This window comes from Brevibacterium sp. S22, from assembly GCF_004745485.1.
Lineage (GTDB): Bacteria > Actinomycetota > Actinomycetes > Actinomycetales > Brevibacteriaceae > Brevibacterium.
The window spans coordinates 1-56,081 of record NZ_RHFG01000020.1 but is presented as its reverse complement, the minus strand read 5'-3'; the positions used below and the strand labels follow the sequence as shown (position 1 = coordinate 56,081).

Annotated in this window: 54 protein-coding genes and 1 tRNA gene (1 of these 55 running past the window's edge); 16 read left to right on the top strand and 39 right to left on the bottom strand. The window is 65.2% G+C overall.

Going from position 1 to position 56,081, the window contains the following annotated elements; genetic code table 11:
- Positions 1 to 779, bottom strand: partial view of a 30S ribosomal protein S2 gene (gene rpsB / locus EB835_RS14930; protein WP_135810247.1) — the 5' portion only. It extends 199 nt beyond the left edge of the window; only the first 779 of its 978 coding nucleotides appear in the window; the start codon lies at positions 777 to 779; its stop codon lies beyond the left edge, outside the window.
- Positions 780 to 1,432: 653 nt separating this feature from the next.
- Between rpsB and EB835_RS14925 the strand changes: the two genes are divergently transcribed.
- Positions 1,433 to 2,506, top strand: a complete 1,074-nt coding sequence (locus EB835_RS14925; RefSeq protein WP_240688768.1) for a D-alanyl-D-alanine carboxypeptidase family protein — start codon at positions 1,433 to 1,435, stop codon at positions 2,504 to 2,506.
- Between the two features lie 59 nt (positions 2,507 to 2,565).
- Here the strand turns inward: EB835_RS14925 and EB835_RS14920 are convergent, their stop codons facing one another.
- The 18 genes from EB835_RS14920 to smc form a co-directional block, all read right to left on the bottom strand.
- Positions 2,566 to 3,648, bottom strand: coding sequence for a tyrosine recombinase XerC (locus EB835_RS14920; RefSeq protein ID WP_135810246.1), 1,083 nt, complete (start codon positions 3,646 to 3,648; stop codon positions 2,566 to 2,568).
- A 27-nt stretch (positions 3,649 to 3,675) separates the two neighbouring features.
- The gene (dprA, locus tag EB835_RS14915; RefSeq protein ID WP_135810245.1) at positions 3,676 to 4,905 is read right to left on the bottom strand and encodes a DNA-processing protein DprA; all 1,230 of its coding nucleotides are present in this window, start codon (positions 4,903 to 4,905) and stop codon (positions 3,676 to 3,678) included.
- Positions 4,902 to 6,566: a YifB family Mg chelatase-like AAA ATPase gene (locus EB835_RS14910; protein ID WP_135810244.1), complete on the bottom strand. Its 1,665-nt coding sequence runs from the start codon at positions 6,564 to 6,566 to the stop codon at positions 4,902 to 4,904. Before EB835_RS14910 ends, dprA begins: the two co-directional genes overlap by 4 nt.
- The gene (locus EB835_RS14905) at positions 6,563 to 6,982 is read right to left on the bottom strand and encodes a YraN family protein (protein WP_135810243.1); all 420 of its coding nucleotides are present in this window, start codon (positions 6,980 to 6,982) and stop codon (positions 6,563 to 6,565) included. Before EB835_RS14905 ends, EB835_RS14910 begins: the two co-directional genes overlap by 4 nt.
- Before the next feature lie 158 nt (positions 6,983 to 7,140).
- Positions 7,141 to 7,458 carry a DUF2469 domain-containing protein gene (locus EB835_RS14900; protein WP_135810242.1) on the bottom strand — a complete coding sequence of 106 codons (318 nt, stop codon included), beginning with the start codon at positions 7,456 to 7,458 and terminating at the stop codon, positions 7,141 to 7,143.
- Positions 7,455 to 8,243, bottom strand: a complete 789-nt coding sequence (locus tag EB835_RS14895) for a ribonuclease HII (protein WP_135810241.1) — start codon at positions 8,241 to 8,243, stop codon at positions 7,455 to 7,457. Before EB835_RS14895 ends, EB835_RS14900 begins: the two co-directional genes overlap by 4 nt.
- Complete coding sequence (gene lepB, locus EB835_RS14890) at positions 8,243 to 8,950, bottom strand: signal peptidase I (RefSeq protein ID WP_135810240.1); 708 nt, start codon at positions 8,948 to 8,950, stop codon at positions 8,243 to 8,245. Before lepB (EB835_RS14890) ends, EB835_RS14895 begins: the two co-directional genes overlap by 1 nt.
- Before the next feature lie 193 nt (positions 8,951 to 9,143).
- Positions 9,144 to 9,767, bottom strand: a complete 624-nt coding sequence (gene lepB, locus EB835_RS14885) for a signal peptidase I (protein WP_135810239.1) — start codon at positions 9,765 to 9,767, stop codon at positions 9,144 to 9,146.
- A gap of 31 nt (positions 9,768 to 9,798) precedes the next feature.
- The gene (rplS, locus tag EB835_RS14880) at positions 9,799 to 10,140 is read right to left on the bottom strand and encodes a 50S ribosomal protein L19 (protein ID WP_135810238.1); all 342 of its coding nucleotides are present in this window, start codon (positions 10,138 to 10,140) and stop codon (positions 9,799 to 9,801) included.
- A 174-nt stretch (positions 10,141 to 10,314) separates the two neighbouring features.
- Positions 10,315 to 11,133, bottom strand: a complete 819-nt coding sequence (gene trmD / locus EB835_RS14875) for a tRNA (guanosine(37)-N1)-methyltransferase TrmD (protein ID WP_135810264.1) — start codon at positions 11,131 to 11,133, stop codon at positions 10,315 to 10,317.
- A gap of 101 nt (positions 11,134 to 11,234) precedes the next feature.
- Positions 11,235 to 11,735, bottom strand: coding sequence for a ribosome maturation factor RimM (gene rimM, locus EB835_RS14870; RefSeq protein ID WP_135810237.1), 501 nt, complete (start codon positions 11,733 to 11,735; stop codon positions 11,235 to 11,237).
- A 178-nt stretch (positions 11,736 to 11,913) separates the two neighbouring features.
- Entirely contained in the window at positions 11,914 to 12,144 is a 231-nt protein-coding gene (locus EB835_RS14865) for an RNA-binding protein (protein WP_039210974.1), read from the bottom strand.
- A 1-nt stretch (position 12,145) separates the two neighbouring features.
- On the bottom strand, positions 12,146 to 12,580 hold the full coding sequence (rpsP, locus tag EB835_RS14860) for a 30S ribosomal protein S16 (protein WP_135810236.1): 435 nt from the start codon (positions 12,578 to 12,580) through the stop codon (positions 12,146 to 12,148).
- A 157-nt stretch (positions 12,581 to 12,737) separates the two neighbouring features.
- Complete coding sequence (gene ffh / locus EB835_RS14855; RefSeq protein WP_135810235.1) at positions 12,738 to 14,351, bottom strand: signal recognition particle protein; 1,614 nt, start codon at positions 14,349 to 14,351, stop codon at positions 12,738 to 12,740.
- Positions 14,352 to 14,654: 303 nt separating this feature from the next.
- Positions 14,655 to 15,875 carry an ammonium transporter gene (locus tag EB835_RS14850; RefSeq protein WP_135810234.1) on the bottom strand — a complete coding sequence of 407 codons (1,221 nt, stop codon included), beginning with the start codon at positions 15,873 to 15,875 and terminating at the stop codon, positions 14,655 to 14,657.
- 200 nt (positions 15,876 to 16,075) lie between these two features.
- A complete protein-coding gene (gene ftsY / locus EB835_RS14845) occupies positions 16,076 to 17,218 on the bottom strand; it encodes a signal recognition particle-docking protein FtsY (protein ID WP_135810233.1) in 1,143 nt (380 codons plus the stop codon).
- Positions 17,219 to 17,380: 162 nt separating this feature from the next.
- Positions 17,381 to 17,782: a hypothetical protein gene (locus tag EB835_RS14840; protein WP_135810232.1), complete on the bottom strand. Its 402-nt coding sequence runs from the start codon at positions 17,780 to 17,782 to the stop codon at positions 17,381 to 17,383.
- 227 nt (positions 17,783 to 18,009) lie between these two features.
- Positions 18,010 to 21,549 carry a chromosome segregation protein SMC gene (gene smc, locus EB835_RS14835; protein WP_135810231.1) on the bottom strand — a complete coding sequence of 1,180 codons (3,540 nt, stop codon included), beginning with the start codon at positions 21,547 to 21,549 and terminating at the stop codon, positions 18,010 to 18,012.
- Positions 21,550 to 21,685: 136 nt separating this feature from the next.
- On the opposite strand from smc, the gene EB835_RS14830 reads away from it, so the two are divergent.
- Both EB835_RS14830 and EB835_RS14825 read left to right on the top strand, forming a co-directional pair.
- Positions 21,686 to 21,758, top strand: a tRNA-Asn gene (locus tag EB835_RS14830).
- Positions 21,759 to 22,038: 280 nt separating this feature from the next.
- The gene (locus EB835_RS14825) at positions 22,039 to 23,832 is read left to right on the top strand and encodes a BCCT family transporter (protein ID WP_135810230.1); all 1,794 of its coding nucleotides are present in this window, start codon (positions 22,039 to 22,041) and stop codon (positions 23,830 to 23,832) included.
- Positions 23,833 to 24,061: 229 nt separating this feature from the next.
- Here EB835_RS14825 and EB835_RS14820 read toward each other — a convergent pair whose 3' ends face one another.
- From EB835_RS14820 to EB835_RS14785, 8 genes are all read right to left on the bottom strand, one after another.
- Positions 24,062 to 24,457 (bottom strand): DoxX family membrane protein, encoded by a 396-nt coding sequence (locus EB835_RS14820; protein ID WP_135810229.1) that lies wholly within the window; start codon positions 24,455 to 24,457, stop codon positions 24,062 to 24,064.
- 275 nt (positions 24,458 to 24,732) lie between these two features.
- Positions 24,733 to 25,704, bottom strand: coding sequence for a bifunctional DNA-formamidopyrimidine glycosylase/DNA-(apurinic or apyrimidinic site) lyase (gene mutM / locus EB835_RS14815; RefSeq protein WP_135810228.1), 972 nt, complete (start codon positions 25,702 to 25,704; stop codon positions 24,733 to 24,735).
- A gap of 49 nt (positions 25,705 to 25,753) precedes the next feature.
- Entirely contained in the window at positions 25,754 to 26,458 is a 705-nt protein-coding gene (rnc, locus tag EB835_RS14810; RefSeq protein WP_135810227.1) for a ribonuclease III, read from the bottom strand.
- A 4-nt stretch (positions 26,459 to 26,462) separates the two neighbouring features.
- Positions 26,463 to 26,666 (bottom strand): 50S ribosomal protein L32, encoded by a 204-nt coding sequence (gene rpmF / locus EB835_RS14805; protein WP_025777330.1) that lies wholly within the window; start codon positions 26,664 to 26,666, stop codon positions 26,463 to 26,465.
- A 2-nt stretch (positions 26,667 to 26,668) separates the two neighbouring features.
- Positions 26,669 to 27,187 carry a YceD family protein gene (locus EB835_RS14800; RefSeq protein WP_135810226.1) on the bottom strand — a complete coding sequence of 173 codons (519 nt, stop codon included), beginning with the start codon at positions 27,185 to 27,187 and terminating at the stop codon, positions 26,669 to 26,671.
- A gap of 118 nt (positions 27,188 to 27,305) precedes the next feature.
- The gene (locus tag EB835_RS14795; RefSeq protein WP_135810225.1) at positions 27,306 to 28,493 is read right to left on the bottom strand and encodes an MFS transporter; all 1,188 of its coding nucleotides are present in this window, start codon (positions 28,491 to 28,493) and stop codon (positions 27,306 to 27,308) included.
- Between the two features lie 3 nt (positions 28,494 to 28,496).
- The gene (coaD, locus tag EB835_RS14790) at positions 28,497 to 29,006 is read right to left on the bottom strand and encodes a pantetheine-phosphate adenylyltransferase (protein ID WP_135810224.1); all 510 of its coding nucleotides are present in this window, start codon (positions 29,004 to 29,006) and stop codon (positions 28,497 to 28,499) included.
- 71 nt (positions 29,007 to 29,077) lie between these two features.
- Positions 29,078 to 29,836, bottom strand: coding sequence for a GntR family transcriptional regulator (locus EB835_RS14785; protein WP_135810223.1), 759 nt, complete (start codon positions 29,834 to 29,836; stop codon positions 29,078 to 29,080).
- Between the two features lie 116 nt (positions 29,837 to 29,952).
- Between EB835_RS14785 and EB835_RS14780 the strand changes: the two genes are divergently transcribed.
- From EB835_RS14780 to ehuA, 4 genes are read left to right on the top strand one after another with little or no spacing between them, the layout of a single operon-like run.
- On the top strand, positions 29,953 to 30,834 hold the full coding sequence (locus EB835_RS14780; RefSeq protein WP_135810222.1) for a transporter substrate-binding domain-containing protein: 882 nt from the start codon (positions 29,953 to 29,955) through the stop codon (positions 30,832 to 30,834).
- Between the two features lie 20 nt (positions 30,835 to 30,854).
- The gene (gene ehuC / locus EB835_RS14775; RefSeq protein WP_135810221.1) at positions 30,855 to 31,685 is read left to right on the top strand and encodes an ectoine/hydroxyectoine ABC transporter permease subunit EhuC; all 831 of its coding nucleotides are present in this window, start codon (positions 30,855 to 30,857) and stop codon (positions 31,683 to 31,685) included.
- Entirely contained in the window at positions 31,685 to 32,341 is a 657-nt protein-coding gene (gene ehuD / locus EB835_RS14770; RefSeq protein ID WP_135810220.1) for an ectoine/hydroxyectoine ABC transporter permease subunit EhuD, read from the top strand. Before ehuC ends, ehuD begins: the two co-directional genes overlap by 1 nt.
- Positions 32,328 to 33,134 (top strand): ectoine/hydroxyectoine ABC transporter ATP-binding protein EhuA, encoded by an 807-nt coding sequence (gene ehuA, locus EB835_RS14765; RefSeq protein WP_135810219.1) that lies wholly within the window; start codon positions 32,328 to 32,330, stop codon positions 33,132 to 33,134. Before ehuD ends, ehuA begins: the two co-directional genes overlap by 14 nt.
- Here the strand turns inward: ehuA and rsmD are convergent.
- From rsmD to thiL, 4 genes are read right to left on the bottom strand one after another with little or no spacing between them, the layout of a single operon-like run.
- Entirely contained in the window at positions 33,131 to 33,718 is a 588-nt protein-coding gene (gene rsmD, locus EB835_RS14760) for a 16S rRNA (guanine(966)-N(2))-methyltransferase RsmD (RefSeq protein ID WP_135810218.1), read from the bottom strand. The two genes, ehuA and rsmD, sit on opposite strands and share 4 nt — an antisense overlap.
- Before the next feature lie 10 nt (positions 33,719 to 33,728).
- A complete protein-coding gene (locus EB835_RS14755) occupies positions 33,729 to 35,876 on the bottom strand; it encodes an ATP-dependent DNA helicase RecG (RefSeq protein WP_135810217.1) in 2,148 nt (715 codons plus the stop codon).
- Positions 35,873 to 37,465 (bottom strand): DAK2 domain-containing protein, encoded by a 1,593-nt coding sequence (locus tag EB835_RS14750; protein ID WP_135810216.1) that lies wholly within the window; start codon positions 37,463 to 37,465, stop codon positions 35,873 to 35,875. The genes EB835_RS14755 and EB835_RS14750 overlap by 4 nt, the downstream gene beginning before the upstream one ends.
- A gap of 1 nt (position 37,466) precedes the next feature.
- Positions 37,467 to 38,477: a thiamine-phosphate kinase gene (gene thiL, locus EB835_RS14745; protein ID WP_135810215.1), complete on the bottom strand. Its 1,011-nt coding sequence runs from the start codon at positions 38,475 to 38,477 to the stop codon at positions 37,467 to 37,469.
- 32 nt (positions 38,478 to 38,509) lie between these two features.
- Between thiL and EB835_RS14740 the strand changes: the two genes are divergently transcribed.
- The gene (locus tag EB835_RS14740; RefSeq protein WP_135810214.1) at positions 38,510 to 39,034 is read left to right on the top strand and encodes a DUF3515 domain-containing protein; all 525 of its coding nucleotides are present in this window, start codon (positions 38,510 to 38,512) and stop codon (positions 39,032 to 39,034) included.
- Positions 39,035 to 39,038: 4 nt separating this feature from the next.
- On the opposite strand, the gene EB835_RS14735 is transcribed toward EB835_RS14740, so the two are convergent.
- The 7 genes from EB835_RS14735 to leuC form a co-directional block, all read right to left on the bottom strand.
- The gene (locus EB835_RS14735; RefSeq protein ID WP_135810213.1) at positions 39,039 to 40,154 is read right to left on the bottom strand and encodes a D-alanine--D-alanine ligase family protein; all 1,116 of its coding nucleotides are present in this window, start codon (positions 40,152 to 40,154) and stop codon (positions 39,039 to 39,041) included.
- 93 nt (positions 40,155 to 40,247) lie between these two features.
- The gene (locus EB835_RS14730; RefSeq protein WP_135810212.1) at positions 40,248 to 40,781 is read right to left on the bottom strand and encodes a YbhB/YbcL family Raf kinase inhibitor-like protein; all 534 of its coding nucleotides are present in this window, start codon (positions 40,779 to 40,781) and stop codon (positions 40,248 to 40,250) included.
- 45 nt (positions 40,782 to 40,826) lie between these two features.
- Positions 40,827 to 41,840 carry an NAD(P)H-dependent glycerol-3-phosphate dehydrogenase gene (locus tag EB835_RS14725; protein WP_135810211.1) on the bottom strand — a complete coding sequence of 338 codons (1,014 nt, stop codon included), beginning with the start codon at positions 41,838 to 41,840 and terminating at the stop codon, positions 40,827 to 40,829.
- A complete protein-coding gene (locus EB835_RS14720; RefSeq protein ID WP_135810210.1) occupies positions 41,837 to 42,604 on the bottom strand; it encodes a lysophospholipid acyltransferase family protein in 768 nt (255 codons plus the stop codon). The genes EB835_RS14725 and EB835_RS14720 overlap by 4 nt, the downstream gene beginning before the upstream one ends.
- Positions 42,601 to 43,917, bottom strand: a complete 1,317-nt coding sequence (gene murA / locus EB835_RS14715; RefSeq protein WP_135810209.1) for a UDP-N-acetylglucosamine 1-carboxyvinyltransferase — start codon at positions 43,915 to 43,917, stop codon at positions 42,601 to 42,603. The genes EB835_RS14720 and murA overlap by 4 nt, the downstream gene beginning before the upstream one ends.
- A 193-nt stretch (positions 43,918 to 44,110) precedes the next feature.
- Positions 44,111 to 44,710 (bottom strand): 3-isopropylmalate dehydratase small subunit, encoded by a 600-nt coding sequence (gene leuD / locus EB835_RS14710; protein WP_135810208.1) that lies wholly within the window; start codon positions 44,708 to 44,710, stop codon positions 44,111 to 44,113.
- Between the two features lie 16 nt (positions 44,711 to 44,726).
- The gene (leuC, locus tag EB835_RS14705; protein WP_135810207.1) at positions 44,727 to 46,211 is read right to left on the bottom strand and encodes a 3-isopropylmalate dehydratase large subunit; all 1,485 of its coding nucleotides are present in this window, start codon (positions 46,209 to 46,211) and stop codon (positions 44,727 to 44,729) included.
- A gap of 175 nt (positions 46,212 to 46,386) precedes the next feature.
- Here leuC and EB835_RS14700 point away from each other — a divergent pair, with 175 nt between their 5' ends.
- The 8 genes from EB835_RS14700 (at position 46,387) to EB835_RS14665 (ending at position 54,954) form a co-directional block, all read left to right on the top strand.
- Positions 46,387 to 47,103: an IclR family transcriptional regulator gene (locus EB835_RS14700; RefSeq protein ID WP_135810206.1), complete on the top strand. Its 717-nt coding sequence runs from the start codon at positions 46,387 to 46,389 to the stop codon at positions 47,101 to 47,103.
- A 98-nt stretch (positions 47,104 to 47,201) separates the two neighbouring features.
- A complete protein-coding gene (locus EB835_RS14695; RefSeq protein ID WP_135810205.1) occupies positions 47,202 to 47,960 on the top strand; it encodes a DeoR/GlpR family DNA-binding transcription regulator in 759 nt (252 codons plus the stop codon).
- A 111-nt stretch (positions 47,961 to 48,071) separates the two neighbouring features.
- Complete coding sequence (locus tag EB835_RS14690; protein WP_135810204.1) at positions 48,072 to 49,166, top strand: ABC transporter substrate-binding protein; 1,095 nt, start codon at positions 48,072 to 48,074, stop codon at positions 49,164 to 49,166.
- Between the two features lies 1 nt (position 49,167).
- Positions 49,168 to 50,724 (top strand): sugar ABC transporter ATP-binding protein, encoded by a 1,557-nt coding sequence (locus EB835_RS14685; protein ID WP_240688767.1) that lies wholly within the window; start codon positions 49,168 to 49,170, stop codon positions 50,722 to 50,724.
- On the top strand, positions 50,721 to 51,689 hold the full coding sequence (locus tag EB835_RS14680; protein ID WP_135810203.1) for an ABC transporter permease: 969 nt from the start codon (positions 50,721 to 50,723) through the stop codon (positions 51,687 to 51,689). Before EB835_RS14685 ends, EB835_RS14680 begins: the two co-directional genes overlap by 4 nt.
- Entirely contained in the window at positions 51,686 to 52,738 is a 1,053-nt protein-coding gene (locus EB835_RS14675; protein ID WP_135810202.1) for an ABC transporter permease, read from the top strand. Before EB835_RS14680 ends, EB835_RS14675 begins: the two co-directional genes overlap by 4 nt.
- Positions 52,739 to 52,945: 207 nt before the next feature.
- Complete coding sequence (locus EB835_RS14670; RefSeq protein WP_135810201.1) at positions 52,946 to 54,643, top strand: sodium:solute symporter family protein; 1,698 nt, start codon at positions 52,946 to 52,948, stop codon at positions 54,641 to 54,643.
- Positions 54,644 to 54,660: 17 nt separating this feature from the next.
- Entirely contained in the window at positions 54,661 to 54,954 is a 294-nt protein-coding gene (locus EB835_RS14665; protein ID WP_168216749.1) for a hypothetical protein, read from the top strand.
- 25 nt (positions 54,955 to 54,979) lie between these two features.
- Here EB835_RS14665 and EB835_RS14660 read toward each other — a convergent pair whose 3' ends face one another.
- Positions 54,980 to 55,819, bottom strand: a complete 840-nt coding sequence (locus EB835_RS14660) for an alpha/beta fold hydrolase (RefSeq protein ID WP_135810199.1) — start codon at positions 55,817 to 55,819, stop codon at positions 54,980 to 54,982.
- Positions 55,820 to 56,081 lie beyond the last annotated feature (262 nt).

Below are 56,081 nucleotides of genomic sequence, written 5' to 3'. Positions count from 1 at the left end.
TCCGACTTGCCTTCGAGCAGTTCGCGCTCCCATTCGGGCATGGGCTCGACGGCAGAGACGTTCTTCTCGCCGCCTGCGTCGTCCGAGGAGTGGCGGGCGATGAGGCCCTCGGCCACGGCGTCGGCGACCACGCGGGTCAGCAGCGAGACCGAGCGGATGGCGTCGTCGTTGCCCGGGATCGGGTAGTTGACGTCGTCCGGGTCGCAGTTGGTGTCGAGGATGCCGATGACCGGGATGCCCAGCTTCTTGGCTTCGTCGACCGCGAGGTGTTCCTTCTTGGTGTCGACGATCCAGACGGCCGACGGGGTGCGCTGCATATCGCGGATACCGCCGAGGGTCTTCTCGAGCTTGTCCTTCTCGCGACGCAGGATGAGCAGTTCCTTCTTGGTGTGCGAGGAACCTGCAACGTCGTCGAAGTCGATCTCTTCGAGTTCCTTCAGGCGGCGCAGACGCATCGAGATGGTCTGGAAGTTCGTGAGCATACCGCCGAGCCAACGCTGGTTGACGTAGGGCTGACCCACGCGCTGAGCCTGCTCAGCGATGGATTCCTGGGCCTGCTTCTTGGTGCCGACGAAGAGGATCGAGCCGCCGTGGGCCACGGTCTCCTTGACGAATTCGAAGGCGTTGTCGATGTAGCCCAGCGACTTCTGCAGGTCGATGATGTAGATGCCGTTGCGTTCGGTGAAGATGAAGCGCTTCATCTTCGGGTTCCAACGACGGGTCTGATGTCCAAAGTGAACGCCGCTGTCGAGCAGCTGGCGGATGGTGACGACGGCCATGCCGACGCCCTCCTTTCTGTGCACCCTTGAGGTGCTTTTACGTCACGCGCGCGTCGATCTTCCTCGCTGCGGGATCGCAGCGTGTCGATCGACAGGATGCGTCGATGACCTTTTCGGTTGATTCCTGGTACCCGGTTCATCCGCCCCACAGGCACACCTGACGGCTGCCTGCACCATGGGAAGGAGAAGAATTCGGATACGCGTAGTCAGAAGACACGCTTCTGCTGGGCTTAAGTCTATCTCGGTTGGGCAAGCCATTTCCAATCGAGGTCGATCCCTCGCCGAGGCGGCCCACCGGCCCGGATCTTCGCCGCGACCCGCGCGTCGACCGGTTCATCGACCCGTGCGCCGACCGGTGCATCGGCCCGTGCACCGACCTGCATTTGAGTCCGTGCGGCGACTGGTGCCGACAAGTCGACTCTTGCGTCGAACGATGTGGATGGATGGACGCGACGACAGTCGTTACAGGCCGGAATCGGGCATTGAATCCGGGCGCGGGCTGTTGAATCGCGGTGGCAGCGGTTCACTCAGCCACCGATTCCTGTGCACGGCCAGCCGACTCGCAAGTTGGGAGCCTGTGGAAGGAGAAGGTTCGTCCACAGGACTGTTTCTGCAGGGTGACACGGCTGCGAACCATGGGCTTTCATGCTCCTATGGATCTCTTTGCACCCGACCGATTCCGTCCACGCCTTCACGGGCGCAAGCCGGACACCGGCTCAAGTCTCGGTTCGCCGCCGACTGCATTCCTTGCCGTGCTCATCACGGCGGCCCTCGTGCTCACGGCCCCTCCCCCGCAGGCGAGCGCCGCCTCCGAACCTGCAGCGACAGCGCAGAGCGCCCCGAAGAAGAGCACTCCGAAGAATTGGGTCTCTCCGGTGCCGGCGATGGAGATCATCGAAGCCTTCGACCCTCCGGACAAACCGTGGCTCAAGGGGCATCGCGGAATCGACGTGCTCGCAGTCGTCGGTGAGCCGCTGCGGGCACCGACGACGGGGACGATTCGCTTTGCCGGGACCGTGGCGGGGATGGCTACTGTCAGCATCCTCACCGAGTCCGGTCATGTGCTCACATTCCAGCCCGCCGCGACCTCGTTGAAGAAAGGTGAGAGCTTCGCCGCCGGTGAGCAGATCGGCGCTGTGGGCAGCGGTGGTCACTGTCAGCGTTCATGCCTGCACATCGGAGCATGGCCGTCCGCGAGCGACAGACGATATGTCGATCCGGGCAGATTCTTCGGTCAGGAGCAGTCGGCCCTGCTGCCGCTGTCTCGGAAGCCGGCGAAAGAACCGAAAGGAGGTGGGGATTCGACGACTTCGGGCGCTGGAGCATGGGGCGGTCACAGGAATGGACGGATTCCCGCCTCGGCGATGTGTCAGTTGGAGACCGCTGCAGGTCAGATGCTGCGCTGCGATGCTCAAGCGGCGTTCGATCGACTCTCGAAGGCGTTCGAGGCCCGTTTCGGTGCCCCGATCTCAGTCACCGACGCTTACCGGGACTATGCCACGCAGGTGATCCTCAAACGTCGGAAGGGACGCATGGCGGCGACGCCGGGGACGTCGAACCATGGATGGGCGTTGGCGGTCGACCTCGGCAGTGGGATCAATTCCTTCGGCACCGCCCAGCATCAGTGGATGCGGGCGAACGCTCCGAGATTCGGTTGGATCCATCCCGGGTGGGCCAGGCAGACGGGATCGCTGCCCGAGCCGTGGCATTGGGAGTTCCGTCAGTAGACAGGCGCGGCCGGCAGGCTGTTTCCGACGGAACACTGCCGACGGCGGTTCGGTGAGTCTCAGGCCCGCGGATGTGCTCGACGGTAGGTGTCCTGCAGCCGCTGCATGGACACCTGGGTGTAGATCTGGGTGCTGCTCATGGTGGAGTGGCCGAGCAGTTCTTGGATCTGCCTCAGGTCGGCGCCGCGGTCGAGCATATGGGTCGCCGCCGAGTGCCGCAGTCCGTGGGGCCCGATGTCCGGGGCGCTGGGGTCGTCGGAGCCGTAGCGGTGAACGAGTTCGCGCACCTGCCTGGCACCGATGCGTGCCCCACGGACGCCGAGGAACAGTGCGTCACCGCTGTTGGGTCCGGCGAACAGCTGCCGTGTGGCGAGCCAGTCGTCGAGGGCTGTGCGTGCCGGGGTTCCGAAGGGAACACGACGTTCCTTGTTGCCCTTGCCGAGCACGGTGATCATCGATGCCCGGTGATCGATATCGCTGCGGTCGAGCCCGGTGAGTTCCGAGACGCGCACCGCGGTCGCGTAGAGCATTTCGAGGATCGCTGCATCGCGGATGCGCTTGGCCGCATCGAGCGGATCCCCCGCGCCGACGGGTTCGGCGTGTCCACGTTCTGCCGCGGTGTCTCCGCTGCGGGATGTCTCGGCGGCGGAGATGAGGTCGGCGGCCTGCTGGGGCTTGAGCACCGTGGGCAGACGGGAGTCCTTCTTCGGCGTCCGCAGACGTGCGGCCGGGTTGTTCGGCAGTCCCAGATTGCTCACTCCATAGGTGAAGAAGGAGCGCACGGCAGCGATCTTGCGAGCCACCGTCGATTTCGCAGCCCCGGCATCGTCGAGCGCGATGAGCCAGGACCGCAGGTCATCGAGTTCTACGGCGGCGACGTCGATCCGCGCGCCCGAAGTCTGCGCTGAGTCTGCTGCTCCGCCCGGCGAGTCCTGTCCGCCGTCAGGCGAGGTCCGCTCCGACGAGCGTGTCTTCGCATCCCGCTCGGAGCCGCCCCGGATCTTCGTCGAGTGCACGGCATGGTCGAGGAAGTCAGTGACGTCGGCGACGTAGGCGCGAGCTGTGTGTTCGGAGACATCACGGGACCGCAGGTGGTCGGCATAGCAGGTCACCACCTCGGCGACGGTCGACGTTGTGTTCACGTCCCCAGGATATGCCAGCGGCTGGGTTCAGCCGCTGGACCTGCGCAGTTTCACCCATCCTGTGTCGCGTCGTGCCGCCAACCCTGCGAGGTCCAGTGCGGTCAGGGAGTTGAGTGCGTCAGCGATCGTCAGCCCTGCCCGAGAGGCGATGATGCCGACGTCGAGCGGCTTCGACACCGTCAGCGCATTCAGGCAGATCTTCTCCCTCTCATCGAGCGCTTCACGGGGGTCGGATGACGGAACGCTGTCTCCGTTTGCCGAGGCGGTCGCCACTGCGGCCGTGTCGAAGAGCGCCGGGATGTCATCGTCGATGAGCGCGATGACATCGTCGCTGCAGGTGACGAGTTCCGCCTCGTGTTCACGCACGAGCCTGTGAGCCCCTGTCGAGGACGCCGAGTACACCGATCCGGGGTAGGCCGCGACCTTCCGGGAGAGTTCGAGGGCATGCCGGGCGGTGTTGAGTGCCCCGCTGCGCCATCCGGCTTCGACGATGACGCTCACCTGCGCCGAGGCGGCGATGAGTCGGTTGCGCAGCAGAAACCGGTGGCGCATCGGCGTCATTCCCGGGGCGGTCTCGGACACGATGGCGCCGGTGGTGAGGATCTGTTCGAAAAGTTCAGCGTTCGCCGCCGGGTAGAAGCGATCGACTCCCCCGGCCATGAATGCCACCGTCGGTGCTTCCCGAGCGATGGCCGCACGGTGGGCGGCAGCGTCGATGCCGAACGCGCCCCCGGAGACGACGGTGATTCCATGAGCGGCAAGGTCCCAGGCGAGGTCGGAGGCGCATTTGGTTCCGTAGTTGCTGGCTGCCCTGGCACCGACGACGGCAACGGCACGAGCCAGCACCGTGCGCAGAGAGGCGGCTCCTCGCACCCACAGGCCCAGAGGCGCGGCGGGGCCGAGGTCGTCGAGCATTCGAGGCCACTCATCGTCATCGGGGATGACTAAGCGTCCGCCGATTCTCGCGATCTTGTCCAAATCATTCCCGACAGCTCCGGCTTCCCCCGCTCGCACTGACCACCGGTCGATGGCGTCGCTCATCTGCCCGTGTTCAGCTGCCTCGATACCGGTGGTGGCCAGGCCCTGTACGGCATCGTGGGCTGAGGTCTCACCTCGGCCGACGGCCACGATGATCGCCTGGGCCGCGACCGGACCGATGCCGTCGACGAGTCGCTTGAGCAGTCCGTCGCCGGGCTCGCCGATGCGCAGGAGGGAAGCGATGGCCGCGCGGACTTCCTCATGGGGGTTCACGGTCATGACTCCTGTGTCCTCAGGGCGAGTGCCGTTCTCAGCGTGTCGGGGTCGGGTCCCGGCTTCCCCGTCAGATCAGCCAAGGTCGTCGCGACTCGCAGCACTCTGTCGTAGCCGCGCATTGTGATCCGCCCCGTGTCGAGGGCACGGTCGAGGTCGGTCAGGGCTGCGGGTGTGAGTGCGAAGTGTTCGCGCAGCCAGGTTCCGGGTGCGTCGGCGTTGAGCCGCCAGGCACAGTCAGCGAAGCGTTCGGTCTGTCGGTTCCGCGCTTCGAGGACGCGGGCAGCGACTGCGGCGCTGGTCTCTTGGCCACCGCCGAGCCTGATGTCGGCGGGTGAGACGGGAAAGAGTTCGAGCTGCAGGTCGACTCTGTCGAGCAGCGGCCCGGACAGACGGTTGCGATAGCGGCGTTTGTCCAGAGGCGTACACCGACAGTCCGCCCCGGATCCGGCCATCCCGACCCCGCAGGCGCAGGGGTTCGCGGCCATGATGAGCTGGAATGATGCCGGAAGCACCATCGATCCCCAGGCGCGGTGGATGTGGACGCGACGGGATTCCATCGGCTGCCGCAGGGCTTCGAGGACGTCGCGGGAGAATTCGGGGGCTTCGTCCATGAACAGCACCCCGCGGTGGGCACGGCTTAAGACTCCGACCGTTCCCGGGCGGCGGCCGCCGATCAGCGCCGAGGCGGTGCTGCGGTGGTGGGGTGCTTCGAACGGGGGCCGGTGGTCGAGTCCGTCGCTGCCGTCGAGTTCTCCGCGCAGGGAGCGGACGGTGGCGACTTCGACGGCTTCATCGTCGTCGAGGGCCGGGAGGATTCCGGGCAGACATTGAGCCAGCAGGGTTTTGCCAGCTCCGGGTGTGCCGCGCATGAGCAGGTTGTGCCCGCCGGCGGCGGCGACTTCGAGACCGAATCGTCCTTCGGCCTGCCCTTGGACTTCGGCGAGATCGTGGAGTTCCGGGGTCACGGGGACGGGACGATCCATTTCGAGGACTGCGGGCAGTGCGGGCACTGCCATCGATCCGCCGTAGGCGTTGACGACTTCGGCCAGTGAGCCGACCGGGAGGATTCTGGCCCGACCGATGAGTGCTGCCTCGTCGGCGTTGCCGATGGGGACGACGAAGCGGTCGAAGCCTGCCTGCAGCGCTGTGTGCAGGGACGGCAGCACCCCGGTGACGGGACGGATCCTGCCGTCGAGTCCGATCTCACCGCAGTGGATGATGTTGCCGGTGTCGTCGTTGGTGATCAGCGACAGTGCCTTGAGCACGGCGACGGCGATGCCGAGGTCGAATCCGGTGCCGATCTTCGGCACGGTGCCGGGGGTGAGGTTGATCGTCAGGTGCTCTGTGGCAACAGGCTTGCCGAGGTACGCAAGTGCGGCTCGGAGTCGTTTGCGTGATTCGCTCACCGAAGCATCCGGGAGTCCGACGATGTCGATTCCGGGGAGTCCGGCGCTGACGCTGGCTTCGATCGAGACGATCTTGCCGGTCAGTCCCCACAGCGCCACGGCCGAGGCCCGACCGATGATATGCATCGATGATTCGGGGGCTGGCGGACCTGACTCCGCTCCTCCTCCGTTCGCAGGCTCATGGTGGTCGGGTTCGGCCTCGTTCGCGCCGACCGATTCCAATCGCGGGTTCGCACCTCTCAGGGTCTCCTCGCTCATGAGTCGGCCTGGATGTTCGGGCAATGAAAGTACTGGACGCGCGGTTCCATGATGATCCCGAGTGCGTCGATGCGTGTGGCGGGAAAGTATTGGTCCTGTTCTCGCAGCCAGATGCCTGCGAGTGTGCGGATGCGAGCGAGCTTGGTCGGGGTCACGGCCTCCAGCGGTGATCCGAGCCTCGCGGTGCGACGCGTTTTGACCTCGACGAAGACCACGGTGTCACCGTCACGGCCGATGATGTCGAGCTCACCCCGAGCACACCGGAAGTTGCGTTCGAGAACGACCAGACCGGCGTCTTCGAGGAACGCTGTGGCGAGGTCCTCTCCTCTGCTGCCGAGCGCCTGCTTGCGCAGGCCTTTGGCTGTCCTGATGTTCTTCCCCGTGCCAGTCCGACCGGGTGTTCGTGTCCGTCCCATGTCGGTCAGATGACCATGGCGGCGCTGCTTGGGAGAAGAGCAGAAAAGGGGCCTGTGGAGGAGGCTCGCCCATCCACAGGCCGACGACGGTCAAGTCAGGGCGTCGTCCACAGCGATCGGTGCAGGAGTGTGTTCGGCGATGAGCTGAGGGAGCAGCCTCAGCCGCGGATTGCGGTCGGAGGTTCGAGATCGGATTTCGCGATCTCCTCGATGTTGACGTCCTTGAACGTCAGCACATGCACCGTCTTGATGAACCGCGATGAACGGTAGCTGTCCCACACCCAGGCATCGCGCAGGGTGAGTTCGAAGTACACATCGCCGGCATCGTTGTGAGCCTTGAGATCGACGTGGTTGGCGAGGTAGAACCGGCGCTCGGTCTCGACGACGTAGGCGAAGAGACCGACGACGTCCCGGTATTCCTTGTACAGCGCAAGCTCGAGTTGTGCTTCGTAGTCGTCAAGATCATCGGCACTCATGACAGGCCCTCCTTCGCTCCTGTGTCCGCGCTCAGGCGGAAGCTTCTGCGGTGGTGGATGCTGGGTCCGAGTTCGGCGATGCCCTGCCTGTGCTTCACCGTCCCGTATCCCACGTTCGATTCCCAACCATAGTGCGGATGGGCCTCGGCGAGTGCGATCATCGCCTCATCGCGTGCCACTTTCGCCACGATGCTCGCCGCCGCGATCGCCGGAACCGAGCCGTCGCCCTTGATCACGGTGCGCACCGGCGGCAGTTCGAGGTCGGCGCAGTCACCGAATATCCCCAGGCAATCAAGGGTGAGTGGAGCAGAGAGCCAATCGTGGCGGCCGTCGAGTAGGACCATCGTCCGGTCGGGAAAGACCCTCGCCGAGGCGGTCGCGGCGCCCCCGTCGGAAGCGTCCGGACCATGCCCGCCGGATCCGACACCAGCCCCTCCCTGGAACATCGAGAGCATGGCGCGACGTCCGGCGAGGTTGAGCGCCATCGTCATCCCCACCTCGTCGAGTTCGGCGGGGGTCGTCGACCCCACTGCCGCGGCGGCCGCCCACGAACGCACACGGTCGGTGGCCTCCTGCCTCGACTGCGCGCTCAGCTGCTTCGAATCATGGATGCCGCCAGGCACCTCGGCTGAGGTGAGGACACGCAGATCGAACAGGGCGACACCGACGCTGACAGGCCCGGCCAGAGCACCACGGCCCACCTCGTCGACACCGAGGACGAAATCGAAACCCTCGCTCAGCAGTCCGCGTTCGACGCTGAGGTCGGTGAGTCCACGTGCGGCCATCAGTTCCCGGTGATTCCCTCTGAGGTGTCCGGCACGTCTGCGAAGACCTCGTCGGGAGTGGAGACCCAGCTGAAGTGCTTGAACGGCCAGTTGATGAGGAACACGGTGCCGACCACGTCGTCCTCGGCCACATATGGGTCGGAGTCCATGTGGTACCGGGAGTCAGCGGAGTTGCTGCGGTTGTCGCCCATCACCCAGTAGTGGCCCTCTGGCACGGTGACTTCGAATTCGACTTCCGAAGGTGCGGTGTCCTTGTCGAGGTAGGTTTCGTCGACCGGTTCGCCGTTGACCAGCAGGCGACCTTCGGCATCGCAGCATCGGATCGTGTCGCCGCCGACGCCGATGACGCGTTTGATCAGCTGATTTCCCGCGTCCGAGGGGGCCAAACCGATGAATTCGAGGATCGGATTGGGGGTGTATTCGGTGGTCTCGGCGGCCGAGAGCCAGTGGTCCGGATCGTCGAAGACGATGATGTCGCCGCGCTCCGCGGGTCCGAAGCGATGGGCCATCTGGTTGACGAGCACCCGGTCATCGACCTGGAGGGTGGTCATCATGGATTCGGACGGGATGTAGAAAGAGCGGACGACCCATGTCTTCAGCGCCGTCGAGATGAGCAGGGCGATGACGATGATCGCCAGGGTCTCCAACAGCCCGCGCGCGAACCGTTTCGAGGCAGGTGGCGGGGAAGCTTCGGATTCGCTTGTCATTCGTTCGCTTTCACATCGGACCACGGATTTCGCTGAGGACTGCTCCTCCAGGGAATGAAATGAGCGTACCAGCACCAGCCTGACCTCGCGCTCAGGTGAGTTCGACACCTTCGCAGAGGCGGGACTCAGTCACATTCGGCGTCCTCGCCGAGGCGGGGGCGAAGTCGCGACCGGGACCTCGCCGAGGCGGCACTCAGTCGACCGATGAGCCGTGGCCGATCACGGGACCGATGACGCGATCGATGGGGATGAATCCCCCACCGGGCCGTCCCAGCAGCGATCGTGAGTCAGCGGAGTCGCTGCGGTTGTCACCCATCACCCACATGGTGTCTGCGGGGACTTCGAGGGAGAACTCCACCGCCGAGGCGGGAGTCGGGGCATAGTCCTCGTTCAGGGGCTTGCCGTTGAGCAGCAGACGCCCCTTCGCGTCACAGCATTCGAGTGTGTCACCGCCGACGGCGATGACGCGTTTGACGTAGTAGACGTCGCGGGGGCCGAGTCCGACCCAGGATCCGATCTTCTGCAGAGGTGTGGGAAGCGCATCGTTGACGAACGATCCGCGGCCGTCGAAGACGACGATGTCTCCGCGGCGGATGTCTCCGCTCAAGGCGTCCGGACGCCACACTGTGATCGAGTCGTCGACCTGCAGCGTCGGTTCCATCGACCCGCTCGGGATGGTGAATCGCTGGATGACGAATCCGCGGATCGACCCGCCGAGGACGATGATGACGACGACGATCGCCACGATCGCCTTCCAGAACCGTGCCGAAGACAGAAGACGCGACCCGAAGGTCGCGTCTTCATGTCTGTTCGGCACCGTGTGATCATCTCCCACAGTGCCGGGCAAATCAGGCCTTTTCGCGGATGCGAGCAGCCTTGCCGCGCAGTTCGCGCAGGTAGTACAGCTTCGCGCGGCGGACGGCGCCGCGGGTGAGGACCTCGATCTTGTCGACGTTGGGCGAGTGCACCGGGAAGGTACGCTCCACTCCGACGCCGAAGCTGATCTTACGGACGGTGAAGGTCTCGCGGATGCCGTCGCCCTGGCGACGGATGACGATTCCCTTGAAGACCTGGATACGCGAGCGCGAACCTTCGATCACCTTGACGTGAACGTTGAGGGTGTCGCCCGCACGGAATTCGGGAACGTCAGACTTCAGCGAGGCTGCATCTACAACATCGAGCTTCTGCATTGTGGTTTCTCCTGTGGCCTCTGCTTCAGGTCGAGGACACGCATATCGGACCGGTGAACCGGCAGCTGGATCGTCTGTCGGGATCTCTCCCCGTCGACCCGCCGCATCAGACGCGACAGGCCACCGTGGGCACTCATCCCCCTGAAGCAGGTGAGTGCCAACAAACGCGACGCTCTATTCTGTCACGGTTGAGCGCTCGGACTCAAACCGTTCAAGGGCAACCAGGTCGTCCTTGTTCAGATCATCGAGCCTCTCGAGCAGGTCCGGTCTGACTTCTGCGGTGCGTTCGAGACGTCGGTCACGTCGCCACCGTGCGATCGCGGCATGGTTGCCGCTGAGCAGAATCTCGGGCACCTCACGTCCGCGCCAGTTCGCCGGCTTCGTATAGATGGGGTATTCGAGCAGTCCGTCTTCATGACTCTCCTCGGCCAGTGACTCGGGATTGCCGATGACACCGGGGATGAGGCGGCTGATGGCTTCGATCATCACCATCGAAGCGACTTCACCGCCGTTGAGCACGTAGTCGCCGATGCTCATGGGCAGCAGCTCGAAGTGCTCGGCCGCCCAGTCGATGACGCGCTGGTCGATGCCTTCATAGCGTCCGCAGGCGAAGACGAGGTGGTCCCGATCGGCGAGGTCTTCGGCGATGCGCTGGTCGAACACCTTCCCGGCGGGGCTGGGCACGATGAGCGTCGGTTTGGATCCGACCACAGCGTCATCGGTCCGGACGCCGTTCGGGCTTTCGCCTTCAATGGTGCTGCCGAGTTCCCCGAGGATGTGCTCGAGGGCCAGGGCCCAGGGTTCGGCCTTCATGACCATTCCCGCTCCCCCGCCGTAGGGCGAGTCATCGACGGTGTTGTGCCGGTCGAAGGTGAAGTCCCGCAGGTCGTGGACGCCCAGGCTCAGCTGCCCACGCTCGACGGCTTTGCCGATGAGTGAGAGCTGCAGACCGGCGAGGTATTCGGGAAAGATCGAGACGACGTCGATCGACATCTGCGGTCCGGCCGCCTCGGTGGGGGTGGGAGCCGGTGTCACGGGTTCGAGCGGCACCGCCTCGGTGGGGGTGTCGTCGCCGGTCATCGGGGGCACTTCGCTCATTCGGCGTCGAAGAGGCCGGCGGGCGGGGTGACGTTGACGCGACCGCCGTCGATGTCGACGTCGGGCACGATCTCAGTGACGAACGGAATGAGCACTTCGTGTCCGGCGGTGTGCTTCATGTGCAGCAGATCCTGGGCGGTGCCGTTGGTGACGTCGATGATTTCGCCGACGAGGGCGTCGTTCTCATAGACCTTGAGTCCGATGAGGTCGTCGAGGTACCAGGCGTCGGAGTCGTCCTCATCGTCGGCCGCCTCGGCGAGGATGAGGGTGTTGCGGATCTCCTCGGCGCGGTTGCGGTCGGGGACCTCATCGAAGGCCAGGAGCAGGCGGTCGCGGTGCCACCTCGCCGACTTCAGCGTCAGCGGTCCGATATCGGGATCGGTGGCGAACGTCGCTCCGGGATTCAGCCGTTCCTCGGGTCGGTCGGTGCGCACCTCGACGGTGAACTCGCCCTTGATTCCGTGCGGCTTGCCCAGCCGGGCGATCACCGTATCCATACTGCTCCTCGAAGTTTGCTGTCGCTGTCTGTGCGGCCGATCATGCACCCGGGTGACGTCGCTTGCGGTCAGCCGGCGGACGGCCGTGTTCTGGCACCAGTGTAGTCGTCGACCGGTGGGTGAATGCACGAGAGGGGATGCAGCGCATAGGCACTGCATCCCCTCTCGGATGTTGGAATTACGCCTCGATGAGGTCCACTCGCACCGACTCTCGGCCGGCCAGCGAGTTCATCACGGTGCGCAGGGCCTTGGCGGTCCTGCCTGCACGGCCGATGACCCGGCCGAGGTCCTCGGGGTGAACCCGGACCTCGAGGGTCGTGCCGCGCTGCGAAGAACGCGAACGAACGGAGACGTCATCGGGATGATCGACGATTCCGCGGACCAGATGCTCGAGCGAATCAGGCAACATCTTAAGCTTCAGCGCTTTCTTCAGCGGCCTCGGGTGCGGCTTCGGCTGCTTCCTCGGCCGGAGCCTCGGTCTTGCTGCCGCCCTTCTGGGTGATGGCTTCCTTGATCACCGATTCGGCGTTGGGGGCCACGTAGGCTTCCTTCTCCGGCTGCGGCTTCACGGTGTTGACCGCTTCACCCTCGCCCTTGAACTTCTGCCAGTCACCGGTGAGCTTGAGCAGAGCAGTGACCTGCTCGCTGGGCTGAGCACCGACGGAGAGCCAGTACTGAGCGCGCTCGGAATCGATCTCGATGACCGAAGGCTCACGGGTCGGGTGGTAGATGCCGATCTGCTCGATGGCCTTACCGTCACGACGGGTCTTCGAATCAGCGACGACGACGCGGTAGAAGGGTGCACGGATCTTGCCCATGCGGGTCAGACGAATTTTGACTGCCACTTTAGTGGTGTCTCCTTTTGTGTTCTGTGTGCACAGCTGTACCAGAAGAATCGTGGGGTTGACCTGCCGGAAGCTGCGGCTCGGACTATCACTTCGGCGCGGATGAGAGGGCCCGGACCGAGAGCAAAAGTACAAGAGTCAATTGTGCCAGAAGGCTCTACTTCTTGCCACCTGGGAAGATTCCGCCGAAGCCCTTGGGCAGGTTCGCCGGATCGAATTCCTCGTCCTTGCCCAGATCGACTCCGCCGAAGGCCGAACCGACCTGGTCTTGGGTCTTGCCCGACTTCTTATCGGCCAGTGCCTGCGCTTCCTGCGCACGCTTGGCCGGGTTGCCCGACTGACCGCCCTTGCGGCCCTTCTTCTTCCCTGCGGGCTTCTTCTTCTTTCCACCCGCGGCACCGGGCATACCGCCCATTCCGGGCATCTGCGGCGCCCCGCCGCCACCGGGCATTCCGGGCATTCCGCCGCCGCCGCGAGTCATCGACCGCATCATCTTCTGCGCCTGAGTGAAGCGCTCCATGAGCTGGTTGACCGCGGTGACCGTGGTGCCGGCACCCTTGGCGATGCGGGCACGACGGGAGCCGTTGAGGATCTTCGGGTTCGTCCGCTCCTGAGGTGTCATCGATCTCACAATCGCTTCGACCCGGTCGACCTCACGCTCGTCGAAGTTCTCCAGCTGATCCTTGTACTGGCTCATGCCGGGCATCATGCCCAGCATCTTCTTCATCGAGCCCATCTTCTTCAGGCCCGACATCTGCGTGAGGAAGTCGTTGAGGTCGAAGTCCTCGCCGGCTTCGACCTTCTTCTTGAGCTTCTCAGTCTCTTTTTCGTCGAAGTTCTTCTCGGCCTGCTCGATGAGCGTCATGATGTCGCCCATGTCGAGGATCCGATCGGCCATCCGGTCCGGATGGAACTGTTCGAAGTCCTTCATCGATTCGCCGGTCGAGGCGAACATGATCGGCTTTCCGGTCACCTCGGCCACGGACAGTGCGGCACCACCGCGGGAGTCACCGTCGAGCTTGGAGAGCACGACACCGGTGAAGTCGACGCCGTCGAGGAACGCCTCGGCGGTCTTCACCGCGTCCTGACCGATCATCGCGTCGATGACGAAGAGGACTTCGTCAGGGTTGACCGCGGTGCGGATGTCCGCGGCCTGGGCCATGAGCTCCTCATCGATGCCGAGACGGCCGGCCGTATCGACGATGACGACGTCGTGGAGTTTGGACTTCGCGACGTCGATCGAGTCGGTGGCGACCTGGATCGGATCGCCCACACCGTTGCCGGGCTCGGGAGCGTAGACGACCGCACCGGCACGTTCGCCGACGATCTGGAGCTGGTTGACGGCATTGGGACGCTGCAGGTCGGCCGCGACGAGCATCGGCCGGTGGCCCTCGGACTTCAGCCAGTGCGCGAGCTTTCCGGCCAGGGTGGTCTTACCGGCGCCTTGGAGGCCGGCGAGCATGATGACCGTCGGCGGACGCTTGGCGAAGTTGAGACGCCGGGTCTGACCGCCGAGGATGCCGACGAGTTCGTCATTGACGATCTTGACGACCTGCTGGCCGGGGTTGAGTGCGCCCGAGACCTCCTCGGACAGGGCGCGTTCACGGATCCGGCCGGTGAAGGCACGCACGACAGGCAGGGCGACGTCGGCGTCGAGCAGGGCACGTCGGATCTCACGAATGGTGGCATCGACGTCGGCTTCGGACAGCCGGCCCTTCCCGCGCAGATTCTTGAAAGTCGCGGTGAGCCTGTCGGACAGAGAGTTAAACACGTACAAGCCTTCTTCACGATGGTTTGGTCGACTCTCTAGACTAGCAACTGACCCGGGTCCGGCTGAAACCAAGTGCCCTGACAATGCCCCGTGAACCCTCCCTCGCGGGCATCCTCCACCGTTCGCAGCGAATCGCCCCGTTGCACCGGGGTGTTAAGGCGGCGACGGTGTCGGATGCCGCAGCACCGGTAGGAGATGCCGCTGCCGGTGACGGTTACCCTCGCCGAGGCGATCGCGTCGCACACTCCCCCGCCGAGGCGGTCGGCGAGACCCACCGGCCGCCTGGACGGGCGACTGTGGTGGTCACCGGAAGGAGTAGGCCTGCTCCGCGTGCTCGAAGGCGTCGATCCCTTCGAGCTCCTCGCGCGGGTCGATCCGCAGTCCCATCGCCCGACGCAGCACCAGCGAAATGGCGAGTGTGACGAGCCCGGAGAAGACGATGGCCACGAGGCAGGCGAGCACCTGTGCGATGAGGAGTTCGACACCGCCTCCGTAGAAGAGACCGGCAGGTCCGTCCTCGTGCGGGAAGGCGAAGAGGCCGATCATCACCGTGCCGATGACACCGGCGACGAGGTGGACGGCCACCACGTCGAGTGCGTCGTCGTAGCGCAGACGGTTCTTCGCCTCCACAGCGAACACGGCTCCGGCACCTGCGGCGATGCCGATGAGCACCGCAGCGTAGGGGTCGACGCTCGCGCATGCCGGGGTGATCGCGACGAGGCCTGCGATCGCACCCGAGACGCTGCCGATGCTGCTCGGTCGTGAGGCCCGGAGGCGTTCGATCATGATCCAGGTGATCATCCCGGCTGCCGGTGCGGCAAGGGTGTTGATCCAGATGAGTCCGCCCTGTTCGATCGTCGCGGCTGCTCCCCCGTTGAACCCGAACCAGCCGAACCACAGCAGGGCCGCTCCGAGCACGGTGATCGGGATGTTGTGCGGTTTGTGCGGGGCCGAGAATCGGGCGCGGCGCCCCATGACGACGACGAGGACGAGCGCTGAGATGCCGGCGTTGATGTGGACGACGGTGCCGCCGGCGAAGTCGATGGCGGGTCCGAACAGGCGGCCGATCGCACCGGATTCGCTGAGCAGCCCGTCACCCCAGACCATGAACGCCAGCGGACAGTACACGAGGGTCACCCAGGCGGCAGAGAAGACGAGCCAGGTGGAGAACTTCGCTCGGTCGGCTACGGCTCCGGCGATCAGAGCGATCGCGATCATCGCAAAGGTCGACCCGTAGCCGATCGAGATCAGAGATCCGGGATCATCGGCCACAGCGCCGGTGAGCCCGAGTTGGGACAGCGGATTGCCGACGAGTCCGGCGATCGAATCACCCGAGCTCAGACCGTATCCGTACAGCACCCAGACGAGTCCGCCGACGGCCATCGCGGAGAAGACCATCATCATCATGTTGATGGCCGAGGTGATTCGCGTCATCCCACCGTAGAAGAACGCCACCCCCGGTGTCATGAGCAGCACCAGCCCTGCCGCGACCATCATCCAAACGTTCACTGCATCGAGTTCCATGTCGTCTCTCTTCTGTCGAAGCCGGTTCGGCGATCGAACCGCGCAGAGACAGTCTCTAAGACGTAAGTCACAGTGATGCTTCGGTCATGTTTCCGCAATGTGACGAGCCTGGCCCCACCCTGCGAGAACGCGGGTGAGACCAGGCTCGATGAACGCGCGAAATCAGTCACGCGCCAGTGCCGTCGCTGCGAATGGCCCACTCAGTCGAGCAGTGCGTCGACGAATCCCTCCGCGGTGAAGGGCGCAAGATCGTCCGCACCCTCCCCGAGTCCGATGAGTTTGACCGGCACTCCCAGCTCACGCTGGACGGCGACGACGATTCCGCCCTTTGCTGTGCCGTCGAGCTTGGTGAGCACGATGCCGGTGATGTCGACCGCCTCGGCGAAGACCTTCGCCTGCTGCATGCCGTTCTGACCGGTGGTCGCGTCGAGGACGAGGAGGACTTCGTCGATCTCATGCCCCTCCCCCAGCGGGCGGGTGGCCACCCGCTTGACCTTGCCGAGCTCATCCATGAGTCCGCGTTTGTTCTGCAGACGGCCAGCGGTGTCGATGAGGACGACGTCGGTGCCCTCGGCCTGTCCTTTCTCGACGGCCGAGTACGCCACCGAAGCAGGGTCAGCGCCTTCTTCCTTGCGGACGGTTTCGACGCCGACGCGTTCACCCCATGTCGCCAGCTGTTCGGCTGCGGCGGCACGGAAGGTGTCTGCGGCGCCGAGCAGCACGGTCTTGTCCTCGGCGACGAGCACGCGGGCGATCTTGCCCACCGTCGTCGTCTTCCCGGCCCCGTTGACACCGACGACGAGGATGACGGAGGGGTCATCGGCCTTGCCGGTGTCGGCCAGGGACCGGTCCATCGTCGGATCGACGAGTTTGACGAGCTCCTCGCGCAGCAGTCCGCGGACCTCTTCCGGGTCCCGGGTGCCGAGCACCTTGACGCGTTCGCGCAGGCGGTCGACGAGCTCGGTCGTCGGTTCGACGCCGACGTCGGCGAGGATGAGCGTGTCTTCGATCTCCTCCCAAGCGGATTCGTCGAGGTTGTCGCGGGAGAGGAGGTTGAGCAGTCCGCGGCCGAGCCCGCTGTTCGACTTCGCCAGGCGTTCACGCAGGCGGACGAGGCGACCGGCCGGTTCGGTGGGAACCTCGGATCCGCGCGCTTCGGCTCTGTCCTTCTCGACCGCCTCGGCGACATCATCGATGCTCAGCTCACCGGTGACCTCGGCGTCGATGCCGCGTTTCTCATCGAAGCCCTTCTTGCGGGCGTTGACACGCAGGGAGATGCCCAGCGTGACGATGAGGGCGAAGACGATCGCCCCGACGATGAGCAAGATGATCGGCTGATCCATGGTTCTTCCGTCCTCCTTTGAGTACCGCCGTTCAGGCCGTCGGCACTCGAGTTCCCGGAATCATCCGGGCTGGTGTCTGTCTGTCGGTGAGCGCGCCGGAATCAGTCGGCGCGGGCTCCGTTGTTCTCAGCCTCGTACGCCCGAGGCCAGGTGGGTCAGAGGTCAGGACCCGCGGCTGCCGAAGAGCAGCCCGGCGGTGGTCTTCCACCCGGTTCCCGACTCCGGGATCTTCCAATGGCGGGTGCGCGGGCGCACCGTGATGAGCAGAGGGGCGGCGTGGCGTCTGGGCTGAGGGCGCAGCACATAGGAGTGGTCGCGGATCGCGGTCACCGCCGCCTGTTCCCTGGTCGCCAAGTGCGAGGTGCCGTCATCGTGGCCGAAGAACTCGTGGACTTCGTCGTCGTAGCCGGTCCATTCGGACGGCAGGCGGAATCGCTGCACATCGGAGGAGTATCGCAGGCGTCCTTCGGCGCGCAGGCCGGGCAGAGCCACGAGGAGTACGACCACGAGTGCTAAGGCGAACGAGATCGCAAGTCCGACGATGACGACAAGTACCGAATTCATGCCTTCGAGCCACCTCGCAGTACAGCAGCCTCGGCCATGGACGTCTCGCTCCTCACGTTCTTCGAATACCTGTGTCTCGGCCCAAGTCTATAGTCCCTGGCCACGACAAGTGTGCTCGGCCGCCATAGGGCAGTTGCAAAATTCCCTGGGACTGTCCTGGGCGTCACCGTCAAACGCCCTTGTGTCCGCGCGGCGGGCCTGTCACCTCGGACGCGTGCGGTCGCGGATCACGGAATCCGCTGCGATATGACTTTCGACACGCCATCGCCGTGCATCGTCACTCCGTAGAGGGCGTCGGCGATCTCCATGGTCCGTTTCTGGTGGGTGATGACGATGAGCTGCGAGGAGTCCTGCAGCTCTTCGAACACCGTGAGCAGCCGCGAGAGGTTGAGATCGTCGAGGGCCGCTTCGACCTCGTCCATGACATAGAACGGGCTCGGCCGGGCCTTGAAGATCGCCACCAGCATGGCCACGGCCACGAGCGACCGCTCCCCACCGGAGAGCAGGGACAGCCGTTTGACCTTCTTACCCGCCGGGCGGGCGTGCACGTCGACGCCGGTGGTGAGCATATCGTCGGGATCGGTCAGGCTCAGTGCACCCTCACCGCCGGGGAAGAGGCGGGAGAAGATGTCCTCGAACTCGCGGGCCGTATCCGCATAGGCTTCGGCGAAGACGCGTTCGACATGCCGGTCGACCTCTTCGACGAGCTGCATGAGGTCCTTGCGCGAGGACTCGATGTCCGCGATCTGCTTCTCGAGGAACTGGTGCCGCTCCTTCAGCGCCTCATACTCCTCGAGTGCCAGCGGATTGACAGTGCCGATGCGTTTGAGCTGTGATGCCGCCTGCTTCTGCGCCTTCTCGACCTCGGCGCGCACATACGGCCGGTCCTCCACATCGTTCTCGAATGACGGAACCGGCAGATGCGGCCCGAATTCGTCGATGAGACGGTCGATGCCGAGTCCCGTCTCTTCCTCGGATCGGTGCCCGATCTCCTCGAGTCTGAGCCGGAACCGCTCTTTCGCCAGCTCCGCCTCGGCGGCTGCGTCCTTGAGCTTCTGCAGCTGGGTCCGCGCCGACCCCAATTCCTCGCCGAGGCGGCCCTTCTCTTCGCGCAGACCGCTGCGTTCGTCGACGAGGACCTGGATCGCCTCACCGAGTTCTGCCACCGTGGAGGTGGCCAGCTCCGCGGCTTCGGCCGCGGTTTCGGCGATGAGCTGCACCGAGGCGGCAGCCCGCTTCTTCTTCGCGATCGTGCGCTGAGTCTGCTCCCGCGCAGCCTCTTCGGCCTTCGCCGCACGCAGGAGGGAGTCGACCCGGTCGCTGAGGAACCGGGCGCGGTCGGCTGCGGCCCGATGGCTGATGCGGGCTTCGACGAGGTCTTCCGACGATTGGGCGACCTGTGCACTGAGCTCGTCACGGGCGGCGGTGTCGACGACTTCGTCGACAACGGCGGCTCCGGCCAATGCCGCCGCGGCCGACTGTGAGTCGCGTTCGGCTGCGGCGAGGCGCGATTCGAGTTCGCTGGCGTTCTCTTGCGAGCGCTGCAGGCGGGTGCGGGCCACACCGATCTCGCCGGTGATGCGTGAGACCTCTTCGGCGGCGGCCATGATCTTCGCATCCGAGGAGTGGAGGGCGTCGAGCGCCGCCGCCGATTCCTCTCGGGCGGCGGCAAGCCGCGGTTCGATCTCCTCGAGTGCGGTGTCGAGCTTCTCGGCCCGCCCCTCGAGGTCGGTGATCAGCGAGTGTGTGTCCGCGATCGCGGTCTGCGAGGCCAGGCGGGTGCCCGAGGCGGTGCGGGCCCGGCTGATGCGGGTCGCGGTGAGCACTTCCCCGTGGACGGTGACGGCGGTGAGTTCGGGCCGAGCCTCGGTGAGGGCGATTCCGGTCCGTGCGTCGGGGACGCAGACGACTCCGTGCAGGGCACGGGCCAGCAGGGTGCGCAGTTCGGCAACGTCGCTGTCGACGATGTCGGACAGCCATTGCAGCTGCCCCAGCGCAGGCAGCTCCGGAAGTGTGGGAAGGGCACTTCCGCCGCCCTTCCCGGACATCGTTCGAGCACCGGCGGGGATGGTCAGGGAGACGTTCGTGTCCTCGCCGAGGTGGTCGAGCACTGCCAGCGCCACTTCGCTGTCATCGACGATGACGCCGGAGACCGTGGTCGACAGTGCGGCGGCCGCGGCCATTTCGAATCCGTGCTCGACGCTCAGCCGTTCGGTCACGGCCGTGCGCACTCCCGGCAGCTCGGCGTTGACGATGTCTTCGAGGTCGGCTTCCAGTGCGGTGCCCAAAGCAAGGGCTTCGGCGCGGGCTTTCGCCGAGGACAGTTCGGAGGCGACCTGCGCCTGCTGCTCCTGCAGCCGGGTGCGTTCGGCTTCGAGCTTCTCCTGCGCTTCTGTCGCGGTCTCGTAGGCGGAGTCGAGCTCGGTCTCTCCGGCTTCGACGTCCTCGACTCCGGTTTCGGCGGATTCGAGTTCCTTGGTGCGTTCAGTGATGCGGGCGGTGACGGTTTCGATCTCTGTGCGGTTGGCTTCGATCCGGGACCTGAGGTCGGTGATCCGTTCGGCCGCCTGGGTCTGCTTCGACTGCAGTGCCGAGCGGTTCTTCACCGCCTCGGTGATGGCGATCTGCGCGGCCTTGACCTCGTCTTCGGCGGCACCCAGCGCTTGGGTGAGCTCTTCCTTCCGCTGCTGGCTGGCCTCGAGCGTGCTCGTCTTCTCGGTCACGGCTGCCTCGGCGTCGGTGAGTTCGGAACGGTTGCGTTCGGCCTGGGCGCGCAGCTCTTCGGGGGACTTCGATTCCCGCTGTCCCAGGCTCGTGACCTCGGACAGCAGGTGGGATCGTTTGTCTTCGGCACGTTGGCTCAGCCCTTGGGCGCGCACGATCTGGGTCTGTGTCCGCGATTCCGCGGTGCGTTGGACTTCGAATTCGGTGTCGAGTTCGGACAGCCGGGCTTCGATCTCCGCCAGTCGTGCCTCGGTGCGGGTGCGGGTGTGGTCGAGTTCGGCAATGCGGTCGCTGTGGTCTTCGCCGTCGCTGGTCGAGGCCAGGGAGGACTGCAACCGCACGGCATCGTCGGCGAGCAGTCTGGCGGTGGCATCGCGCAGAGTCGCTTGGACGGTCGCTGCTTTCGCGGCTGCCTCGGCCTGCCGGCCCAGTGGGCCCAGCTGCCGATTGAGTTCGGTGCGCAGGTCGGTGAGTCGGTCGAGGTTCGTCTGCAGTCCGGTGAGTTTGCGGACCGCTTTGTCCTTGCGGCGTCGGTGTTTGAGCACTCCGGCGGCTTCTTCGATGAAGCTGCGTCGTTCGAGCGGGTCGGCGTGGAGGATCGCATCGAGGCGGCCCTGGCCGACGATGACGTGCATCTCCTTGCCCAGGCCGGAGTCGTTGAGCAGCTCTTGGATGTCGAGCAGGCGTGCGGGTGCGCCGTTGACGGCGTATTCGGATCCGCCGGTGCGGAACAGGGTCCGCGAAATGGTCACCTCGGTGTAGTCGACGGGGATGGCTCCGTCGGAGTTGTCGATCGTCAGGGTCACCTCGGCGCGCCCCAATGCCTGCCTCTTCGAGGTTCCGGCGAAGATGACGTCGTCCATCTTTCCGCCGCGCAGGTTCTTCGCCCCCTGCTCTCCCATCACCCAGGACAGGGCGTCGACGACATTGGACTTGCCCGATCCATTGGGTCCGACGACGCAGGTGATCCCCGGCTCGAACTTGAGAGTCGTGGCCGAGGCGAAGGACTTGAATCCACGCAGGGTCAGGCTTTTGAGATGCATCGTGGAACCCAGCATATCCGTCCCGTCCGCTGAGGACGGGCTCTCGGGCAGCCGGAGACCCGAAATGAGGGCAGACTTCTGCGAACTCCCCGAAACTTTGGTAAGCTCGCTCTTCGTGCGTGGGAAACCACGTTCTTCCTCCGTAGCTCAGTTGGCAGAGCATTCGACTGTTAATCGAAGGGTCGCTGGTTCGAGCCCAGCCGGGGGAGCTGGAAGAGGCCCTGCCGCATGCGGCGGGGCCTCCGACATGTCACCGCGTCAGTACGGCGGTGAAGCACAGCAGAGGCGCCGAAATCATGCGGGTGAGTCGAAATTCCCGCAATCTTGTCCCATCGTCTGTCAAAATCATGGGTGAGAGGCGTTCGAGTGCAGTCTGCTCGGACCGTTTCGGCAGCCAGTCCGATGCCGTCCATCCAAGGAAGGAATGCCGAGGAGGGAGTCCGCCCGCGTCACAGTCACGAGGAACGACCCCGTTCGGCAAGTTCAAGCATGAGCAGTGAACATACCAAGATACAGGAGCTCATCGAGCACCTGAAGAATCCGACGACCGCGCTGCGGCCCTTCAAACGTGAGGGTCTGGACAAGGTCGTCTTCTTCGCGGCAGGCATCCTCGCCGTCGCCTTCGTCGTCTGGGGCTTCGTCTCCCCCGACACCCTCGGCAACGTGGCTGGCACGCTGCTGACCGGCGTCATGGACAACTTCGGCTGGCTCTTCGTCATCGCCGCCACGATCTTCACGATCTTCGTCATCGTCGTCGCCGTCAGCCGCTTCGGACGGATCCCGCTGGGCAAGGACGATGAGAAGCCGGAGTTCAAGACCTCCTCGTGGATCGCGATGATGTTCGCGACCGGTATGGGCATCGGTCTGGTGTTCTCCGCGGTCGGTGAGCCTCTCTTCTTCTACATGTCGCCTCCCCCGAACACCGTCGACGGCTCCTCGGCTGAGGCGATGGGCACGTCCATGGGCACCACGCTGTTCCACTGGACGCTGTACCCGTGGGCCATGTACGCCATCGTCGGCCTCGGTGTGGCCTATGGTTCGTTCCGCCTCGGCCGGTCCCAGCTGTTCTCCTCGATGTTCACCCCGCTGTTCGGCGAACGTGCGGTCAACGGCTTCGGCGGCAAGGTCATCAACATCCTCGCGATCCTCGCGACTCTGTTCGGCTCGGCCTGCTCGCTGGGTCTGGGCGCCATCCAGATCGGCGGCGGCATCGAGTCTGCAGGCCTCATGTCCGAGGTCACCTCCCCTGTCCTCGTCATCATCATCGCCATCCTCACCGCGGCCTTCGTCGCCTCGGCGGTCTCGGGCGTGGAGAAGGGCATCCAGTGGCTGTCGAACATCAACATGGTGCTCGCCGTCATCGTCGCCCTCATCGTCTTCATCGGCGGACCGACGCTGTTCATCCTCAACGTCATCCCCTCCTCGGTGGGTTCGTTCATCCAGGACCTGCCGCAGTTGGCCTCGCGCACCGCGGCCAACGGTGAGGGCGTGAATGAGTGGCTGTCGTCGTGGACGGTCTTCTACTGGGCGTGGTGGGTGTCATGGTCGCCTTTCGTCGGCCTGTTCATCGCGCGCATCTCGCGCGGTCGCACAGTGCGTCAGTTCGTCACCGGCGTCCTCATCGTCCCCTCCGTCGTCTCGACCATCTGGTTCGCGATCTTCGGCGGCGGCGCCATCGGAATCCAGGAGCGCGCCGAACGCGGCGAGGGCACGGTCAAGGCTCTGGCCAGCATCGTCGACGGCGAGCCGGACATCAACATGGACACGGTCCTGTTCGACCTCCTGGCCGCTCTGCCGCTGCCGAACCTCATCGCGATCATCCTCATGATCGTCACGGTCGTCCTCATCGCGATCTTCTTCGTCACCGGTGCGGACTCGGCCTCGATCGTCATGGGCACGCTGTCGGCCAACGGTATGCAGGAGCCGGGCCGCGGTCTGGTCATCTTCTGGGGAACTGCGACCGGTGCTGTGGCTGCGGTGATGCTCTTGGCGGGCGGTTCGGATCCCGCCGAGGCGCTGGACGGACTGAAGAACATCACGATCGTCTCAGCGCTGCCGTTCGTCCTCGTCATGCTGCTGCTGTGTGTGGCGGTGTGGAAGGACCTGTCGAAGGATCCGCTCATCATCCAGGAGCAGCTGGCCGCCCACGTGCTCGAGACCTCGGTGGCCACCGCGGTCGACGAGTACGACGGCGAGATCTTCGGCCTCGAGACCTCAGAACTCCAGGTCGAGCCCGAGGACACCGAGGCGACAGCGGACAAGGATTCCACCAACACCCCCTAGCCCCTCCAATTTGCTACCTGACGGCGGCTTAGCAACTTCGCGCGAGGTTGTTAAGCCGCCGTCAGGTAGTTTTGGGCGGTCGATCCTGTGCTTCCTGCCGTCCCTTTCGGCTCGGTCATCCTGCTCAGCTCACCGACCGCTCGCAAGCGCAGAGCGGCTCGCCGTGGCGACACTCTTCTTCGTCCGCCGACTGACACGGTCGCCCTGATACGACCGGACCTCGTCGCCGTCACATTCCGAACAGCGCCGGAACGGAGATCGGGCCGGTCCCGAATGCTGTGATGACGGCGGCCAGCACCAGCAGGAGCAGATCGTATTCGGGGCCTCCGGCCGAAGCCCAATACTTCGAACGCCATTTGAAGACGTGCAGACTGGTCGTGATGATCATCAGGACGATCACGCCGAGACCGGCCCATTGTGCGAGGACTCCGGTCGCGAATGAGACTGCGGCGGCGAGCTCCGCAATGGCGACGAACCACGCGACGGGCACGCTGAGACCATCGTTCTTCGCAAACGCCGGAATGTCCTTGGCCTTGACCAAGAATTCGCGGACGAATGCCACGGTCAGCAGTGCCCTGACAAGAAGCAGCACGACCGCACCGATGAAAGTGGGAACCGCGAACATGTCTGTTCCTCCCCTCCGCCGGCTCAACCGACGGTGTCTTGCCCAGATTCTACTCGGCAATCGCTGCGCGGGAGCGGCCTCGACGCAGTATCCCTCACCCCCAGCGACAAATCGGCGCGGTGCACCGGTGCGCAATGCCGTTATCGGTGACCGACGCTCTGGCACCTGTAGGAGTTGCGGCGAACACGAGGAACTGAGAGCAGCGGTGCAGGATGCTTGCTTGAGCTCGAGCAACACACGTGGAAAAGAGAGGGACGGGCGCCGGCTGGCGCGGGCTACCGGTACCGCGGGGGCTTCTGGCAGTTCGGACAGAAATGCGTTCCGCGGCCACTGACGGTGATCTTCGCGATCTCCGTTCCGCAGCGCACGCACTCCTGGCCCCCACGCCCGTAGACGAGCAGTGCCCGGTCGAAGTAGCCGGATTCGCCGTTGACGTTGACGTAGAGAGCGTCGAAGCTCGTCCCGCCCACGGCGAGGGCATCGCTCATCACCTTCGTCGCGGATTCGAGCACGGCGACGAGGCGGCTCTTCCGTGTCCGCGCAGGCACCGCCGACGGGTGGACCCCCGCCCTGAACAGCGCCTCGTCGGCATAGATGTTGCCGATTCCGCTGATGAGCGTCTGGTCGAGCAGCGCCGCCTTGATCGCGGTCCGCTTGCGCGCGAGTTCGCCGACGACCACCTCAGGGTCGAATGCGGGCTCAAGAGGATCGGCAGCGATATGGATCGCCGAAGCGGGGACAAGCCGACCGTACCCGTGAACGAGCGGTTGGACGCCGATATGGCCGAAGATCCGCTGATCGACGAAGCGCAGCTCTCGTCCAGTGCCCAGATCGCGCCCACCGCCGCCGAGGTGCAGGACCGCCCGGGTGTGCCGGTGGACATCCTCGCCGGGATCGTGGATGCGCAGCTGACCGCTCATCCCGAGATGGACGAGGATCCCCAGTTCAGGAGCCTGCCGACCCGACGACGAACCGGCAGTGCCGAACGGCTCCCGTGGAGCCGGATGCCCGGACACGATCCCCTCCCCCAGGCTCAGCCACATGAACTTCCCACGCCGCTCGGCACCCAGAATCCGGGAGCCGGAGACAGCGGAGACGAAGGCGTCGGCCGCCGACGGATCGATGCGCCGCTGGGACGTCGTGCCCAGGATTCGGGGGTCGACCACCTCGGCGCCGGTGATCGTCGTCCCGGCCGTCCATTCAACGACTCCGCGACGCACGCTTTCGACCTCGGGAAGCTCAGGCATCAGAACACCGCCCCATGAGACAGCGAAGAACCCAAACGCACAGAGGGACTCAGCGCCGGTAGTCCGGATAGATGGTGCGGATGGCTTTGACGGCCACCTCGGCGGCGGCGGCTTCCGCGGCCTTCTTCGAGGACCCGTCGCCGGCGCCCCAATTGTTCGTGCCGAGCATCGCGTTGGCGGTGAAGACCATCGCATGGTCGGGCCCGGACGAGGTGATCTCGTAGCTCACTGCACCGAGGTCGAGGTCGGCCGCGGCTTCCTGCAGGGTGGTCTTGAAGTCCATCCCCGCACCGAGGTTGACCGCGTCGTCGAGCATGCCGTCGATGAGGCGGTGGACGAAGGCGAAGGCCGCTTCACGTCCGCGGGAGACGAAGGTCGCGCCGATGAGGGCCTCGACCGTGTCGGCGAGGATCGAGTCCTTGTTCCGACCGCCGGTCAGCTCCTCACCCTTGCCCAGCAGGATGTGCTCGCCGACGCCGTGCCTGCGGGCGATCGCGGCCAGGGCTCGCGTGTTGACGACGGCCGAACGCATCTTGGCCAGCTGGCCCTCGGGCAGATGCGGGTTGTCGTAGAACAGCGACTCGGTGGCGACGAGACCCAGAACGGAGTCTCCGAGGAACTCGAGGCGCTCGTTGGTGGGGATCCCACCGGCTTCGAAGGCAAAGGAGCGATGTGTGAGCGCGAGACGAAAAGTCTCGGGATCAATATCGATCCCGAGACTCTTCTTCAGTGCTGCTGTGGTGTCAGTGTCCACAGTCTCAGACGTCAGCGACCTTGCGGCCCTTGTACTCGAGGTACAGCGGGGTGCCGGCTGCGTCTTCGACGACCTTGGCCTGGTGGGGGCGCGAGTACACAACGCGACCGTTCTCCACAGTCTTGACCAGGTTAGGAGCCTTGGCCTTCCACTGCGAACGACGGTGGCGGGTGTTGCTGCGCGACAATTTACGCTTCGGAACAGCCACGTCTAGCTCTCTTTCTTCTCTTCCAACAGATTCTTCAATGATGCGAACGGCGATTCGGATTCGTCCTCGTCCACCTCGAGGTCTTCCCCCAGGGTGTAGCTGAACTCCTCGCTCTCATCCTGTGAAGGACTGAACGGCAGAGCCATCACGACGGCGTCTCTGATCGCGGGCTCGAGGTCGAGCTGATCCCGGTCGATGACGTAGGAGTCCTCGTCCCCTTCGGCCTGCTCATAGACGTACATCTCTTGGATGTCCACATCTATAGGCAACTCGATGGGTTCGAGCGTCCTTGCGTCTTCGCCGCGGGCCGTCGCCGAGACTGTTCCCGACACGTAGATTCCCTCCGACACACTCTCGAACATCAGCTCGAGTATCAGTGGTGAACCTTCCGCAACCCCGATCACTTCGATCTTGAGATCCGCTGGAGCCGACAAGGTGGTGTTCACCCGTTCCCACTCACCCGGATGACCGAGCAATCCCATGGATCTGAGATCATAGACGAATTCAGATCTGTTCTTCATGCCTGTCCTCCTGGTGCGTTTGAGGATGTCGCTCCTGCGTTCACACGCGACTCACCATTCTAATCATCATCGCCTGCCATTACCAATCGGTCTCCGCTCGCCGCAAAGGTGTTCCTCGTCACCATCGTTCGTGTTCATTGCGCCAGGTCACTCCCCCGGCGAGGACGAGCAGCGCCCCCGAAATCGTGAAGACGATCCCGGAACCGGCAAGGACGGTGAGCGCCGAGGCGGCCGACGGGATCGCGACCTGGCTGAGTCGGTTGCCCGCCAAGCGGATCGAGAGCACCGCGGCCCGATTCGCCGGGTCGGCCAGGGTCGACACCCACGTCATCGTCAGCGGTTGGGTGAGGCCGAAGCAGAAGCCCGCGACCGCGAGCAGGATGGCCAGCGTCCATGGTTGGCTGAGGACGGGGATGAGGATCACGCACAGGCCTGCCGCCGCCGAGGCGGTCCACAGCAGTGAGAGGTTCCTCCACTTGCGCGTGAGCACCCCGATGAACAGACGTGAGATCACCGAGGCGAGCGTCCGCAGCGCGAGCAGCCACGTCACGAGGGTGACGGACAGACCGTTCTCTTCACCGATGAGCGGCAGATAGGCGGTCATGAGGTCGACGGCGGCGAGCGTGGCCATCGACGCGAAGATCGCCGGCTTCATCCCTCGCAGCGACAGCAGCGTCCATGGGGTCTGGGCACCTTCGGCGGCTTCGGCGCGGGAGACGTGCGGAGTGCGTCCGCGGAGCATGACGATGACGGCGGCGACGAGAGTGAGCGCCGAAAGCCCGGTCATGAACCACAGCGCGTTCGTGATGTGGGCATCCCCGGAGGTGGCGTCGGCGATCATGCCGGCCACAGGCAGTCCGATGGTCTGCCCGATCGAGACCCCGAGGGTCAGGTGACCGAACTTCGCGGTCAGGCGATCGGCCGGGAAGCTGGCAGGAATGAGCGCCTGGGAGGCCACGGTCGTGAGCAGCTGCCCGAAACCGAGACTCATCGTGGCGATGAGGAGCACACCGAGGTTCGGAGCAGCTGCCGCGAGCGCGACGGGCAGAATCGACAGGACGGTGCCGACCCAGAGCACCGCGGTGGCGTATCCACGATCGACGAGGCGGCCGACGAAGAGCGCTGTGAGCAGCGGGACGAGAGAGTAGACGGCGGTCATGAGACCGAGGACGACACCGGACCCGCCGAGTTCGAGGGTCCGGTAGGAGATGAGGACGCGCACACCGTTGTAGGTGGCATGCGCGACGATGGTGTGGGCGACGAGGCCCGGGAACCAGGCCCGGTTGGCTGGCGTTGCTGCGCCCATCCCTCAGCGGGCGCCGTCGTGGCCGGGGACATCGCCCCGCAGGGCCGCCAGCACCGAGGTGGGCACGAGGCCTTCGATGTCCCCGCCGCCTGAGTGGACTTCCTTGATGAGCGAGGAGGAGACGTGTTCGAACTTCGGATCGCCGGGGACGAAGATCGTCTCGAGTTCGGACAGGTGCTTGTTCATCAGCGCCATCGGCAGTTCGTAGGCGAAGTCCGTACCCGAGCGCAGACCCTTGACGACGGCGGGAGCGCCGATGGAGGTGCAGTAGTCGACGAGGAGACCGCCGGAGACGAGGTCGATCGTGATGTTCGCAGCATCCCGGGTGCGCTCGTCTTCGGCCAGGGATCGGCGGATGAGGTCCGCGCGGACTTCCGGGCCGAAGCGACCCGACTTCGAGGGATTGTGAACCACCGCCACAACCACCTGCTCGAACATCCGAGAGCTGCGGGCGATGATATCGAGATGACCCATGGTGATCGGGTCATAGGAACCGGGGCAGACGACCTTCATGCTCTCCATCGTATCGCCTGGCCGCTCAGACGGCAGCCGAGAACTCGTGCCGGCACGACCGGAGACGGGCATCAGCTCGGCTGCTCCCGCAGCTGCAGCCACTGGTCATCGACGGTGGTTTCGCCCTCGCGGCCGCGGACCACCTGTGCGTCGAAGCCATCGTCGGGTCCGTGCAGGCGGGAGGTCGCCTCGGCCATGATCCCGGCGACGATCGCCAGGGATCGGGATTCGTCACCGGCGGTGACCGCCTCGGCGAGTTCCCGGTGACTGCCGATGAGGTCGCATCGGACCTCGTAGCCGCGCTTGTCGGACAGCGACAGCAGGCGGGTGTGGACCATCGAGACCTTCATGAGGTCGGTCAGTCGCGTCGAACCGGAGCACGCGACGATCGAATGGTGGAAGTTGAGGTCGGCGTCGCCGATCGTGCGCGCGGCGTTCTCTTCGATGGCGCGCTCAAGTGCCTGCAGCGCCAGGTCGATCCTGGAGGTGGCCAGACTGTGGCGGATGACGAGCTTGACCGCCTGCGATTCGATCGCCTCCCGCACGGCATAGACATCGTCGATATCGGCGGTGCGCATCCGCCGCACATGCACACCTCGTCCGGGGGCGTGCGTCATCACGCCTTCGCTGATGAGGCGCTGCAGGGCCTCCCGCAGAGACGGCCGCGACACCGCGAGCAGCTCAGCGGTGCGCACTTCGTTGATCGACTGACCGGGCTCGAGCGAACCGCTGTAGATGGCGTTGCGCAGCTGGTCGACGATGAGGTCGATCGTCGAGGACCGGACCACTTTGCGCAGCACCGGCAGCTCGGAAGTCGGAGGATTCGTCACGGTCACGATCATATAACGTTGTCAGACAGTGTGACATTCGGACAACATGAGTATTGAATACTGTTTCAGAGACGCACGTCACGCTGATGTGTCGACGTTCAAGGAAGGAACAGCAAATGAAACTCAAAGGACTGGCCGCCGCGACATCGATCCTCGCGCTGACGCTCACCCTCGGTGCCTGCGGTGGAAGCGACTCAGACAAGTCGACTCTGCAGAAGGCCATCGACGACGGAAAGATCTCCGTCGGCTTCGCCGGCGAAGCCCCGTACAGCTTCGAAGAGGGCGGTGAGCTCCAAGGAGCTTCCGTCTCACTGGCGAAGGCCGTGTTCAAGGAGCTTGGCGTCGACGACGTCGAAGGCGTCAACACCGAGTTCGGTTCGCTCATCCCCGGCCTCAACGCCGATCGCTTCGACGCGATCTCGGCCGGTATGTCGATCCTGCCCGACCGGTGCGAGCAGGCCTCCTTCGGTGATCCCGAGTTCATGTACACCACAGCCCTGATGACCAAAGAGGGCAAGCTGGATGGAATGAAGGACATGGAGGATGTCAAGGACAAGGGCCTCAAGCTTGCCACCATGACCGGCGCCATTGAGAACACCATGTACGCGAAAGAGCTCGGCATCAAGACGCAGGAGGTCGGCACCCCGCAGGACGGTATGGACGCCGTGACGACCGGCCGCGCCGATGTCTTTGCGCTGACCGCCATCTCGCTCAACTGGATGGAGAAGAACACCGAGGATTCCGGTGTCGAGGTCAGCGATTCCTTCGTCCAGGAGATCGACGGTGTCCCGCAGGTCGGTGCCGGCGCCACGGTCTTCCGCACCGACGAAAAGGAACTCCGCGACGAATGGAACAAGGGTCTGGACAAGATCGTCTCCGATGAGAAGTCCTACCTCGACGTCGTCGGCGACTACGGATTCACGAAGGAAGAGCGCCCTGACGGTTCGATCACGACCGATCAGCTGTGCAAGGGCGAACTTCCCACCGCTGATTCCTGAGTCGACTCCTCTCACGCACTATGAATGACAATGTCACGACGTTGCTGAACTTCCTTCCACAGCTGTGGGAGGGAGTTCAGACAACCATCATCCTCACGGTCGCCGGCAGCATCGGGGCCGTGCTCATCGCAATCATCCTCGGTCTGTCGATGACCTCGCCGAGCGCATGGCTGCGCGTCCCGGCCCGCATCATCGTCGAATTCTTTCGCGGCACCTCTCTGCTCGTGCAGCTGTTCTGGCTGTTCTTCGTCTTGCCCCTTTTCGGGTTCGATCTCGATCCCATGGCCTGCGGCATCGGAGCGCTGGCGCTCAACTACGGAGCCTATTGCGCTGAGGTGGTCCGATCCTCGATCAAGACCGTGGCCCCGGGGCAATGGGAGGCCGCGATCGCGCTCAGCCTCTCCCCCACTCGCCGCATGATCCGCGTGATCTTCCCACAGGCCTGGGCTCTCATGATCCCGTCGATCGCGACCCTGCTCATCCAGCTGCTCAAGGGCACGGCCGTCGTCTCCTTCATCACGCTGTCCGATCTCACGGACAAGACCACTCAGCTGCGCCAGTCGACCGGCGACACGATGTTCGCCTTCTCGGTCAGCCTCATCATCTACTTCGCGCTGGCATGGCTGCTCCAGGAACTCATGAACTTCCTCGAACGCAGGGCCGCGTCCGCGCTCGGCCGCAGACGCCCGAACTCGCGCACGGATCGCCGCGAGGCCCGTCGCCTCGCTCGCGCAGACGCTGTGCGCCGAGATCGCCTCGCCTCGCATGCTGCAGCGAATGAGGGCGCCAACCACAGCACTGGTGCGGATCCGACGAAGAATCCCTTCCCCGGACAGGGAGGTGGCCTCTGATGTGGAATTGGGAATTCGCCGTCGAGGCGCTGCCGATCCTGCTCCGCGGATTCGTCAACACACTGATCGCCACCGTCGTCGGCACCGTGATCGCCGCGATCCTCGGACTCATCCTCGCTGTGGCCATCCGCGGTCTGCCGCGCTGGATCAACTGGCTCGTCCGGCTCCTTGTGGCATTTGTCCGCAACACCCCGCTGGTCGTTCAGCTGCTGTTCGTCTACTACGCGTTCTCGGACATTCCGGGGCTTGTCGATGTCCCTGCGCTTGTCATCGGCTTCATCGTCATCGGCATCCACTATTCGACGTACATGTCCGAAAGCTACCGGGCCGGCATCGACTCGGTGCCGCCGGGCCAGTTCGAGGCGGCCACCGCGCTGTCGCTGCCGCCGGTGCGCACGTTCACCGCGATCGTGCTGCCGCAGGCGCTGCGGGCGACCATCCCGTCGCTCGGCAACTACGCGGTCGCGATGTTCAAGGACACGCCGTTCCTGTTCGCGATCTCCGTCGTCGAGCTCGTGACCGCGGCGAAGAATTTCGGCGGTTCGACCTTCGCCTACACGGAAGCCTTCACCCTGGCCGGAATCATCTTCCTCGCCGCCAGCTACCCGACCTCACTGCTCATTCAGAGATTGGATCGACGCCTTGCCACCTACTGAGAACACCCCAACGACTGCCTCCGCTTCGTCGAGCCCGGCGATCGAGTTCACCGATGTGGAGAAGAGCTTCGGGCCGACCACAGTGCTCAAGAACCTCAACTTCACGGTGGCTCCCGGTGAACGCGTCACCCTCATCGGGCCCAGCGGTTCGGGCAAGACGACGATCCTGCGCCTGGTGATGACGCTCGAGGAGCTCACCGACGGCTACATCTTCGTCGACGGTCAGCCTCTGACGTTCGAGAACCGTGGCGGCAAGCGGGTCGAGCTGCCGAAGAAGCGCACGCGTGAGATGACCACGCGCATCGGCATGGTCTTCCAGCAGTTCAATCTGTTCCCGAATATGACCGTGCTCGAGAACATCATCGAAGCTCCCGTCCATGTGCTCGGCAAGTCCAAGGCCGAGGCGAGCAAGGAGGCCAAGGAGCTGCTCGAACGCGTGGGTCTGGCCGACAAGGCCGATGCCCACCCGACGCGTCTCTCCGGCGGTCAGCAGCAGCGTGTGGCGATCGCCCGTGCTTTGGCGATGAGTCCTGAGATCCTCCTCCTCGACGAGGTCACCTCAGCGCTCGACCCGGAGCTCGTCGGGGACGTGCTCGGAGTGCTGCGCGATATCGCAGAGACCACGGACATCACGATGCTGCTGGTGACTCATGAGATGCAGTTCGCCCGCGATGTCTCGCATCGGGTGATGATGTTCGACGGCGGTCAGGTCCTCGAAGAGGGCCCGCCGGATCAGATCTTCAACAACCCGCAGCACGAGCGCACCCGCTCGTTCCTCTCCAGTGTGCTCTAGTTCGCTTCCGGCTCCGCCGTGAGCTGGACGAAGTGGACAGCGGTCTCACCGAAGGTCTTCGACCGGAACACCTCCAGGCCCGTAGGCATCGCCGGTTCCGGTGAGCGCGCGGCCCGTTCGACGATGACGATCGATTCCATATCGAGATGCGCTGCGAGCCGCCGGAGGATCTGCGTGACCGCGTCCTCTCCGAGCGGGTAGGGCGGGTCCATGAAAACGAGGTCGAAGACCCGCGACTCCGGATCGTCTGGTCCGGGCAGCCCTGCCAGGAAGTGAAGCACATCGCCGGCGTGCACGTCGGCCGAGTGGTCGAGTCCGAGCTTGTCCGCATTCGCCTGCAGTGTGCGGATCGAGGTCAGCGAGGAATCGACGAAATCGACCTGCGCGGCTCCCCGCGACATCGCTTCGAACCCCAGGCCCCCGGACCCGGCGAAGAGGTCGAGGACGTTCGCGGCCGGCAGGACCCCGTAACCCTCGAGCATGGAGAACAGGGACTCCTTGACCCGGTCGGACGTCGGCCTGGTGTTCGCCCCCGACGGGGAGGTCAGCCTGGCACCCTTGTGGGCTCCGGCGATGATTCTCATGTCTGCTTCCTCAGCCTGCCTCGATGAAGTGGGCGTCGTCCTCGGGCAGGACGCGCCGGATGAACGCCCGCAGCGCAGGCACCGCTTCGAGAGTGGGGTCGATGGAGACGATCTGTTCGGCGATCTTCTTCGCTTCGGCCACGATCTCGGAGTCGCGGAGGATCGACAGGTGCCGCAGAGAGGACCCGCCCCACTGAGAACCGCTGAGCACGTCGCCTTCGCCGCGGGCGTCGAGGTCGTATTCGGCCAAGGCGAACCCGTCCAGCGTCTGCGCCACGGCCTGCAGGCGTCCGTAGCTCTCATCCGTCTCACTCATCTCGGTGAGCAGGAAGCACATGGCCGAGCTGCCGTCACGGCCGACGCGCCCGCGCAGCTGGTGCAGCTGAGCGACGCCGAAGTTCTCGGCTTCGATGATGACCATCATCGTCGCCCGTGACACGTCGACGCCGACCTCGATGACCGTCGTCGAGACGAGGATCTCGATGCTGCCCTTGTCGAAGTCCGCGAGCATCCGATCCTTCTCCGCGGCCGACATCCGACCGTGCAGCAGACCGAACCTCTTGCCCGCGAGTTCGGGAGTCTCCTGGAGTTTGCGCGTGATGTCCTCGATCCCCTGCTTCTGCCCGAGAACCTCCCCGGATTCCGGATCTTCGATGTCCGTGGGTTCGATCCGCGGGAACACGACGAAGACTCCCCTCCCGTCCTCGACGGTCTGCTTCATCAGCTCCCGCACCCGGGCGTACCAGTTCGGCTGCTCGACGATCGGCACCACATGCGTGGCGATGTCCTTCGGGCCTGCCGGCATCTCGTCCAGTGTAGAGATGTCGAGGTCGGCGAAGACCGTCATCGCCACGGTGCGCGGGATCGGGGTCGCCGACATCACGAGCGTATGCGGGGTCGTCTTCCCGCCCTTGGCGCGCATCGCCTCTCGCTGTTCGACACCGAACCGGTGCTGCTCGTCGACGACGATGAGGCCGAGGGCGGCGAACATCGTCGATTCCGACAGCAGCGCATGAGTGCCGACGACGATGTCGATATTCCCGGTGGCCAGGTCGAGGGCGAGTTCGCGACGCTCCTTCGCCGGCATCGACCCGGTCATCAGCGCCACCGTGACCTGATCGTCGTCGGCCAGCAGCGGCGACAGTGCCATCTGCTGCCCGAGGAAGGCCTGAATGGAATGGAAATGTTGGGCCGCGAGCACCTCGGTGGGGGCGAGCATAGCGGCCTGGGCACCGGAATCCACCGCGGTGAGCATGGCCCGCAGAGCCACGAGAGTCTTCCCCGAGCCGACATCACCGTGGAGGAGCCGGTGCATCGGCCGATCGGCGGCCATGTCCTCAGCGATCTCCTCACCGACCCTGGTCTGGGAGGCGGTGAGGGTGAAGGGCAGTCCGTCGTCGAGGCGGCGGCTCTTCGCCGCTTGGGTCAGCAGCGGAGTCGCCTTTTCCTGAGCCAGGGTGGCTTTGCGGGAGGCGAACTCGGTCTGCAGGGCGAGCGCTTCCTCCCATTTCCACCGCAGCCGGGCCCGTTCGACGTCCTCGATCGTCCGCGGACGGTGCATATCCTCGAGCGCGGTGCGCAGATCCGGCAGCTGATGAGTCTCCCGCAGACCCTTGGGCAGAGGGTCGTCGAATTCTTCGTCCCCGGCGACGGTGAGCAGAGTCTTGATCGAACTCCACAGCCGGGACTGGGCGATGCCTTTGACGGCCGGGTAGATCGGAAACGGCGAATTGAGGTCCTCGGGAGTCCACTCGTGGTCGTCCTCGGTGCGGTTGAGCCAGACCGGAGACGCCAGGGTCAGCTGTCCCCGGAACGATTCGACCTTGCCGCCGAAGACGACGGTCAGTCCCGGGGTCAGCGACTTCTCCAGCCAGTGCTGATTGAAGAATGCGATCTTCATCGACTGCTGTCCGTCGTGGACGATGACCTCGGTGATGGTTCCGCGTCGCTGCTTCATCCGCCGCGTCTCCACCCGGATGACTTCGGCCTGGACGATCGCGGTCTCTCCCAGCGGCAGGGCGCCGAGTTCGGTGCGTTCCCCGGGCACGAGGTAGCGGCGCGGAAAGAAGCGGAGCAGGTCGGTGACCGAATGCACCCCGCGTTTGGCGAGGTGAGTGCGGTCGGCCTTGCGGAAGTTGTCTTCGAGTCGGGTCGTCATTCGACCCCCATGATCACGAGCACCCCGGGGTCTCTGGCATCGATGTCCTGGAAGTGGACGGTCTCATGTGACTTCTGGATCCAGCCCCGCAGGTGCTCGAGCACTTCCGGGGCGCAGTCGGGTCCGTGGACGACGGTGAGCAGCTCTCCCCCGGCCCCGAGCAGCCGATCGGCAAGCTTCTCGACCAAGGTCCGCAGCTCCGTGCTCTGGGTCTTCGCTCTGCCTTCGATGAAGACCCGGTAGAACTGCGCCGGATGTGCCGCAGACGCTCCTGCACCTGCGCGGCCCCCTCCATCCTCACTGATGATCGGCAGCATCCCGGTCGGCGGGTCGGAGGCGAGCTGGTCGGCCGAATAGATCGTGCCCACCCGGGTGCCCGCGGCCGCTTCGGTCATATCTGCGAAGATCTCCGCCGCCGGGGCAAAGGGATCGTAGACGGCCAGAGCCGAGAGCAGGGTGCCGACGTTGCGGGAGCGCACGACGTGGGCACTCAGTCCGGTCAGTGACTTCAGCGCCGAGGTGGAGCTGGGGATGACGATGACCTCCCGGTCCTCGGCGGCGATGAGTTCGGACATCGTCTCGAACAGGTCCCCCACTTCCGGGGTCAGCGCCGTGGCCCCGTTGAGCGCGGTGTGCATGAGCAGTCCCGTGCCTGTGACCAGGGCGATGAGCTTCGTCTCGCCCTCCTCCTCGTGCATGCGCAGGTCTTCCATATCGAGCCGGGCGATCCCGTATTCGCCGAGGTGGTCGATGACGCCTGCGGCGGTCGCTTCGTCGGCGACGTGGACGTGGACCTTGGCCGCGTTGATGACGATGGAGGTCCCGCCGAGGCGGTCGAGTTCGTCCGCGAGCGCGTCCGTGGGTGTGGTGGCGAGGATGGCGACGATCTCGAGTTCGTCGGCGGTGGCTTCGTGGATGATCTTCGGGGCTCGGGCCACCTCGGCGAGCATCGAATCCTGTGGGGTGCGGCCGGTGACGGTGGCGTAGAGGAGGTCGAAGAGTTCGACGATTCCCGTCGATCCGGCGTCGACGACTTCGGCTTCACGCAGCACGGTGAGCTGTCCGGTGGTCTCACGCAGTGCAGATCGGGAGCGTTCGCGCACGGCTTCGATGACCTCGAGAAGGTCGGCCCCGTCGTCGGCGCGTTCGCGGGCTTCGGTGGCCATGGCGTCGAGGACGGTGAGCATGGTGCCGTCGACGGGCCTGGCGACAGCGGAGCGGGCCCGGTCGGAGGCGGTCTCCAGGGCAGTGGCCATGGCGTCGGCAGTGGCGACGGTGACTCCGGCCAGGGCGTCGGCGACTCCTTGCAGAGCGACGGCGAGGATGAGTCCGGAGTTGCCGCGGGCACCGCGTCCGGCCCCGGCGGCGAGCGCTGCGACGACGTGCGGGAGGGTGACGGGGCCGGTGAGCTCTTCGACGGCGAGGTAGGCGGCACGCAGAGTGTGGTACATGTTCGTTCCGGTGTCGCCGTCGGGGACGGGGAAGACGTTGAGTTCGTCGATCTCGGTGCGTTCCTTGCGCAGCCGGTCGACCGCGCGGCGGGCCCAGCGTGCGGCCAGACGACCGTTGAGGCTGATGGCGTTGCTCATGTCACTTCCCGAAATGGCTGAAACCGCTCGCCGGCACGGGTGTGCCGTCGAGGCTGACATCGTGTCCGGTGCGGGTCCGTCCGATTCTCCGCCAGCCTACTCCAGGCGCGGCGGCCGACGGCGCAGACGCGGCGAAGCCGTGGTCTTCTCCCCCATCGAGGACCCAGGACAGGGCCAGATCCTCTGCCGTTTCAGCTCGCCCGGCGCTCGTTCGTGCGGCGAGCACGAACTCGGCCGCCGGCAGCAGCGGATCGACGAGGTCACGGAGCAGGGCCCGGTCGAGGTCGATTCCCACTCCCGAGGCGTCCGCCACCCGGGCGAGGTCGAGGCTGAGCCCGTCGGAGACGTCGATCATCGCCGAGGCGGTCCCGAGCGTGAGCAGTGCGCCGTAGTCCGGCTGTGGAGCCAGCTGGGAATCGATGAGCGCGGCGAGTTCGGGGGCGGCGGTCTCGCGCCGCAGCCCGGAGAAGAGCAGGTCGAGACCGGCGGCCGCACGGCCGACCGTCCCGGCCAGATAGAGCCCGTCGCCGGGCCGAGCACCGGAGCGCAGAATCCCGGTCCTCTCCCCCAGCGTCCCGAGTGCCGTGACGGCGATGACGATGAGGCCGGATGACGACAGGTCCCCGCCGATGATCGGCACGGTGCACTCCAGCGCAGTCCCTGCGCGTTCCGCCTCGTCGAAGAGGCCCGAGTAGAGGGCCTCGAGGTCGGCGATGTGCGTGTCATCGGGGACGGCCAGGGACACGAGCAGTCCGTGCGGGCAGGCGCCCATGGCGCACACATCGGCGAGGTTCTGGGCCGCGGCCTTGCGTCCGAGCAGGTCCCAGTCCAACCAGTCGCGAGTGAAGTCCTCGTTCTCCACGAGCATGTCCGCAGTCGTGACGAGCCGGCCGTCCGGTGCTGTCACGGCCGCGTCGTCTCCGGGTCCGATGATCACGTGCGCGCTGTCGGGATTGCGGGTGAGCACGCGGGAGATGATGTGTGATTCGCCAAGTTCGGACAGTCGGGTCATGGCTCCAGGTTATCGGGAGTTACGGTAGTCCTATGAGATCTCGCCCTGCTTCGACGCGCCGCTTCACGCGGTCTGCGCCCCGTCGTCGTTCTCTCACCTTCGTCGCGTTGGCCACCGTGCTCACCGGTCTCGCAGTGACCGGGTGTGCACGCACCGTCATCATCGAACCGGCCAAGGACGCGGCGAACCCGAAGTGTGCCGACATCATCCTCACCCTGCCCGATGAGATCTCGGGTTCGAAGGCACGCACGACCTCCTCGCAGGGTACGAAGGCATGGGGAGATCCCAATGTCGCGGTGCTGCGCTGCGGAGTCACTCCTCCCGGTCCGACGACCGATCAGTGTGTGAACGTGTCCGGGGTCGATTGGATCTCGAAGCCGGCGGAGGACGACGATTCGACGTGGAAGTTCACCAGCTACGGGCGCACGCCCGCAGTCGAGGTGCTGGTCAACCGCAAGGCCGAATCCGGCAACGACGTCCTTGCTGCGATCTCACCGACTCTGTCGAAGTTCCCACCCGAGGACGAATGCGTCGGCGCCGAGGACGTCGACGGTTAGCGGACTACTTCGAGCGGGCGTGATCGACGAGCGCGATCGAGATGAGTTCGCCGATGAGTTCGGAGTACTCGAGCCCGGACTGTGCCCACATGAACGGGTACGCCGAGGTGGGGGTGAATCCGGGCAGGGTGTTGAGTTCGTTGATGACGACGTCGCCGGTGTCGGTGACGAAGGTGTCGACGCGGGCCAGTCCGGTGCAGTCGAAGAGACGGAACACTGCGGCGGCCAGCTCCTGAACACGGGCCGTCGCCTGCTCGTCGAGGTCGGCCGGGCAGGTGACCTCTGCGGCGGAGAGGTCGAGGTACTTGGCGTTGAAATCGTAGAAGGAATGGTCTCCGCTCACGCGGATCTCCCCCGGTGAGGACACACGCAGGTCCGTGTCGTAGACGGACCCGAGCACGGCGCATTCGACCTCGCGGCCGCTGACCTCGGGTTCGACGATGACCTTGGAGTCGTGTTCGAACGCACCGGCCAGAGCCGTGCCCAGGTCGGCCGCCTCGGCGATCCGGCTGACTCCCATGGAGGAACCGGCACGGGCGGGCTTGACGAACACGGGCAGACCGAGTGCGGCCACACGGTCCGCGACCTCTGCACGGTCGGTGGCCCACATCGTTTCGGTGACGAGCTCCCACGGGCAGGTCGGGATCCCGGCCTGGTGCATGAGCGACTTCGTATAGTGCTTGTCCATGCTTGCGGCCGAGGAGAAGACTCCGGAGCCGACGAAGGCGGTGTCGCTGAGCTCGAACAGGCCCTGCAGGGTCCCGTCCTCACCGTAGCGTCCGTGCAGGAGCGGGAAGAACACGTCGACCGACCCCAGTTCGGAACAGCTGCCGTCGGCGTCCCGGTGCAGCAGGGGCGCCCCGTCGGCGGACAGCGGTGGGATCACCTCGGTGCCGTTGTCGGCGACCTCCGGCATATCGTCCGGGTCGAAGCGCATGCTCGCCCAGTCGTCGACGACCCGCCACACGCCGGTCTTCGTGATGCCGATCGGCAGGACGTCGAAGGCTTCGGCGTCGATGGCACCGATCACTCCGGCGGCCGTGACGCAGCTGACGGAGTGCTCGCTCGAACGGCCTCCGAAGAGGACTGCGACAAGGGGCCGGTGATCGTTGTCTGCCATGAGTTTCCTTGCTGAAGTGGTACTCCCGCGAACTGGGGCCGGTCACGGGGTGCGCACAGCGGTTCACGTGTGCGCGGACTGAAAGACTTTAGCTCACTTGGCTTCGAACGTGCATTCCAGCCACGCCCGGCCGATGCCCTTGAAGAACATGTTGAAGCCGGCGAAGGCCGGGGATGCGGATTCGTCGATGCCCAGCGGTTCGGCCAAGGCGGTGACGATGAAGAAGTAGCGGTGCGGCCCATGTCCCTCCGGCGGGGCGGCACCGACGAATCGGGGCTCGCCGGCATCGTTGCGCAGGGTCACCGCTCCGGCGGGCAGCAGGTCCGAGGCCGGGTCACCGGCACCCGTGGGCAGACTCGTGACGGAGGCGTCGAGATCGGTGACGACCCAGTGCCAGAAACCCGAACCCGTGGGGGCGTCGGGGTCGAAGCAGGTCACTGCGAAGGCCTTGGTCTCTTCGGGGAAACCGGACCAGGACAGCTGCGGGGAGATGTCCTGACCACCGGGCACGCCCATGGCACCGGAGAGCTGGGGGCCGGTGAGCACCCCGCCGTCTTCGACATCGGTGCTGGTCAGTCTGAAGGTCGGGAGTTCGGGAAGGTTGTAGAACGGTGAGTTGGCGCTCATGTGTGCTCCTCATTTTCCAACGGGTGGCCTGATGGTCGGATCGGCTCAGGCCGGTGGTCCTTCGTGCTTACGCTTCCGAGACAACAGCAATCCGGCGAGTTCGTCAACCTGCAGCTTTCCGCCCAGCACCGCGCACACGGCTTCGGTGATCGGCAGGTCGACCGCGTATCTGCGGCCGAGGTCGAGCACGGCCGGAGCCGATTTCACGCCTTCGGCCGTCTGCGAGGTATGGGCGATGACATCCTCGAGGCTCATCCCCTCACCGAGGTGGCGTCCGAAGGTGCGATTGCGCGACAGCGGTGAGGCGCAGGTGGCCACGAGATCGCCGAGTCCGGCGAGCCCGGACAGCGTGTGCGCCTCCGCACCCATGGCCGCGGCCAGACGGGAGGTCTCGGCCAGCCCGCGGGTGATGATCGAGGCCTTCGAGTTGTCGCCGAGCTTCTGCCCGTCGGCGATGCCCACGGACAGGGCGATGATGTTCTTGATCGCGCCGCCGATCTCGACGCCGACCACATCGGTGTTCGTGTACGGACGGAAGTACGCGTTCGCACTGATCTCCGCGACCGCCTCGGCGGTGGTGATGTCCGAGGACGCGACGACGGTGGCGGTGGGCTGACGATCGGCGATCTCACGGGCGAGGTTCGGGCCCGAGACGACGGCGATCTGGGATTCTGCGACCTCGGCGACCTCGGCGATGACCTCGGACATGCGTTTTCCGGTGTCGACCTCGATGCCCTTCATCAGGCTCACGAGCTTCACTCCGTGGTGCAGGTGCGGTTTCCACCGGGTGAGGTTCTCCCGCAGGGTCTGGGCGGGGACGGCGAGGACGATGACATCGGCATCGGTGACGGCGGCGATGTCATCGTCGGTCGCGCTCAGACCATCGGGCAGGACCCGCTCGCCCAAATAGCGTTCGTTGGTGTGGGCGGAGTTGATCTCCGCGGCGACCTCGGGGCGGCGCGCCCAGAGGGTGACGGGGAAACCGGCGTCGGCGATGACCGCGGCGTAGGTCGTCCCCCACGATCCGGCCCCGACGACGGTGATCTTGTCGACGCTCATTCGCCTGTCTCCTTGCTCTTGAAACGCTGCGGCAGTTCGCGTTCCGACAGTTCGGACACCATCGCCGCCACGGTGTTCTTCACACGCTGGGAGAGCTCTCCCATCGTCTTCTTCTCGCTCCGGTGCTCCCACAGATCCGAATAGTCGATCGAGGGACCGAAGGCGACGACCGTGTCGTGGCTGAAGGGCCGGAAGCGCACCTTCTTCTGCCCGCGCGGGTAGATCGTATTCAGTCCCCAGTGGGCGACGGGGATGATCGGTGCTCCGGTCTCCAACGCCAGTCGGGCGGTGCCGGTCTTGAAGTGCTGGGGCCACAGCTCCGGATCCTTCGTCAGCGTGCCCTCGGGGTAGATGACGACGGTCTGACCGTGAGCCAGTGCGTCCTTCGCATATTCGAGGGAGTCTCCGGCCTGCGCCGAGGAGCGCAGCACGGGGATCTGCCCGATGGTCTTGAGGATCGTGCCGAGCACCCCGCTGAACAGCGTCGACTTGGCGAGGAAGTGCGGCATCCGACCGTTGCGCTTCAGTGCCAGACCGACGAGGATCGGGTCGAGGTGGTTGGCATGGTAGGCGGCGACGATCATGCCGGTGCCGCTCGGCGGCAGGTTGTCGACTCCCCGTACGCTCATCTTCGTGGCGGTGCGCATCAGACCGTACGCGGCCGTGGCCGCGACGGTGCCGGCCCGGTTCTGCGAACGCACCGAGGCGGGGTCGAAGGAGACGAGATCGTGGTCGTTCGCGTCCGGTTCGGTCACCTGGCTCATCCAGTGACCTCGGCACCGAGGCCGATGAGCTTGTCGAGGAAGTTCTCGTAGCCGCGGTTGATCAGTTCGATGCCGTGGACTTCGCTCGTGCCTTGGGCGGCCAGTGCGGCGATGAGGTGGCTGAAGCCGCCGCGCAGATCGGGGACGTCGATGCGGGTGCCCTTGAGGTCAGTGGGTCCAGAGATCACGGCCGAGTGTTGGTAGTTCCGCCGTCCGAAGCGGCAGGGGGTGCCGCCGAGGCATTCGCGGTAGAGCTGGATCTGCGCACCCATATCCCGCAGGGCGTCGGTGAAGCCGAACCGGTTCTCGTACACGGTCTCGTGGATGATCGACAGTCCTTCGGCCTGAGTCATGGCGACGACCAGCGGCTGCTGCCAGTCGGTCATGAAGCCGGGGTGGACGTCGGTCTCGAGGGCGAAGGACCGGAGCTTGCCGCCGGGATGACGGAAGCGGATGCCTGTCTCCTGCACGTCGAATTCGCCGCCGATCTTGCGGAAGACATTGAGGAAGGTGATGAGCTCGGGCTGGCTGGCGCCTGCGACGAAGATGTCTCCGCCGGTGGCCAGTGCGGCCGAGGCCCACGACGCGGTTTCGTTGCGGTCGGGCAGTGCGCGGTGGATGAACCCGCGGAGGGTCTCCACGCCTTCGATGCGCACCACGCGGTCGGTGTCGACGGTGATGATCGCGCCCATCTTCTGCAGCAGCGCAATGAGATCCATGATCTCCGGTTCGATGGCGGCGCCCCGCAGCTCGGTCACGCCTTCGGCGCGCACCGCGGTCAGCAGCACCTGTTCGGTGGCTCCGACGGAGGGGTAGGGCAGCTCGACCTTGGTTCCCTGCAGACGGCTGTGCGCCTTGAGCATGATCCCGCCGGGGGTCTTGTCGACCACGGCTCCGAACTGGCGGAGTACGTCGAGGTGGAAGTTGATGGGACGGTCACCGATATGGCATCCGCCGAGGTCAGGGATGAACGCCTGACCGAGGCTGTGCAGCAGCGGACCGCAGAAGAGGATCGGGATGCGGGAGGATCCGGCGTGTGCGTCGATGTCGACGATGGACCCCTGTGCCACATCGGCCGGGTCGAGGTGGAGCTCACCGTCGGGTTGGTCGTTGTCGGGACCGGAGGTGACGCGGACGCCGTGGAGTTCGAGGAGCCCGGTGACGATCTCGACGTCGCGGATCTGGGGCACGCCGCGCAGCACGGACGGGGTCTCACCGAGCAGGGAGGCCACCATCGCCTTGGGCACCAGGTTCTTGGCGCCGCGGACTCGGACGGTGCCGTCCAGCGGATTTCCCCCACGTACTTCGAGCATGTTCCTCCCTGATTCCGATGACCGGATCCGGGCGGGATTCCACCCGGAGACGGTGCCCGACCGTTGCTGCGGGCACCGTCCTAGACTAACCCAGCCGATGGGATCCCACCGATTCGCCGTGGTCGCATCCGATGGTGACGAAGGACCGCCTCGGCGAGCGTCCGTCGGTTTCGGCGGACCGCCTCGGCAGGGGTCAGACCTTGGCGGGCAGGGTCGTGGGTTTGAAGGAGAATCGGGAGGATTCGTAGGCGACGATCTCGTCTTCCTTGGCCAGGGTGAGGCTGATGTCGTCGTGACCCTCGAGCAGGCGCCAGCGTGTGTAGTCATCGATCTGGAAGGACACGGTGACGGTGTCGCACGTCACGGTCTTCTCGTTCAGGTCGACGGTGATCGAGGTGCCGGGATGGTTCTCGAGGATCTTCCAGATCAGTTCGATGTCATCCTGCTCCAGCTGTGCGGCCAGCAGGCCTTCCTTGCCGGAGTTGCCCCGGAAGATGTCGCCGAACCGGGAGGACAGGACGACGCGGAAGCCGAAGTCCTTGAGCGCCCAGACTGCGTGCTCACGGGACGAACCGGTGCCGAAGTCGGGGCCGGCGACGAGGACGGAGCCGCCTGCGAAGTCGGGGTCGTTGAGGACGAAGTCGTCATTGGTCCGCCACCGGTAGAACAGGGCGTCCTCGAAGCCGGTGCGGGTGACCCGCTTGAGGAACTTCGCGGGGATGATCTGGTCGGTGTCGATATTGGATCGGCGCAGAGGAACGCCGATGCCGGTGTGGGTGCTGAAAGCTTCCATGGCTCTTCCTCCTTTGTCAGTCGTTCGCCGTCACGGGCGTCAGTGTCAGGGACAGGCGGTCATCGGCCCATTCCACGGGTTCGGCGTCCCGTGGCAGGTCAGCGACGTCACCGGGTGAGGACAGGGTGCCGCGCACTGCGGTGGCCGCAGCCACGAGCGGGGACACCAGATGGGTGCGTCCGCCTTTGCCCTGGCGGCCTTCGAAGTTGCGGTTCGAGGTCGAGGCGCAGCGTTCCCCCTCGGCCAGCTGGTCCGGGTTCATCCCCAAGCACATCGAGCAGCCGGCGAAGCGCCATTCGCCGCCGAAGTCCTTGAAGATCCGGTCGAGGCCTTCGCCTTCGGCCTGGAGGCGGACCTTCGCGGAGCCGGGGACGACCATGAAGCGGACGTTGTCGGCCTTCTTCCGTCCGCGGACCACTTCGGCGGCGGCCCGGAGGTCTTCGATCCGGGAGTTCGTGCACGAGCCGAGGAAGACGGTGTCGACTGCGATCTCGCGCAGCGGAGTGCCCGGGGTCAGGCCCATATAGGCCAGGGCATTGGCCGCGGCGGCCTTGTCGTTCTCGTCGTGGAAGTCGTCGGGGCTGGGCACCGAGGCCGACAGCGGCAGACCCTGTCCGGGGTTCGTTCCCCAGGTGACGAAGGGTTCGATATCTTCGGCCTTGAGCACGACCTCGCGGTCGAATTCGGCACCTTCGTCGGTGTAGAGGGTCTTCCAGTATTCGACGGCGGCGTCCCAGTCCTCGCCCTCGGGGGCGTGCGGGCGGCCTTTGACGTATTTGAAGGTCGTCTCGTCGGGGGCGACCATTCCGGCACGGGCTCCTGCTTCGATCGACATATTGCAGATAGTCATCCGGGCTTCCATCGACAGTTGGCGGATGGCCGAGCCGCGGTATTCCTGGACGTATCCCTGTCCTCCGCCGGTGCCGATCTTCGCGATGATGGCGAGGATGATGTCCTTCGCGCTCGAGCCCTCGGGCAGATCGCCGTCGACGGTGATCGACATCGTCTTGAAGGGCTTGAGCGACAGCGTCTGGGTGGCGAGAACATGCTCGACCTCGGAGGTGCCGATGCCGAAGGCCAATGCCCCGAAGGCGCCGTGGGTGGAGGTGTGCGAGTCGCCGCACACGACGGTCGTGCCCGGCTGGGTCAGGCCCAGCTGCGGTCCCACAACATGGACGATGCCCTGATCGGCGTCGCCGAGGCTGTGCAGACGAATTCCGAATTCCTCCGCGTTCTTGCGCAGGGTGTTGATCTGCGTGGCCGAGGTGGGTTCGGCGATCGGCTTGTCGATGTCCCACGTCGGAGTGTTGTGGTCTTCGGTGGCGATGGTCAGGTCGGGGCGGCGCACGGGGCGCCCGGCGAGTCGGAGTCCGTCGAAGGCCTGCGGGCTGGTCACCTCGTGGACGAGGTGGAGGTCGATGTAGATGAGATCCGGCGCACCGTCAACACCTCGTGAGACGACGTGATCGGCCCAGACCTTCTCGGCCAATGTGCGTGGCATGGTTCCTCCCGCCGGTGCAGGGATCTCTGCACCCGATGTAGACCTGACGGGCCGAGGTACGGCACGTCGATGAACTGCGATGTGTGCACTGGAGTGAGTGCGTATTCGAAATCTACTCGCCCGTATCGCAATGCGAACTTGCATCTCGCCCACTGAGACGCGCACAATGGTGTCTATGACAAGCAATGGTAGCGGCGTCGGGGTCATCGACAAGGCCGCAATGGTTCTCTCCGCGCTTGAGGCCGGACCCGCCTCTCTCGCCGAATTGGTGACGCTGACCGGACTGGCACGCCCCACTGCCCACCGCCTGGCTGTTGCCCTCGAATTCCACCGCATCGTCGGTCGTGACCTGCAGGGACGCTTCGTCCTCGGGCCGCGCCTGGCCGAGCTGTCCTCGGCTGCCGGCGAAGACCGTCTGCTGGCCGCGGCCGGGCCCGTGCTGGGCCAGCTGCGCGATCAGACGGGCGAGTCCGCCCAGCTCTTCCGCCGCCAGGGCGATCTGCGCCTGTGCGTGGCCGCGGCCGAGCGTCCGGTGGGTCTGCGTGACTCCGTGCCGATCGGCGCGACCCTGTCGATGCGCGCCGGCTCCGCCGCCCAGGTGCTGCTGGCGTGGGAGGAACCGGACCGCCTGCACACAGGGCTGCGCGGGGCTCGGTTCTCCGCAACCATGCTCTCCGGTGTCCGTCGCCGAGGCTGGGCGCAGTCGATCGCCGAACGTGAGCGGGGCGTCGCCTCGGTGTCGGCTCCCGTGCGCGGACCGAGCAATCGGGTGGTCGCCGCCGTCTCGATCTCCGGACCGGTCGACCGGCTCACCCGTCAGCCCGGTCGGCTGCATGCGAAGTCGGTCATCGATTCCGCGCGTGCGCTGACCGAAGCACTCGTACGCGGCTGAGGCACTCATGCGCGACTGAGCGCGTCTGAATTCTCCACAGGCCCGGGAAGATCACCTTCCCGGGCCTTCTCCGGTCCGCGGGCTTGTACTATGGCCCCATGATCGCCGCTCAGAGACGCAACATCATCGTCGACACGATCGAGAGAGACGGCGCCGTCTCCATCACCGCCTTGTCGGAGAAGCTCGACACCTCGGCGGTGACGATCCGCCGAGACCTCGATCAGCTCGCCGAGGAGGGCAGGCTCATCCGCACCCACGGCGGTGCCGTGCTTGCTTCGAGCGCGCGGGAGTCGAGCTATGCGGAGAAGCTCGAGCAGGCTCTGACCGAGAAGACGGCGATCGCTCGTGCTGCGGCGACTCAGGTGCGCAACGGTGATGTCGTGGCGCTCGGTCCGGGAACGACGACCGAGCTGCTGGCCAAGGAGCTCGTGACCCGTTCCGGTCTGCGCGTGGTGACGAATTCGCTGCTCGTCGCCGAGGCCATGGTCTCCTCCCCCGACAATGAGGTCATCGTCGTCGGCGGCCTGCTGCGACATTCGATCCGCGCCTTCGTCGGCGGCGGGACGGTGTCACAGCTGCTCGGCCTGCGCGCCGACACCGTCTTCCTCTCCGGCAACGGCCTGGCCGCGGACTTCGGCCTGTCGACTCCGGCATTCCCCGTCGCCGACACGGACCGAGCCATGGCCGCCGGGGCAGGCCGCGTCACTGCGCTCGTCGATCATACGAAGGTCGGGCACCGCTCATCGGTGCTCACCGTCCCGACGGACGAGATCCAGCAGCTCATCACGGATTCGAAGAGCGAGGAATCCGAACTCGCTGCCCTGCGTGAGGCAGGCGTCGAGGTCGAGGTCGTGTGATTCTGCGCGTCGCGCAAATCACTACACCTCTACTTCTTGATTGCTTTATTGTGATTCTGATAACTTTTGATCAGTCACGGCAATGGGGCCGTACCGACAGAAGAGGCACAGATGACAATCAGAGAATCGCATTCGGTCTTCCGCTCCACAGCAGTTCGAGTGTGTGCCATCGCTGCAGCAGGAGGACTGCTGCTGTCCGGCTGCACCAACGAAGGCAGCGATCCCGAAGCCTCGGGCGGAGGCGGCGGCGAAGCCGCTCAAGCCGCTGACAGCGCCGGATCTTCGGGCCCCACCTGCACCATGGACGACTACGGCGTCGACAAGGTCGAGATCGAAGGAGCGAAGGTCGGCTTCTCTCAGTCCGAGCCGGATTCCGCGAGCTTTCGCGCAGCTGAAACCAAATCCTTAAAGGATGCGGCTGAGGACGCCGGTGCCGAGCTCGTCGTCACAAACGCCAACAACGAACTGCCCAAGCAGATCAGCGATATCGAGAACCTCCTCAGCCAGAACGTTGACATGCTCGTCATCGCCCCCGTCAACTCCGACGGACTCGACTCGGCGCTGAGCGCGGCCAAGAAGAAGAGTGTCCCCGTCGTGACCATCGACAGAAAGGTCACCAACAAGTCCTGCGACGACTACCTCACCTTCATCGGTTCGGACTTCGTCAAGCAGGGCGAGCGCGCAGCGGATGCCCTGGCCGAGGCCACGGACTCCAAGGCGAAGGTCGCCATGCTGCTGGGGCCATCGGGCAACAACGTCACCGACGGTCGCCAGAACGGCTTCAAAGATCAGGTGAAGGCAGAATACTCGGACATCGAGATCGTCGCCGAGCAGACGGCGAATGCCTCACGCTCGGAAGGCCAGGAGGTCACCGCTCAGCTGCTGCAGTCGAACCCGGAGATCGACGCGGTCTACGCATTCAATGACGAAGAGGGCCTCGGCGCGATGGCCGCGATCCAGGAAGCCGGAAAGGAACCGGGCAAGGACGTCAAGATCGTGTCGATCGACGGCACGAAGAATGCTGTCGATGCCATCATCTCGGGTAAGTACAACGCGGTGATCGAATCGAACCCGCGCTTCGGACCGCTGGTCTTCGACACCTTGAGCAGGTTCTACTCCGGTGAGGAGATCTCGGAGGACATCATCATCAAGGACGGCGAGTACACGCCCGACAACGCCGAAGAACAGGTCGGTCAGGCGTTCTGACGTGATCGGCACATCCCATCCGGCCCCAGCGCAGCCTCCCGAGGAGACTGTGCTGGCGCTGGCCGCACGTGGGCTGAACAAATCGTTCTCCGGTGTCCATGTTCTTCACGACGTCGACTTCTCGCTGCGCCCCGGCACGATCCACACCATCGTCGGTGAGAACGGGGCGGGTAAGTCCACTCTCATCAAATCACTGACCGGGGTCTACCAAGCCGAGACAGGCAGCATCGAGCTTGCCGGCGCGGAAGTCCGGTTCAATCACCCCTCACAGGCACAGGACGCCGGAGTCTCCACGGTCTACCAAGAGGTCAACCTCGTCCCCCTCCTCTCGGTGGCGCGCAATATCTTCCTCGGTCGCGAACCACGCAACCGCCTCGGACTCATCGACTTGCGCGCCCTCAACCGGAGGGCCGCCGAGGTGGTCAGAGATCTCGGCATCGATGTCGACGTGACCGCGGAGCTCGGTGTGCTGGGTCTCGGCGTCCAGCAGATGATCGCACTGGCACGAGCAGTGACAACCGAAGCGCGCGTGGTCATCATGGATGAGCCGACATCCTCCTTGGAACGCCGAGAAGTCGAAGTGCTGTTCTCCGTGGCCCGCAGACTCCGGGACCAAGGAGTGGGCATAGTCTTCATCTCACACCGACTCGATGAGCTGTGGGAGCTCTGCGATGAGGTGACCATCCTGCGCGACGGACGCGTCGTCCACACCGGACCGATGCACGAGCTCGACCGTCGGTCTCTCATCTCGGCCATGCTCGGCCGCGACATCGCCGAACACGGCGTCACCTCATTCACTGAAAGCGATTCTTCCGAAACCGCGGCGGAGGTGGTGCTTGAGGCGAAAGACCTGAGCGCGCCCGGCCGCCTGCATTCAGTCGACGTGACCGTTCGAGAAGGAGAGATCGTCGGCCTGGCCGGACTTCTCGGCTCCGGCCGCAGCGAAATCGTCAAGGCGATCTACGGCGGCCTCGAAACGAGCTCCGGACAGATCACCGTCGAGGGCAGAACGGTCCGACGCGGATCCGTGCCGGCGGCCCTGAGAGCAGGAATCGCGCTGCTGTCCGAGGACCGGAAAGCCGAAGGCATCGTCCCTGAACTCAGCGTCCGCGACAACATCATCCTCGGCATCCTGCCGCGGGTTTCGAATGCCGGAGTGCTGTCGAACCGCAGAATCGATGAACTCGTCGAGCAGTGGATTCGCCGGCTGGGCATCAAGGTCTCGTCCTCCACCCAGCTCCTCTCCGAACTCTCCGGCGGCAATCAGCAGAAGATGCTCATCGCCCGGTGGCTGTGCACCGAGCCCTCGGCGTTCCTCCTCGACGAACCGACTCGCGGCATCGACGTCGGTGCCAAACAGGAGGTGCAGGCTCTCATCGACGAACTGGCGGAGAAGGGCATGGCCGTCGTCCTGATCTCTTCGGAGACCGAAGAACTCGTTGCCGGCTCGGACACCATCCTCGTGCTGCGCGACGGAGAGATCAGCGAGGTCCTGACCGACGACCAGGTGGACAACGCTCGACTTCTGTCAGCCCTGGTCGATGGAGGTCAGCGATGAAGGCCGCTCCCACCACCGCCTCGGTGCCGGGGAAGCGCTCGATGACGGTGCGAGCATGGATCGCGAACTACGGAGTCTATGTCGCTTTGGCCCTGTTGGTGGTCATCAACGCGATCATCACTCCGCACTTCCTCACCGTCGACAACTTTCGCCTGCAGCTCATTCAGACCGCTCCGGTGCTCATCGTGGCACTCGGCATGGCCATGGTCATCGGCACGAAGGGCATCGACCTGTCGGTGGGCAGCGTGATGGCACTGTCGGCAGCCATCATGCCGCTCTACATCGGCTACGGAACCGTGCCGGCGATCCTCGTCGGGATCCTCGCCGGCGGGCTGTCGGGTCTGATGATCGGCGTGCTCGTCTCGTACTTCGGCATCCAACCCATCGTCGCAACCTTGGCCGTGCTCATCGGCGGCCGCGGTCTGGCGAACGTCATCGGCGGTGAGATCAAGAATCTCTCCGACCCCGGACTCGCCGCGCTCGGGTCCGGTTCCGTGCTCGGCATCCCGTATTCGGTGCTCAGCGCCGTCATCCTCGTCCTCATCGTCGCATTCCTGATGCGCCGCACCACGTTCGGAATCATGGTCGAGGCGATCGGCGGCAATAAGCTGGCTGCCGAACTCGCCGGAATCCGCATCAGAACCGTGCTGGTCAGCGTCTATGTCCTCTCCGGGCTGCTCGCCGCGTTTGCCGGAGTCCTCGTGGCCGCCCGCTCCCAGGCCAGTGACCCACGCACCCTCGGACTGCTCATGGAACTCTCTGCGATCGCCGCCGTCGTCATCGGAGGAACCTCGCTGGCCGGAGGGAAAGTGCGCATCCTCGGCACCGTCGGCGGTGCGCTGCTGATGCAGCTCATCGTGTCCACCCTGGTCTCCCACAACATCCCGGACTCCGTCTCCCAGATGGTTCAGGCGGTCGTCATCGTCGTCGCCGTCGCCCTCCAGGTCGGAAGGAGAAAGACATGACCACCGCTTCCACCGCCGAGGCGGCTCCCGCTGGTGCGGGCACGCGGACAAGAGTTGAGAAGCTGGCTCGCCTGACTCAGCGCAACGGTGCCTTGGTGATTCTGCTCGGCCTCATCCTTGTCTCCTCGTTCGCGTTTCCCTCGTTCGCGTCCGTGGGCAACCTCAGCCAGATCGCGCTGCAGGCCGCCTTCCTCGCACCATTGGCTCTGGGCCTGACCTTCGTGATCTTCACCGGGGGCATCGACCTTTCGGTGGGGTCGGTCTTCGCGCTCGGCGGAGTCCTCGCCGCGTGGGCGTCTCAGTACGGATTCCTCACAGCAGTTCTCGTTCCGCTCATCGTGTGCACCCTCATCGGACTCGTCCAGGGCGCGATCGTCGCATTCACCTCGATCCCCTCCTTCATCGTCACCCTCGCCGGGCTGCTCTTCGCCCGCGGTCTGCTCTTGGCGCTGACCGAAGAAGGGTCTGAGACCTATAAGGTGCCCGCTGATGCGGCGTTCCTCGAACTCAGCCGTGGGTCCTTCCTCGGCCTCGGATTTCCCGTGTGGATCGTCATCGTCCTCTTCGCCGTCGGTGTCCTCGTCCTTCACCGCACCTCCTACGGTTCGACTCTGCTGGCCATCGGCGGTCAGCCCGATGCCGCCCGCCTCATGGGTCTGCCGGTGCTGCGCTCGACCCTCATCGTCTTCGCGGTGTCCGGGACCATGGCCGGATCGGCGGGAGCGCTGACCGCGTCGTATACGGCGTCCGGGGTGACCACCCTCGGTGTCGGGCTCGAACTCACCGCGATTGCCGCAGTCGTCCTCGGCGGTACGCTGCTCACCGGCGGTGCTGGAACTGTTGTCGGCTCTCTTGTCGGCGTCGTGCTGCTGCAGGTGGTTGCCAACCTCATCAACCGGATGGGGCTGACGAATTCGAATTGGCAGGCCGTCGTCAATGGTGCTGTGCTGCTCGTCGTCGCCGTCGCTCAGGTGCTGCTGTCTCGGGTTCAGGCAAAGGAGCGAGCACGACGCCGCGGCGGCGAGGCCGACGCGCCCGAACCGGGCTGAAACACGCAGAAACCTTCGTAAGCGCGTAGAAGTGCGCGCTGATGCGTGTGTTCCGCGGCTCCGCCTCAAACGATCAAAACTGTTCAGGTTCGATCACTAGCGATCAGGCTCACAATCCTCTAAAGTGTCCACTCGGGGTGTCACACACCACACGCAGCCTTGCACTGACGCACTTTGCAACCATGCACTGACGCATATGGAGGAACCTTGGAAGCAATCCGCTTGGACGCACAGTGGATCGACTATCTGCTGATAGCGATCTACTTCATCTTCGTCCTCGGAATCGGGTGGTTCGCCAAACGCGGGATCTCCTCGAGCATCGAGTTCCTCCTCTCCGGACGGAGCCTGCCGGCATGGGTCACGGCGCTGGCGTTCGTCTCGGCCAACCTCGGCGCCGTGGAGATCATGGGCATGTCCGCCACGGGCGCTCAGTACGGCATGCCGACGATGCACTACTTCTGGATCGGCGCGGTTCCGGCGATGCTGTTCCTCGGTGTCGTGATGATGCCCTTCTACTACGGATCGAAGGTCCGGTCGGTTCCGGAGTTCATGCGCAGACGCTTCGGCACGGGAGCTCACCTCGTCAATGCGCTGTCCTTCGCCATCGCACAGCTGCTCATCGCCGGAGTCAACCTGTTCCTGCTCGGCACGATCGTCAACCGTCTGCTCGGCTGGCCGCTGTGGATCACGCTCATCGTCGCCGCCGCCATCGTCCTGTCCTACATCACCCTCGGCGGTCTGAGCGCGGCGATCTACAACGAGGTGCTGCAGTTCTTCGTCATCGTCGCGGCCCTCCTGCCGCTGACGCTCATCGGCCTCAACCGCGTCGGCGGCTGGGACGGTCTGGTCGACAAGGTGAGCAATGACGGAATGCTCGGCGCCGAACAGCTGAGCAGCTGGCCCGGCGAGCAGCTCTCCGGCTTCTCCAACCCCATTCTCTCTGTCGTCGGAATCGTCTTTGGCCTCGGCTTCGTCCTCTCCTTCGGCTACTGGACGACGAACTTCGTCGAGGTTCAGCGTGCCATGGCTTCGAAGTCGATCAATGCCGCGCGTCTGACTCCGATCATCGGCGCCTTCCCGAAGATGCTCATTCCCTTCATCGTCGTCGTCCCCGGCATGATCGCCGCTGTGCTCGTTCCGCAGATGTCGCAGTTCAAGGAGATCTCGGCCTCCATCGACGAGGCGGCCGCGCTGGAGCAGACGGGTGTGACGTATAACGATGCGCTCCTGCTGCTGATGCGCGAGGTCCTGCCCAACGGTCTGCTCGGTGTGGCGATCGCCGGCCTCCTCGCCGCGTTCATGGCCGGCATGGCCGCGAACATCTCAGCGTTCAACACGGTCTTCAGCTATGACCTGTGGCAGCAGTACGTGGTCAAGGACCGCGAGGACGACTACTACCTGAAGATCGGCCGCTGGGCCACAATCGGCGCTTCTGTCGTCGCGATCTTCACCGCTCTCATCGCCGGCAACTTCTCCAACCTCATGGACTACCTGCAGACGCTGTTCGGCTTCTTCAACGCCCCGCTCTTCGCCACGTTCATCCTCGGTATGTTCTGGAAGCGGATGTCGGCGACCGCCGGTTGGGTCGGCCTCGTCGGCGGCACGCTTTCGGCCGTGGCCGTGTTCATCCTCGCCGAGACCGGAGTCCTCGACCTGCCCGGTCAGGGTGCCGCGTTCCTCGCCGCGAGCACTGCGTTCATCGTCGACATCCTCCTGTCCGTGATCGTCACCTTCTACACGACACCGAAGCCCGCTGCCGAACTGCGCGGACTGGTCTACTCTGAGACTCCGAAGTCCGACTTCGAGGACCTCAGCGAACCGAAGGCGCCCTTCTGGAAGCGTCCCGTGCCCGTCGCGGGTGTCGCCTTGGTGCTCGTCATCATCCTCAACGTGACCTTCGGCTAAAGGAGCCAATGAGACCCATGAGCAAATCCAACGAACTGACCAAGACCGCAGGCGCGTTCGACGTCCGCAACTTCATCGGTGTGCTGCTGGCGATCTTCGGCGTCATCCTCACGTTCGCCGGAATCTTCGGCTTCACGCCCGACGAAGCCGAACGCACCGGCGGCGTCGACGCGAACCTGTGGACCGGAATCGGCCTCATCATCACCGCTGCCGTCTTCCTCATCTGGGCGAAGCTGCGCCCGATCCGCATCGTCGAGACTCCCGATGATGCAACAGACACCGGCACCGAGGCGGCCCCCGGCACCGACTGATCCCTTGAGCTGATGCGACGCCGGGTCAGAGTGCGGCCATGGCCGTCGCGACCTCGGGGATGTCTGTGGCCGGCACGGCTCTGGACGCCTTGTCGAGGATGAGCAGCCGGGCACCTGGAATCTCCCGTGCGAGCGCCTCTCCATTGCCCAGTGGGAAGAACGGGTCGAGGCGACCGTGCACGACCAGCGTCGGCAGCCGCAGCAGCGGGAGTCTCTGCCTCCAGCGCGGCCTGCAGTCGAGGCGCGAGAACACCGTTCCGAGCTGATCGGCCAGGTGAGCCTGCGCGTCGGAGGCCCGAGTCCGAGCCCAGATCTTCGCAGCGACTGCGCGTGCCTCTGCAGGGTCGTCGCCGAGGATCTGCGCCCCTGCGGACATGAAGTCCGCCACCGATTCGACGTCCGTCCAGTCCGGCTGCGGTCGATCGAACAGCGGGCCCATCGTGGCCTGATCATGATCGGGCAGATCGTCGTCGACGGGTCCGGGAGCGACCGGCCTGGTCCCGATCAGGGTGAGTGCCGAGAACGCATCTGGGTGGTCGAGGGCTGCGATCTGGGCGACCATCCCGCTGATGCCGATTCCCGCCAGATGCGCGGGCCGGTCGTCGAAGGTCCGAGCGAGTTCGGCGGCATCGGCGGCGAGATCTCGCAGAGTGTAGTTCGGCGTTGTGAGGTCGCCCCTGCTTGAGGCTCCGGCATCGCGGAGATCACAGCGCACAACGTGACGTCCCCGCGCTGCCAGGTGCCGGCACAGAGCATCGGGCCAGGACAGCATGGTCGGCGCGCCGAGGCAGAGGACCAGCGGCGATTCCGTTTCGCCGAACTCGTCGACACCGAGGCTCACTCCATCGACTTCGCAGATGTCCATACCGCTCCCCGCCCGCCCTGAGCCATCGCCGCCTGAGCCGTTCCGCTCGCGTCGTCGCTGCCTGAGCCGTTCCGCTCGCGCCATCGCCGCCTGAAGCTCAAGTATGAACCGCCCAGGTCCGCGGAGTCAACGTCCCGACGAGACTCGTAGAAAGTCCCCGCGTTCCAAGGGGTCGTGCCTCACAGAAAAATCCCCGCGAAACACTTCCGCCGGGCAGCAGGGCACGCCGACGATGGGGTCATGGTCGATAAGGACGTTTCGA

What these genes read in the sequence shown, in the direction of transcription:
- EB835_RS14925 (WP_240688768.1), top strand. Translation starts at nt 1,433, where the DNA reads ATGGATCTCTTTGCACCCGACCGATTCCGTCCACGCCTTCACGGGCGC.
- dprA (WP_135810245.1), bottom strand. Translation starts at nt 4,905, where the DNA reads ATGACCGTGAACCCCCATGAGGAAGTCCGCGCGGCCATCGCTTCCCTC.
- EB835_RS14910 (WP_135810244.1), bottom strand. Translation starts at nt 6,566, where the DNA reads ATGAGCGAGGAGACCCTGAGAGGTGCGAACCCGCGATTGGAATCGGTC.
- EB835_RS14905 (WP_135810243.1), bottom strand. Translation starts at nt 6,982, where the DNA reads ATGGGACGGACACGAACACCCGGTCGGACTGGCACGGGGAAGAACATC.
- EB835_RS14900 (WP_135810242.1), bottom strand. Translation starts at nt 7,458, where the DNA reads ATGAGTGCCGATGATCTTGACGACTACGAAGCACAACTCGAGCTTGCG.
- EB835_RS14895 (WP_135810241.1), bottom strand. Translation starts at nt 8,243, where the DNA reads ATGGCCGCACGTGGACTCACCGACCTCAGCGTCGAACGCGGACTGCTG.
- lepB (WP_135810240.1), bottom strand. Translation starts at nt 8,950, where the DNA reads ATGACAAGCGAATCCGAAGCTTCCCCGCCACCTGCCTCGAAACGGTTC.
- rplS (WP_135810238.1), bottom strand. Translation starts at nt 10,140, where the DNA reads ATGCAGAAGCTCGATGTTGTAGATGCAGCCTCGCTGAAGTCTGACGTT.
- trmD (WP_135810264.1), bottom strand. Translation starts at nt 11,133, where the DNA reads ATGTCGATCGACGTCGTCTCGATCTTTCCCGAATACCTCGCCGGTCTG.
- rimM (WP_135810237.1), bottom strand. Translation starts at nt 11,735, where the DNA reads ATGGATACGGTGATCGCCCGGCTGGGCAAGCCGCACGGAATCAAGGGC.
- EB835_RS14865 (WP_039210974.1), bottom strand. Translation starts at nt 12,144, where the DNA reads ATGTTGCCTGATTCGCTCGAGCATCTGGTCCGCGGAATCGTCGATCAT.
- EB835_RS14850 (WP_135810234.1), bottom strand. Translation starts at nt 15,875, where the DNA reads ATGGAACTCGATGCAGTGAACGTTTGGATGATGGTCGCGGCAGGGCTG.
- ftsY (WP_135810233.1), bottom strand. Translation starts at nt 17,218, where the DNA reads ATGGATCAGCCGATCATCTTGCTCATCGTCGGGGCGATCGTCTTCGCC.
- EB835_RS14840 (WP_135810232.1), bottom strand. Translation starts at nt 17,782, where the DNA reads ATGAATTCGGTACTTGTCGTCATCGTCGGACTTGCGATCTCGTTCGCC.
- smc (WP_135810231.1), bottom strand. Translation starts at nt 21,549, where the DNA reads ATGCATCTCAAAAGCCTGACCCTGCGTGGATTCAAGTCCTTCGCCTCG.
- EB835_RS14825 (WP_135810230.1), top strand. Translation starts at nt 22,039, where the DNA reads ATGAGCAGTGAACATACCAAGATACAGGAGCTCATCGAGCACCTGAAG.
- EB835_RS14820 (WP_135810229.1), bottom strand. Translation starts at nt 24,457, where the DNA reads ATGTTCGCGGTTCCCACTTTCATCGGTGCGGTCGTGCTGCTTCTTGTC.
- mutM (WP_135810228.1), bottom strand. Translation starts at nt 25,704, where the DNA reads ATGCCTGAGCTTCCCGAGGTCGAAAGCGTGCGTCGCGGAGTCGTTGAA.
- EB835_RS14800 (WP_135810226.1), bottom strand. Translation starts at nt 27,187, where the DNA reads ATGAAGAACAGATCTGAATTCGTCTATGATCTCAGATCCATGGGATTG.
- EB835_RS14795 (WP_135810225.1), bottom strand. Translation starts at nt 28,493, where the DNA reads ATGGGCGCAGCAACGCCAGCCAACCGGGCCTGGTTCCCGGGCCTCGTC.
- coaD (WP_135810224.1), bottom strand. Translation starts at nt 29,006, where the DNA reads ATGAAGGTCGTCTGCCCCGGTTCCTATGACCCGATCACCATGGGTCAT.
- EB835_RS14780 (WP_135810222.1), top strand. Translation starts at nt 29,953, where the DNA reads ATGAAACTCAAAGGACTGGCCGCCGCGACATCGATCCTCGCGCTGACG.
- ehuC (WP_135810221.1), top strand. Translation starts at nt 30,855, where the DNA reads ATGAATGACAATGTCACGACGTTGCTGAACTTCCTTCCACAGCTGTGG.
- ehuD (WP_135810220.1), top strand. Translation starts at nt 31,685, where the DNA reads ATGTGGAATTGGGAATTCGCCGTCGAGGCGCTGCCGATCCTGCTCCGC.
- rsmD (WP_135810218.1), bottom strand. Translation starts at nt 33,718, where the DNA reads ATGAGAATCATCGCCGGAGCCCACAAGGGTGCCAGGCTGACCTCCCCG.
- EB835_RS14755 (WP_135810217.1), bottom strand. Translation starts at nt 35,876, where the DNA reads ATGACGACCCGACTCGAAGACAACTTCCGCAAGGCCGACCGCACTCAC.
- EB835_RS14750 (WP_135810216.1), bottom strand. Translation starts at nt 37,465, where the DNA reads ATGAGCAACGCCATCAGCCTCAACGGTCGTCTGGCCGCACGCTGGGCC.
- thiL (WP_135810215.1), bottom strand. Translation starts at nt 38,477, where the DNA reads ATGACCCGACTGTCCGAACTTGGCGAATCACACATCATCTCCCGCGTG.
- EB835_RS14740 (WP_135810214.1), top strand. Translation starts at nt 38,510, where the DNA reads ATGAGATCTCGCCCTGCTTCGACGCGCCGCTTCACGCGGTCTGCGCCC.
- EB835_RS14735 (WP_135810213.1), bottom strand. Translation starts at nt 40,154, where the DNA reads ATGGCAGACAACGATCACCGGCCCCTTGTCGCAGTCCTCTTCGGAGGC.
- EB835_RS14730 (WP_135810212.1), bottom strand. Translation starts at nt 40,781, where the DNA reads ATGAGCGCCAACTCACCGTTCTACAACCTTCCCGAACTCCCGACCTTC.
- EB835_RS14725 (WP_135810211.1), bottom strand. Translation starts at nt 41,840, where the DNA reads ATGAGCGTCGACAAGATCACCGTCGTCGGGGCCGGATCGTGGGGGACG.
- EB835_RS14720 (WP_135810210.1), bottom strand. Translation starts at nt 42,604, where the DNA reads ATGAGCCAGGTGACCGAACCGGACGCGAACGACCACGATCTCGTCTCC.
- murA (WP_135810209.1), bottom strand. Translation starts at nt 43,917, where the DNA reads ATGCTCGAAGTACGTGGGGGAAATCCGCTGGACGGCACCGTCCGAGTC.
- leuD (WP_135810208.1), bottom strand. Translation starts at nt 44,710, where the DNA reads ATGGAAGCTTTCAGCACCCACACCGGCATCGGCGTTCCTCTGCGCCGA.
- leuC (WP_135810207.1), bottom strand. Translation starts at nt 46,211, where the DNA reads ATGCCACGCACATTGGCCGAGAAGGTCTGGGCCGATCACGTCGTCTCA.
- EB835_RS14700 (WP_135810206.1), top strand. Translation starts at nt 46,387, where the DNA reads ATGACAAGCAATGGTAGCGGCGTCGGGGTCATCGACAAGGCCGCAATG.
- EB835_RS14695 (WP_135810205.1), top strand. Translation starts at nt 47,202, where the DNA reads ATGATCGCCGCTCAGAGACGCAACATCATCGTCGACACGATCGAGAGA.
- EB835_RS14690 (WP_135810204.1), top strand. Translation starts at nt 48,072, where the DNA reads ATGACAATCAGAGAATCGCATTCGGTCTTCCGCTCCACAGCAGTTCGA.
- EB835_RS14680 (WP_135810203.1), top strand. Translation starts at nt 50,721, where the DNA reads ATGAAGGCCGCTCCCACCACCGCCTCGGTGCCGGGGAAGCGCTCGATG.
- EB835_RS14675 (WP_135810202.1), top strand. Translation starts at nt 51,686, where the DNA reads ATGACCACCGCTTCCACCGCCGAGGCGGCTCCCGCTGGTGCGGGCACG.
- EB835_RS14665 (WP_168216749.1), top strand. Translation starts at nt 54,661, where the DNA reads ATGAGCAAATCCAACGAACTGACCAAGACCGCAGGCGCGTTCGACGTC.
- EB835_RS14660 (WP_135810199.1), bottom strand. Translation starts at nt 55,819, where the DNA reads ATGGACATCTGCGAAGTCGATGGAGTGAGCCTCGGTGTCGACGAGTTC.